The sequence below is a fragment of the Alteromonas sp. CyTr2 genome, assembly GCF_947311905.1.
Taxonomy (GTDB): domain Bacteria; phylum Pseudomonadota; class Gammaproteobacteria; order Enterobacterales; family Alteromonadaceae; genus Alteromonas; species Alteromonas macleodii.
On the sequence record NZ_CAMZMZ010000037.1, the window covers coordinates 1 to 43,279 of the forward strand.

A 43,279-nucleotide genomic window follows, 5' to 3' on the forward strand; every position below is an offset into this window, starting at 1 on the left:
CCGTTAGTAAAATCTACGGAGGCTATTTTACGGAGTAGCTAAATCTGGGGAAGACGGCCTATATTGATCGCTTACTTGTTGTCGACGAAATGACGGTCGAGACTAATGTCGAGAGGTTGTTGTGGCTAGCAGTTGGCCTACTGACGCTGGGTGTAATGTTCTTTTCCGGCCGGCATTTTTACATCGGTGCGTGGAAGAGCTTTAAAAATCATTCTGCCAATATGGATACACTCATTGCACTTGGTACAGGCACAGCATGGTTCTATTCGATGTTGGTAGTGTTGGTACCTGAAGCAGTGCCGTTAATGGCAAGGCACGTTTATTTTGAAGCTACAGCTATGATCATTGGTCTAATTGATCTGGGGCTTGCCTTAGAACTAAAAGCCCGCGGAAAAACCTCAGAAGCAATCAAACGTTTAATTGGATTACAAGCGAAAACAGCCACGGTTATTCGCGACAATAAAGAGGTCCAGGTCGCTATCGAGCAAGTGCTTTTTAACGATGTCATCAAAGTCAGGCCTGGAGAAAAAGTGCCTGTTGATGGTGTGGTTGTTGAAGGCCATACGTCAATCGACGAGTCCATGCTAACCGGGGAACCGATGCCAGTTGAAAAATCACATGACGATGAAGTCGTTGCTGGAACTCTCAACAAGTCAGGAATGTTTCTATTTAAAGCAACTCGAGTAGGTAAAGACACGGCACTGGCGCAAATCATTGCAATGGTTAAACGCGCACAAAATTCAAAGCCGCCTATTGGGCGCTTGGCCGACGTGATATCCGCTTACTTTGTTCCTGTGGTCATGATTATATCTGTGCTCAGTGCGCTAGCATGGCTGAACTTTGGGCCTGAGCCCGCACTGGCATTTGCCATAGTTTCGGCCACCACTGTATTGATCATTGCTTGTCCATGTGCATTGGGCCTAGCCACGCCGATGTCAGTTATGGTGGGGGTTGGAAAGGCTGCTGAAGCCGGCGTGCTAATTCGCAACGGCGAAGCGCTACAAACGGCATCAAAAATCAGTGTGATGATACTGGATAAAACCGGAACGATTACGGAAGGTACACCCAAGGTCACTGACATAATTTTAGCCAATTTCAGTGATGAAAAGACAGTGCTGCAATTGGCAGCTAGTCTGGAAAATGGTTCAGAGCACCCATTAGCAATGGCGATAGTAGAAAGTGCCCACGACCAGGGCATTGAGCTGCTGAAAACCGAAGAGTTTAATGCGATTACCGGTATGGGGGTTGAAGGCCGTTGTGAAGGAAAGGCCTTATTGTTTGGTAACAGCAAGCTTATGGCTTCAAAAGGGGTGGGCATAGGTAATTATTCAGAGAAAGCACAAACACTGGCCAAAGACGCCAAAACTCCCATGTATTTCGCTGTAGATGGACAACTTGCTGCCATCATAGCGGTTGCCGACCCGATAAAACCTGACTCTGTTTCTGCCATCAAGCGTCTTCAGGCTAATGATATCCGGGTCATCATGTTAACGGGGGACAACAAAGAAACTGCTGCTGCAGTGGCAAAGAAAGCGGCAATAAGCGAGTTTTTTGCTGAAGTATTGCCCGAAGATAAGGCCAACAAAGTACATGAATTACAGCAGCAGAGAGAAGTAGTGGGTATGACTGGTGATGGAATTAACGATGCTCCGGCTCTTGCCTTGGCTGATGTTGGCTTTGCCATTGGTACAGGAACGGACGTTGCCATTGAAAGCGCCGATATCACCCTGATGCGCGGCTCGTTGCATGGTCTGGCCGATGCTATAGCGGTTAGTAAAGCCACCTTGCGCAACATTAAGCAAAACTTGTTTGGAGCCTTTATCTACAACGTAGCAGGTATACCTTTTGCGGCGGGCGTGCTCTATCCATTTTTCGGAGTATTGCTAAGCCCAGTTATCGCCGGAGCCGCCATGGCATTTTCTTCGTTAACAGTGGTATCAAATGCGAACCGGCTTCGCCTATTCAAGGCAAAGGACCACTAAGGAGTTTTCTTATGATGATAATTAATATTGTAGGACTTACGGGTATTGCACTGATTATTTGGTGGTTTTGGTTATACAAGCCTGATCAGACAGTTACTGAAAGTAACGAAATACTCATAGAAGTAAAAAATGGCGTGTACTCACCAGCGTCTATTCAGGTAAACGCAAACCAATCTGTTACGTTGAAGTTTTTGCGCAAAGATGAGTCTCCCTGTTCCGAAGTACTGCTAATTCCTTCATTAGATATCAGTGAGCAGCTAACGCTTAATGAGGTAACACCAATTCACCTCGAAAACGTCCCACAGGGCGAACATACTTTTCACTGCCAGATGCAGATGTATCGCGGTGTTCTTACGGTGGTATAGGAGGAGTCATGAAAAACAGTCACCCCAGATTTTGGTCAACACCTACAGGGTGGGCAGCATTAGCGATGATCGCTGCCGTTACTTATTTTTTAATTTTCGAACATGGTCATCATGTCCTTCAGTTTCTTCCCTATTTGATTTTATTGCTGTGCCCATTCATGCATATATTCATGCACAGTAGCCACGGTAAACACGGACACGCCCACGAACATTCTCGCGACAGTGACAATAAGCAGAAAAGTTTTCAGGAATTGAGTGATAACAACGCGGCTTATCGTGATGGATACATTCAGGGGTTGGAGGAAGGCCGAAAGGAGTCACTTAAAAAGGACAACCAAGATGAATGATACATATGATTATGGCTTATGGTCAATGGTGATACTGAACTCAGCTATTTTTATCTTTTTTGCATTCAGTTTTGTAAAGCCAAAATCTTCCACCGACTGGCGAAGTTTGGGGGTATTTTCTGCGTTTATTGTAGCCCTGTTTACCGAAATGTATGGCTTCCCACTGACTATTTATTTCTTGTCAGGATGGCTTGCTGAAACCTATCCGGAAGTAAACTTTTTTGCGCACGAAAACGGACATCTGTTGCATACTTTCTTTGGTTTTAAAGGCGACGCCCACTGGGACCCATTTCATATCGCCAGTATGGTATTTATTGTTGCAGGATTCTTTATCTTGTCCTCAGCATGGAATGTGCTGCACCACGCTCAGAAGAACCATCACTTAGCTAAGACTGGATGGTATGCGCGGTGTCGCCACCCTCAATATTTAGCCTTCATACTGATCATGTTCGGTTTTTTGTTGCAATGGCCGACCATTCCCACACTGGTCATGTTTCCAGTTTTAGTTGTTGTGTATGTGAAACTGGCAAAGCGTGAAGAAGCTCTGGCTATTGCTGAATTTGGCGATGAGTATGTGAGCTATATCAACACGACACCTGGCTGGATCCCAAACCTCAACTTTAAATTAAAAGGTGAAAACCATGAAAAAATTCACTAAATCAATCATTTTTTCAACCACATTAGTAATGGCTGCAACATCGCAAGCTCAACAAATGGAAGAGCATGAGCATAAGGGCTCAGACAAGCCAGAGATTCAAACGGGAATGCCTATGCGTGGCCAAGATATGCATATGATGAATGCAAAAATAAAGTCGATGAAGGAAGAAGTTAACGCTATCAAAGAAGAAAAGAATCCCAGCAAGCAGCGTGAAATGATGAAAAAACACATGCAATCCATGATGGGAATGATGCATATAATGCACGAAAAAATGGAAGGGCAACCCATGCAAAACCAAGTTGATATGGCAGAAAGGCATCTTAAGATGATGGAAGTAATGATGTCGAAAATGGATGGAAGCCATTCACCCGAATCTCAGAAACATTCAAATTAACACCCGAGGAGAAAGATATGAGTGATTTAGACCACAGAGTCGGTGTCAGAGAAGCAAATTTAGTCGTTCGGAATTTACGGCTCAGCAATGTCTATGAGGCAAATTGCGAGCCCCTAATTGAAGAGATTGACAAGCTCTTTGGCATTGATGAGGTGAGCTACAACATCAAAGAAGGGGCTATTCACCTGGCATATGATGCGACACATATCGATTTAGACGGTATTGAAGCGATCATTCGAAAACACGGCGCAGATCTTCACAATGACTGGTGGACACACACAAAAGAAGGTTATTACCAGTTTGTAGATCAAAATATAAAAGACAATGCGACGCACAAACCGTGGAGTTGCCACCACTTGCCGCAGGGCGCTCACAGGAAGCGTACATAACCTTAATGTGCTCTACGTTCTCACTCAACAACAATGCTGAGCGATGTCGTTACATTATGATGCTGGCTTTAAGGAGGCGTAAGATGAAAATTCGAGAAAATGTATTTGCGTTCGCGTGCGCCGCATCGTTCAGCTTCGAGAGTGTTGTTAGTTGTTAGTTCTTTGTTCATTATTACAATGCCCGACATGATGTCACCCATGGCTGGTAATATAATGTTTTCAGACTGGCAAGGGATGATATGGAACGTGCCTTTATTGGGTGTAGTGATAGGCGGAGCTTTATGGGCTTTGTTCGCAGGTGTACTGGGTTGGCTTATTGCCAGTATTTACAATAGGCAGCTGTAGTAGTGAGGGCTAAATAAATAGTCAGTATTTGTCCTTTTAGCACAGGTACGATATTTGCTGATATCTACTGCCACATAAATTTAAACTAACGGTGAGATATTATGATAACCAATAATTCAGAATTAGCCTTACAGCAAGCCATGCAACTACCCAGTCAAACCAATACAGAGAAGCAGGGTTGTAGCCAGCCACCTGAGTCAAAAGGACAGGAGTTTGCTGAAATAATGAATACACTGAAGCAGCAAAAAAGCGGTTAAAGTGTGCCACGAGTAAAAATAACCGGCACGCTAATGCCGGTTAATTCCTTTCCTATTCATAACAACTGCGCTTACCTTTTAGGCTGCTACTCTGCCTACGCTGAATATTGTCTTACTCCGTCGATGTAGTTCATGAACAGCTTCAATGATTTGCATCAGTTATAATTTTTATCATCATCATCATACGCATGGAGCTTTAGAAACCATTTCTCTGCCGCGAATACGATAAGAAGTCCAGCCACAGAAATCCCAACAATGAAGATATCTGATTTTGCTTTGACCCACATAAAAGATAGAAGAACAATGATATCGAGAATAATTGCACTGACTAGTACCCAAGCTTTAGCTTGCACATCATCTCGTAAATGCTTGAACACTCCCCAGTGGATGAAGATATCCATTACGATATAAAAAACTACACCGATGGAGGCTATGCGGCTCAAATCGAAGAATATGGTAAGAAATATTGCGATGACTAACGTATAAATTAAGGAATGTCTTCTTATATCTCCCGGTAATGAAAAATGACGGTGAGGCACAAGTTGCATTGATGTAAGCATCGATAGCATTCTTGAAACAGCGAAGATGCTGGCAACGACACCGGAAGATGTGGCAATAATCGCGAAAGCTATCGTAAACCAAGCACCATACTGGCCGAATGCCGGTCGAGATGCTTCAGCAAGCGAATAATCTTTTGCCTGTATTATTTCGCCAATTGATAAATTTGCTCCGACTGCAACTGCGACAAAAACATAAAGTACCACACAAATCGATATAGAAATGACTATGGCTCTTCCTACATTTTTTTCTGGTTGTTTGAGCTCGCCTCCGCTGTTTGTAATTGTAGTGAATCCTTTGTATCCCAAAATACCAAGTGCCACGGCTCCGAGAAAACCGGTTGCGCTGGTATCTTGCGGTTGAGCTGAAACGCTCTCAAACGACAAACCGGTTGCCCACAGCCCACCAATTGCCAAAACTGCAAGTCCTGCTATTTTGATAAAAGCCATAATAAATGATAGGGTCTGTATGAATTGATTACTCAAAATATTAACAATGAATGCCACAATAAGAAGACTCACGCCAAGCGCTGGTATAAGCCACTCAGCGCCCTGAGAGTCAAACAATTGTAGGACATAAGTGCCAAAAGTGCGGGCTACCAAACTTTCATTGATAACCATGGAAAAAAACATTAGTAATGCACAGGCACCAGTCAGCAGACCTCTACCATAGGCTTTTTTCAGAAACATGGCGATACCACCTGCAGAGGGGTATTTCTGTGCCATTTTGATGTAACTGTATGAGCTAAACCCTGCAATTATCGCTGCAACTAAAAACGCAAAAGGAAACCATGTGCCTGCCAGCTCTGCTATTTGCCCGGTTAAAGCAAATATACCAGCACCTATCATTACACCAGTTCCCATCGATACCGCGCCCCAGAGGCTTAACGAATCTTTCCTGTTTGAATGCTCGTGTTCATTCATATTGGTTACTCCTTTATGTCATGTGAGCCTGAGTAACAACAAAAGCAACCTGCAGCAAATATAAGGACACAGGCCCATTACAAAACAAATTCGAAGACGTGTAGAAAGAAATAACTGGCAATGGCATACCAGTTATTTCATTTTTAGCGTAGGGCGTTTAAAACCAAATCCTTGCACCTAACACTACACCAGTTTCACTGGTTGACTTGCCTTCAGCCTTTAATGCATCAGCTGTATTTCCCAAAGCTTTGCTGTAATAAACACCGACATAAGGTGCTACCTCCCTCACTATTTCATGCCGATATCGCAAACCAATACGAATATTACTCAACCCGCTTTGACGGTCATACTTTTCAGAATCGGTGAGGTTGGCAACAACTTCCAGTCGCGGTTGCAGATAGGAAACTTGACTTAGTTGCCAGTCATATTCGGTTTCATTGATGAACTGCATGTCACCGTCTTCGTTAATACGCAGTGAATTTTCCATTTCAAACCAGTAAGGAGCTAGACCTTGATAACTGACCACCGCATAGTTCTCCATATCCGCATCTGATGACAGCTCTCCCGTTGTGCCCACACCAAATTGTATAGACCAAAAAGAAGAAACTAGATAACCGTACAACAGTTCTGCTCGTTCCAGATCAGTAGGCATTCCATCGTTTTGTGTATTTTCGCCTTCGCTTTTAAAAACAAGACGATGGTAATCTCCGCCATACCACGCTTGCATGTCCCAGACCCCTATATTTTGCTGCTCATCAGTGCGAGTATATTCAAGTCGGTCAAATAGAACTTGGCCAAAATATTCATTAGGAATAGGAGATGGCCAGTCATCTCTTGATTGAGCCAAAGCATTGTCAACGCTCAAAGTTAATGTTATTAGGCCTGCTATTAATATCTGTTTCATTTTAATCTCCTATGCGACCTGTACAACACGAAACATACCTGCTTCCATGTGGTATAGCAGGTGACAATGAAACGCCCACTCACCGGGGGCATCTGCGCTGATTTGTAACGAGACCTTCTCTCCAGGCTTGAGGCTGATCGTGTGTTTACGAGGTCTTGGATATTGGCCGTTTTCAAGTTCCATCCACATACCATGTAAATGAATAGGGTGATCCATCATAGTGTCATTAACCAAGATCAGACGTAGTCTCTCGCCATAATTGAAACGTACATATCCGTCTACTTCACTAAACTTTTTGCCATCGAACGACCACATGTACCTTTCCATATTGCCCGTTAAGTGAAGCTCAATTTGACGTTCCGGCTCTCTTTCGTCAGGCCAAGGACTTTCACCGACTAAATCTGTATAAACAAGGACACGATGTGGGCTGTCTTCCAAACCGATCCCAGGTTCATCCAACCTAGAACTTGGATTTTTAGCAATCATCGCTGCACCAGCGCCGTGCCCGTCTTCGCTGTGGACAATGTCTATGCTTTCTACTGGGAGCTTTTTGGAGGGGGTCATTTCTCCTTCCATTTGGGTGCCATGCATTGTATGGGCGCTATGCTGCCCCATTCCTTTCATTTCACCTTTTGGAGCAGCCATGCCCGAGCTGTCGACCTTGGACTTATCCATATTCATGCCTTTCATACCAGACATGTCCATCCCCATCGCCGCCATACCACGCTCTGTGATAACTCGCTGTGGGGGAACCTCTGCAGTAAGGCCAATTGACGGGGTTAGGGTGCCACGCGCATATCCACTTCTATCAAAACTTTCCGCAAAAAAGGTATAAGCTTTTCGCTCTTTTGGCTGAACGATTACGTCATAAGTTTCCGCTACTGCAATTCGAAACTCATCCACATTTACTGGTTTAACAGGCTGACCATCTGCAGCTACAACTGTCATTTCAAGCCCTGGGATGCGAAAGTCGAAATAAGTCATCGCAGAACCATTTATGATCCTCAACCGGATTTTCTCGCCTACTTTAAACAGGGCTTGCCAATTATCTTGTGGTGTCCGGCCATTCATTAAGTATGTATATGTACTGCCTGTAACGTCAGCTATATCGCGAGGGCTCATACGCATTGCACCCCACATAGCACGCTCTTCCCATGTATCGGCAAGCCCTTTTTTCTTTACGTCTTCTAACGTGTCGAAAATAGTTCGCTTTTGATAATTGTAATAACCTTCCGCTACCTTCAGTTTTCGCATAACGTCATGGGGGTCTGAAAACGTCCAATCGCTTAAAATAATTGTATGTTCCCTATCAGCCCCAATGTCCCCATCTGCGGGGTCGATCACAAGAGGTCCTAAATGGCCCAACTGTTCCTGGAGGCCTGAATGACTGTGGTACCAGTAGGTGCCGTTTTGCTCGACATCGAATGCATATTTAAATGTTTCGCCAGGTTTTATTCCGGCAAAGGAAACTCCCGGAACGCCATCCATATCTGGTGGTAAAATAATCCCGTGCCAGTGTATTGAAGTATCTTGGTTTAGGTGGTTAGTTACATTGAGGTGCGCTCTCTGTCCTTCTTTCAATCTAATCAACGGGCCCGGCATTTGACCATTGATCGTTATAGGTGAGCCCATATTTGAGCCTATTGGCAATTGCGCTTTTGACACATTGAGATTTTTAATATCACCTGTCAAAACTTGATCTTTAAAATGGCGACCAACAGGTGCTGCCCATAGAGGACTAACGTTGGTTAACGCAGCCGCAGCGCTTGAGGTCAGGGCAGCGAGCACAAATCTTCTGCGACCGTTGTCGATAGAATTTTTCATAGTTTTTAGCCTTTGAATTGATACTAACTGGACGAAGGAATTTCATCCATTTAAAAAGTATTACTAACTAAGTCAGTACCTTAGGCTATCGGTGGGCGGAAAGGTGGAGTGAAAATTTTGGGGGGAACAGCTAGAGCGATAATGTCATACTGCTCAGCAAAAGTTGTTTCAAATTGACGAATGGGAACGTAAAAAAGACTTGCAAAGTGGTAGCAATTGGTAGCTATACACATACATCCATCATTGCAGCAACCTGATTTACCCGAATGCGAGGGGTGTCCATCAGTGTGAGCGCTTTGATGCTTAGAACTAGGTGAACTGCTACGTTTCTCCTCATGAGCGTCTGCGAATTTGTGAGAAACCTTAGTTAATGAGCTATGTTCATCCATTTTCATTTCACACGCATCAACTGGCACGGTAAACAGTACCAATAAATATCCAATGCATAGTGTGAAAATAATAGATCTCATAACTTTGTATTTGCTCTCAACCTTTACGCGACGTTATTCCCTTAGAAAAGATAAGTCTTAAGGACACTTTAATCAATGACATTTGCTTGTAACTAAGATAAACAACTTCCTATGTAGTTAAACAAGCAGTCTTTTCAATCTTAAAAGCTGATAGAGTTACTTTTATTAAGTTTAGTCGATAAGCAACTCTTGTAACTAAAAAGATAACATGAGTAATGCGCCTGCTATCATAAAAATGTTTTCTGATAGTGAAACAAAACCTAACGGCACGTTACTGTCCCCACCGACACAAGCACATTTGAGCTCCCGTTTATCCACATATACTGCTTTAAAGACAGAAATTGCCCCAACGGTTCCTATAAATAGTGAAAATGGCGCAACAGCTATGGCAGGCAGTTGAGCTACCATTCCTATCCCCGCGTAGGCTTCAAGAAATGGGTAGATGTAACCATATCGAAGCCACCTCATTGCCAACAAATCGTAGGTTATGAACGAATTTGTAAAACTATACAAATCCTTCAATTTTTGAACTGCAAGTAGTGTCATTGAGAAAGCAATAAAGAGAACCAGTGTTCTTATAGAGATGAAGTCTTCAGAAACAAAAAACTGGAATGCTAACGATAGCAGAGCTGCCACAGAAAAAATCGCAATAACAGGTGCATAAGTAGTTCCGTTCTGCCCCGCTTCTCCTTTCCCGAAGTATTTACGAAGCTCATCATATCCACCAACTCGCTTTTCTTCGATGAAGGTTTGAGGCGTCGTTTCTACACCATGCTTTTGCTTGAAATCATCGGTGTCATTACGTGAAGTAAGATGATTGTCTTCTACTGAATAGCCTTCTCGCTCTAGTAAGTCTTTTGACCTTAAACCGTAAGGGCAAATGTGCTCTTTAGTAACCATTCTATATAGGATAGCTTTCTTACTCATTTTCCTTTCCTTTATTCAATTTACCTTCAAATTGAGGAATTGGACGCTGTTCGGCCTGTTCCTGAGTTGTTACCTTGCCATTCTTATTTATATCCTCTATCAACCACTCCATCTCCTTTATTTCCTTTCGCTGAGCTTTAATAATGCCGTTTGCTAATTCTCGTACGCGAACGTCTTCAAGGTTAGAACGCTCACTAGTCAAAATAGCTATAGAGTGATGAGGAATCATTGCTTTCGTGTAAGCGGTATCTGAAATGGTACTTTGTGAACGAACAAGATAGATACACAAGGCGAAAGTAAGTGCCGCTATTATAAAAATGGCTGTATTGAGTTTCTTGTTGCTATACATACCTAACATGAAAGCTAACATTATAATCGCCATGCCTGCCCCCATATAGAGTGCCATATAAGTCCTTGTCTCACTGAACCAGACATGCGAGATAGCGTAGGTATTTAAGTACATCATTAAAAACATCGCTACAGTTGAAGTTATTATCATTGCAGCGAACTTAGAGTATTTCATATGTAATCCTTACTTAAGAAACAGTTAATATTTGTAAATCTTTCTAACAAAAGAAAGCTTGAGAGAGGTTACAAACCAATCAATCTTAACTAGTCAAGTTTTGTACCAACAAGGAAATATTATGTTTTTGTCTATATTAATAGTTTTAACTGCACTGTTGATCTGCGTAGGGCTGCATCTTTTTAATATTTCAGTAGTCGCGGACAATATCAGCGAGAGATTGAAGGGAGCTTGGATAAAAACACTGTCGGTAGTCGTTATTGCCATTTCGAGCCAACTTTTACTAGCAGTCATTTTTACTCTGGCGTATGAAATTGGACTTTATTTCGAGCTCGGCGATTTTAAGCAACCTGCCACTTCCATGGATATTTTTTACTTTTCACTAACTACGATTACTACATTGGGTCTTGGAAGTATCGAGCCGGACGGACATCTACGAATGATAGCAGGAGTTGAATCGGCTACAGGGTTTCTACTAATAAGCTGTTCAGCATCGAAAGTGTTCAAGCATATGTAATGTAAAAACTGTAACCTGAGAAGATGTAAACCTCACCCGTCAGGACTAGTTTTTAATGAAACAATGTTTCGCAAATTATTGTCTTTTTAGATACTAAAAAGCGAACAATAGAGCACTCTTTGCTTCTCTCTTAAAGAAGTTTGAGGGTATAGCTTAGCAAACGTTTCAGAACCAAAAGCACGGTTGAAAGCTGACTTTATGATTCTGAAAATCTCTTGTTCGAAACTTAAATTCTCATTAACTTCGATTAATGAGAATGGCCATGACCTTTGTCAAATGAGGTTGCCTTTTCAACATTGAGGACTTTTCCTTTTTTGCTAATGCTAAAGAAAAGAGTTTCACCGTTCTCAGAGTTTGTCGCTTTAACTATATATTCTCTCTCTGTCGCTTCAACTAATTCGAAATCTCCCTGTGCGACCTTATTCCATGATGTGTCCAGCTTCCCTACAGACATTCCATTATTTTTAAAAGTAAGTGTTTTAGCCGTTGTCTGGGCAGCTTGGATGACCTCCATAACACTTACCTCGCCATGCGCTCCTCCATGTGCGAAAGCATTAGAAGAAGCTAAAAGCGCAGATGCAATTGTTAATACTTTTATGTGTTTCATTCTGTGATTCCTCATTTTTACTTTAAACCTTCAACGATGTATTCACCGCTGAAAATTAGTTGAACATCAATATCTTTGTCTGTGTTGTTTTTCCAATACCAGCCATGTGACCCGTTAAAAGGAACAACAAAACTCCCTTTCATACTTTCAACAGTAGCGACAGTGTATGACTTAAAATAGCCAGTATTATCACCATCTGGTTCACCATGAAGATCGACATATAGCTCGCCATTACTTGTTTGCCATTCATAAGTGACCTGCTGGCTCTCCATCATGCTGAGCTTATACTCGATACCTTTACCTGCTGGAACAGTAACGACCACTGTATCTTGGTCACCGTCTGTACTTGTCTTAGCAGAAGGAGATTCTCCGTCCTGATTAAATACTGTTAGACCGAGCTTCTTTCCGACACCAGTAGGGTCAATGTCATACTCAGCAGGTAAAATAAATAACACTAGAGACACTACTGCTACTGACAATGCAATTACAGTCGCTTTTATCAGTGCACGATTTGTTTGATTAGATTCCATAAATATATTTCTCATAAAATTTAGCTAACAAAATACCCTGTTAGTTGCATCCCAACTAACATAAAACCACCACTCATCAAGGCTGTGTTCGTTGCCGCAGAAAAACGGTCGAAACTCTCGAATTGACGCCAAAAATTAATTAACAGAAGAATAAAAATAAGAGCCATAAACTGACCAATTTCTACTCCAATGTTAAAGGAGAGTAGATTTAGCGCTAGCCCATCTTCAGGTAAGTGAAACTCTTGGATCTTTGTTGCCAATCCGAAGCCATGAAACAAGCCAAAAATAAGTACAGCTTTCTTAGGGGCGGGTTGTTTACCAAAGAAGTGGGTGAATCCTCCGAGGTTATCAAACCCTTTATAAACCACTGATAAACCGATAATTGCATCAATCAGGTATGCATTAACTTGGATATTAGCTAGGACTCCAGTCATTAGAGTTAAACTGTGACCTATCGTGAACATACTTACGTAGAGCAAGACGTCTTTACTATTTCTCAGAAAAAACAGCACTCCCACTAGAAACAGCAAATGGTCATAACCCGTAACCATATGTTTAGCTCCGATATACAGAAAGGGAATTATCTGGATACCAGTGTTGTTTTCTAAGAAGTTACGTGTACTGTCGTCTACACCGTGTGCAAAGGCTTCAAACGAAGCCATTGCACACAGAGATAGAAGAAGGTACACCAAATGCGTTAGCTTTAATTTACCTAACATTTATTTACCCTTCGCTTTTCATTAATGAATTCCCAGAATTGTGCTCTTCAGACTTGTCGTTCGAATGTAAAATTCGAAATAGTGCGGGTAAGACGAAAAGCGTTAAGATTGTTGAAGAAATTACACCTCCTATTACAACGGTTGCCAATGGTCTTTGAACTTCAGAGCCGATTCCTGTGTTTAATGCCATTGGAATAAAACCTAGCGAAGCTACGAGAGCTGTAGTGATAACAGGTCTTAATCTCGTTACTGCTCCTTCAATAATTGCACTTTCGAGCAATTGGTTCCTCGAAATTAAATCCCGAATAAACGAAACAAGCACTAATCCGTTCAGAATTGCTATACCAGATAACGCTATAAAGCCGACTGCCGCAGATATTGAAAAAGGGATGCCTCGAAGGTACAGAGCAAAGATCCCCCCTGTAAGTGCCAACGGAACCCCTGAAAAAATAATGAGCGAGTCTTTTATCGAACCTAGTGCCAAGAATAAAAGTAAAACAATAAGAACAAGTGTGACTGGCACCACAATGCTTAAACGCTCAGACGCAGACTGTAGCTTTTGATAAGTACCACCATATTCAATCCAGTAACTGGCAGGTAATTTAACTTTAGATTTAATCGCTACCTGTATATCTTGAACAAAGCTACCTAAATCTCGACCACGCACGTTGGCAGTAACAACGACTCTGCGCTTTCCGTTTTCGCGGTTGACTTGATTAGCTCCTAAAATAACTTCCATATCAGCAAGCTCTTTTAGAGGTATATGCTCACCATTTGGTAAGGAGATAGGCAAATTAGACAGCGAATTTACATCTTGGCGCTTTTCCTCAGGAAGACGCGCTACAATATCGAAACGTTTATCGCCTTCGTAAAATTTTCCTGCGACTTGCCCCCCCATAGACACAGCTACTTGTGTTTGAAAGTCTTCAAGGCTAAGCCCGTATAATGCGAGCTTTTCTCTGTGCGGTAGAAAAGTGAGTACTGGAAGACCTTTAGTTTGCTCTACCTGCACATCACGTATACCTTCAACATCCTGAATTGCCGTTTCGATTTCTTTCCCGAGTTCAGCCAAAGTATCAAAATCATCACCAAATACTTTTATTGCAAGCTCTGCTCTAACTCCAGCAAGCAACTCATTAAATCGCATCTGTATTGGTTGGAGAAATTCATACCTATTGCCTGGCACAGGTGTAACTAGTTCTTCTAATTCAGCAACTAGCTGTTCTTTAGTCTTATTAGGGTTAGGCCATTCGCTTCTAGGCTTAATAATTATAAAATTATCAGCAACGCTAGGAGGAACTGCATCTGTAGCTACATTCGCGGTACCTATTTTTGCAAATACGCGCTCTACTTCGGGTAACGCTTTTATTCTCTCTTCAAGTACTTTCTGCATCGCAATAGATTGCGATAGTGAAGTACCAGGAATTCTCAGCGCATGCATCGCGATGTCGCCCTCATCAAGGTTTGGCACAAACTCACTGCCGAGCCGCATCCCCATAAATGAAGCCAGCACAACTAATGAAAATGCAACTGTAATGACCAGCCATCTCGCCTTTAAAATAACCTTCAGAGCAGGCCTATAAAGTGATACTGAGGTATTGATAATGATGTTTTCTTTCTCAGTTACCTTGCCTTTGAAAGTTAGCGCAATAGCAGCAGGGATAAATGTAATTGAAAGTACCATCGCGCTAACAAGAGCTATTACTACCGTTATTGCCATTGGGTGAAACATCTTTCCCTCAACACCTGATAGCGCAAATATAGGTAAGTAGACTGCGGTGATTATGAAAACCCCGAATAAAGCAGGTCGAATGACCTCTCGTGTCGCATCGTAAACTAAGGATAAACGTTGTTTGGCGTTAAGCTCGCCTTTTTGAGTGGCATGAGAAAGTCTCCTCAAACAATTCTCAACGATAATGATAGCCCCGTCGACTAACAATCCAAAATCGAGTGCACCTAAGCTCATCAGATTCGCTGTTGTTCGTGTTTGAATCATTCCCGTTACAGTCATAAGCATGGCGAAAGGAATAACTAAAGCTGTCAAAAATGCGGCTCTTATGTTGCCTAATAGTAAGAACAGAACAACAATGACCAAAATAGCCCCTTCAGTAAGGTTCATTTTGACCGTATCTAATGTTGTATTGACTAGTTTTGTTCGATCGTAGACAGCGTTTACGACTATTCCTTCGGGAAGTGACGCGCTAATTTCTTTTATTCGTTCACCAACACCTCTCGCGACCTTTTGGCTGTTCTCGCCTATCAACATAAAGACTGTACTCAGCACGACCTCTCGACCATTCTGTGTTGCAGCCCCAGATCTTAGCTCCTTACCTTCTTTTACTTCCGCGACGTCTTTTACTCGAACAATCTTGCCAAGGTCTGTAGGCAAAGGAATCTCAGAAATTTGTTTAAGCGTTTCCACTTGTCCAGGCAGTCGAATTAACCATTGAGCACCATTTTTCTCAATAAAACCTGCACCTTTATTTGAATTATGCTTTCCTACTGCATTTATGACATCTTGCTGAGTTAAACCGAATAACAATAATTTATCGGGGTTCAGTGCAATAAGGATCTCGCGCTCAAATCCTCCAATTGGGTTGACTTCAACAACGCCTTCTACTTGCATCAATTGTGGGCGAATTACCCAATCATGAACTGTTCTTAAGTCTGTCGGGGAAATTGGACGACCATCTTCATTGGTTGCCCCTTCCTTAGCGTCAACCGTGAACATGAATATTTCACCAAGTCCCGTAGAAATTGGCCCCAACTCAGGCTCCAGTCCTGAGGGAAGTTCAGATTTTGCAGCGTTAATACGTTCATTGACTAATTGCCTAGCAAAATAGATATCAGTGTCATCATTAAAGATTGCAACTACTTGTGATAATCCATAGCGAGATACAGAACGCGTATAAGACAGGTTTGGAACTCCTGACAATGCGGTTTCAAGAGGAAACGTGATACGTTGCTCTACCTCCAGTGGGGTATACCCAAGTGCCTCTGTATTTATTACAACCTGCACATTGGTAATGTCTGGTACAGCATCAATTGGCAGCTTTTGGAAGTTCCAAAGGCCAAGCATCGCTACCGCGAAAACAAAAACGAGAATTAGCTTACTTCTCTCGATTGAAAATTTTAAAATAGCATCTAACATTCAAGGAGTTCCTTAGTGGTCGTGAGACGCGCCCGACTTCTCAATATCAGCCTTTATTATGTAGCTGTTGAGAGTGACATATTCTGTTCCAGAGGGAATGCCGTTTAGTACTTCAACCCATCCCTCTGCTTTTCGGCCGAGCTCAAGCATCCGAACTTCGTATTGATCACCAAACTTTCCATAGACCACCGTGAAATCTCTGAAAGCCTGAAGGGATTCCTCTTTCACAGCTCTTTCAACGGTGAATGAGTCAAAGAGAATTTGGGCAGTTATAAACTGTCCTGGTGAGTAAAAGCCGTCATTATTATTGACAATGGCGCGATAGACTTTTGCTTGCGAGCCGTTAACGGCATAAAGGCTGTCAAAAATTTTAGTGCTTATCGTCTTATCGTGACCCGGAACTTGTATATCGACGGGAGCATCTAACAATTTCTTGTTTTGGTCTTCTGGATATACGTTCAGCTCTGCTATTAATTGCGAGGTATCAGTAATAGCGACTAGTTTCTTGTCTCCCGATTGTTCGCCTACCCCAATATCCTGAAATGTAATTAGGCCATCAATCGGCGATTTAACTTGATAACTTTGCAAGCTTTCGCTTGATTGGATAGTGAAAAGAGTCTGCCCTTTCTTTACTGCTTGACCTAAAATGACATCAACAGAAGTTACTTCGCCTGGATAACGCGCAGATATATTCCTCACTGCATTGGGAGGTAAAACTAACTGGCCATATACTTTCAACCGCTCATTAAGTTTTTTACTCGATACGAAATCGGTTTTAATGTCCATAGCCTTTGCTAGTGAATCATCTATTTTTGTCCTTCCTTCATAGTTATCGTAAGACCATTCGTATGTTTTGCCTTGGTAATTGGCGGTAAGTGAAACTAAAAAAGAGTGAGGTTCATAGATAACCATGTCACCGCGCAGATAATTGCCCTCAACATAAAAATCTATGTCATCGATGCCATCTCCCAAACGCGTGAGTTTTACGTGCACTTCAATGTCTTCAGCTGATATTCGCTGTCCTGCATAACTAGCGTATACACGAAATTCGGGAGGGGTGCCGGTTTCATAAATCGCCAGCTCGATAGCAAGGTCACCCTGTCTCAATACTCGACCATTATTAGGGCCTTTCTCTACTTCTTCTTGAGCAATTTCTTTAGCTGACTCAGCAACAGCTAGGTTACTGATTGCGGATAAGCTAATGCCAATATGGGCAAATGCTATTAAGGTAAATAATTTGCGAAGTTTCATAGTGCTCTCTCATTCTTGGATACCGAAGTACCCGTTAATCTCTCTAATTCAATGTTAAATAGTTGAATGTTGGTATAGGCATCGATTAGGCTCTTCTGCGCATTTAACAGTTCTTTCTGGACTGCAAAGAGGTCCGTATATGAGTAACTTCCGATGTTGTATGCTCGACTAGCTTGCTCATTTGCTTGCTCTAACATCGGAATGGAACTGTTTGATAATTTTTGGATTACATGGAGGCTGTGCTTTAATTTGTGAGTCAACAATAGAGCATCAGTGGAAATACTTTGAAGTAAGGCATCAGATTCAGCAGCACTTTGGCTCTGCTTTGCTCGCAAAGACGTGATTAATCCTTTATTACGACCTTCGCCTCCAATAGGTATTGATATCCCAGCTACAAATGCAAAGTCGTCAATTACTTCGTTTCGTCTAATGCCTGTCGACACTTCCCAAGCGGGTGACTCCTCTACTACTGCCAAATCAATTTCAGATTCAATTTCTTGTTGCTGTAATATGTAGCGTTGGATTTTCGGGTTTTCCTTCAATCTTTTCAAAACTTCATCTAACTCAGAAATTGAAGGAATATTTGTAAGCGTTCCAGTTACTGAAAAGTTTGTAGTGCCCTTCCACTGCGCCGCTAATGCAGATTTTGTTGCTGCAATCTCATGAACAAGATCTTCTACTTCTAGCTCGTACAAAGATAGCGAAGCGCGAGCGCGGAGTTCATCGATAGCGTTAGCTCTTGCTGCTTTTACACGACCTTCTACATTGTCCAAGAGATCTTTCGCTTGGTCTTCTGCAATCTTCGCTAACTTTAAGTTCTCTTTTTGAGCCAATAAGGTTATATACAATCGTGCTGTATTTGCTGCGATATCAACGGCTCTAACCTCTTGATCAATTGTAGTTGCATCAGCTTTCGATGAAGCCAGATTGACCCTAGACTCGATAATGTCATTTTCAAGTAACCATGAAATGCTCAATGTTGCTTGCAATCCAGATACCCCTGAGTTGTTGCCAGAGCCCAAGAAATCCTCGAGTTGCGCATTAACTACTTTAGGCGTGCCAACCTCAGCTTGAGTAATAAGAGCTTTTGCAGCCTCTGATTTATGTGTGAATACATGTAATTCAGGATGTTGTTGCAGAGATAGACTAATTGCATCATTCAATGTGAGTATTTCTTGTGCATTAACACCAACAGACATCCCACTGATGGACATGCTTATAAGCATACCACTCACAAAAAACCGATTGATGATCGGTTTTTTGCTTAATTTTTTTCCAAAAAACATAAATAAATTCCTTATGAAAGCTTTTTAAAAGCCTTCGACTAGGTTTGAAAATAAAAACCGTTCACCGGTCGGTTTTCAGAATTAATTTTAATGGCTAAACACCGTTTCAATAAGATGATGAACACCGTCTAAAGAAGTCATACATAGAAAAAATAATGCAATGGCAAAAGAGAACGCTACAGTCTTATTGATAGGTGACAACTGCAACCTACCCAAGAGGAAATAGATGCGTTGCTCAAGAACATCTGCGCCGAAATTTACAACTAAAGCGCTTGACTTAAGTATGTGCTCTTGCGCATTCAGCTTTGCAACTTTAACTAAAGTGCTTGCAACAAATATCCGGTCAATTCCTTCTTCTAATACAGCATTGTCTGCATCTTGTTCCATAGCCAACACCATCTGTAGAGTTAGTAATCTTGCTATTGGTGCGAAATAAAACGAGACCAAAATACTAAACAGCCACTTTTTCAGGGGATCATTATTTACAACATGCGCTCTTTCGTGCTTTAAAATGACATCAAGTTCTTCGGGAGTAACCTCATTCAAAAGCCCTGTAGTTATGAAGCATTTCTTGCTCCGTATTCCAGAGGTAAACGCTGCAAATTTAGGTATCTCAACTTCATATACCCCCCGGCTTAAGTTTTTTGAGAGGCAAGTTAGCAAGCTCACCTCCTGTCTATGAAGCCATAGCTGTCTCGTCTTTGAAGTCAATACAAACATCATGTAAGAGAGCAGGAGTATTATTGTAACTGCATGCCAACTAAACCAGTTGAAATCTGATATATGATGCCAATGAGCATATTGTTTAGTTTCAAATATGCTTGAGTAGACATATATATCAAGTAAGTAAAGACAGACTAAAATGCTCATTATCCATGGCATTGAAACACAAAACCAAAGCAGAGCTTTCCTTGGTTTTAACTGAACAGATGTTAACTTTTGTCCTAGTAAAGATACGCCAATAGACACAACCAAATTAGTTATTGCGAATGCAATAGTAAAAATTGCTAGCAGGTTGAAGAATATTGTCATTATTTTACTTAATCCTTGTTCACTGACTTGAGCTTTTTTTGCTCTTCTATAAGTTGCTCTAGTTTAGTTAGTTGGTCGACACTAAATTCACTTGAGATGGAAGAAAAAGCTGCGATAAGGCTGCTATCGTCGCCAGCAATAAAGTCACTAGCAACTGACTTTATAAGCTGTCCGATCAACTCGTATCTCTCGACTTTTGTGTTATAGATATATGCATGCCCCTCTTTTTTTCTGGCTAGAAGTCCCTTTTTGAAAAGGCGATCAAGTGTACTCTGGTAGGTATTTAAGCTTCCTCCCCTCACATTTATGAAATGCGAATAAAGTTGCTTTACATCAACATCTTTGTGCTTCCATAAATAATGTAGAACTAGCTTTTCAAGTTCACCAAGATTCATATTCGCCGCACCCTTTTAAAAAACCGATTAACGATAGGTATTATACATAGAGAGTACCGACCGGCAATCGGTTTTTATCTCAGTTTTTTTTTCACTTCATCGTTAGGCGGAACTTATTAATAATATTATCTCACTATATTTTGCACTAAATACACCCACGCTTTCTCAACTCCTCAGCCCATTCTTTAAAGCGTTTTTCGTCGCGCTCTGCGGTCTTTGCACGTCTGTTCAATGTTTTCTTAGACAATGCTTTGGGCTCTTCTTTGTCAAATGTTACTCCAGACAAAGCATCGGCAAACATTTCCGGCTTTACGTGACTATAGTGCTGCTCGATCATTGCTGTACTGGTTCCACATTGGCGCGCAATTACGTCCATGCTGGTTCCGTTGAGAAGCTGCCACGTAATGTAGGTATGTCGAAGAGAGTATAGCGTTCGCGGTCCTCTGGGTGACTCTTTTAATCCCGAACTTTGGAGAGCTTTCTCAAATGCCTTACCTAATTGCTTTGTGGGTTCACCATTTGCTAGCAAAAATAGTTTTTGGTTAGGTGTACGCAGTGGAAAACGTTCTCTGAGTCTAGTTAAAGCACCAATCACATCACGTTTACAAACTACTTTACGAGGGCCTGTATATTTTGTTGTTTTACCCTTAGAGACATTGATGAAAAATTGAGCTTTTGAACCTTGAGTTTTAATCTCGATATCTTTCCAAGTTAGGTGTTCCATCTCCGTGCCGGGCCTAATTCCGGTATTAACTGCTATTTCACAGTAATCGTATAGTAACTCACGAATTTGACGGGTCTTTTCACTATGAGCGTTTTGCTCACCTTCATATATTTCGTTGAGGATAACATCATACTCTTCTTCAGAAAAAGCCGCACGACGTGTGCCTGTTCCACCTTTCGAAGAAAGAACAGGTACTTGAGCGGCGATCATCCATTTTTGCTCAATAGCTTCTTTAAAAACGAGCTGAAGAGCAGCATTGTGAGTTAATAATGTAGAGGAGGCTGGAGACTTCTTCATTCGTCCCTTACGCCACTCATCAAATTTAGATATTTCTTCTTGGTCAATTGAAGTAATAAATGTCCGTGAAAAGTAAGGTATGTGGTAGTTTTCTAACGCTCGAATATAGTCTTTATAGGTGCGTTTACCGCCCCCGTGTTCTAGTTGCTCTTCAAGCTTTTCGATGACGCGGTCAGCTACGTCTTTGAATCGCTTACTTTGGACTAGTGTGTTATTTTCGTGTCTAATTTGGTGGTCTAAGAAGATTCGATGTGCCATGGCGATAGCTTCGTCTTTATCTTTCTTCTTAGTTGATTTACAGAGCCATTTTTTGTGATTGGTTAGTATAAATCGCGCATACCAGCGCTCACTGTTATCTTGTTTAAAGATATACAGCTCGTCGTTTATGTCGTGTCTTTCAGTCTGTTTTGCCATAGCGCCAGTAAAACAGAAAAGAGCTCTCTTTGCAAAGAATTTGCAAATAAATTAAAAGTTGCATATTTTCAATGCTTTAGAGTGGTGATTTGCATTGAAAATCCGCGTGTCCCTGGTTCGATCCCGGGTCGAGGCACCATCATTTAAGCCCTTGCAGAAATGCAAGGGCTTTTTTGATTTCGCTTTATGCCTTTGGTGACTTTTTAACGTCCGGTCGAAGTATCTGAACCGTTTTCATACCTAAACTATTACCCGCACTAATTTCTGACTCCTCACTGTCGCCAATAACCCATACCTCACTCGGAGCTGTATTATATTTTTTGGTATGCCCAAAGTAGCCTTAGAAAAGAGCGCTGCTAAGCGCGTAATAAACCTAGATGATATGGGCAGAAGGTTTAGAAAACCGTAGAAAAGCTTTCGGCAGCTAGTCGCTTGTAAGTATAGTGAGCAAATACTTACAGAATGCAATTTCTGCCCTAAAACCTGTAAAAGGATTGTTATAACTTTTCTTGTTCCAGAAAAGCTAAGGTGTTTTAATAGCATCGCTTAATAATGAGTAATGCTGCTGCAGAATGCTGTTGCTGTAGCCGATACTATGGATAGGCTCACTATTTAGTGCGTAAAAATATAAAAATCGATACGTAAGTGGAATGGTAAGGTAAATCATTGTCGATATAATAATAAAAAAGACAATGGCTTATGTGCGTTAGCAAGAACAAGGTAGGCAAAGTTTTATTACTGCGTATGTTTTGTAGTACCTAACTAGAATAAAAGACCTGCTATATTCCTTACAGATTTGAGAGCAAATATATGCTTATTCTTACGGTATGACACTAACCCGGGATTATAACGAGTAGTTGGGGACTCTTATGAAACAGCAAACGCTTATAGCAGTATCAGCTTTAATGTTTTCTTCTTCTGTTTTAGCTAATGGCGGCTTTGAACCGAATAAGAAAGCATGCGTGAACGTCGGAAAAGAAATCACTCGCGTAAGCACTGAAATGGATGCAGCTAAGTCAGGTATTCAGAAGTCTTGGCTTAAGCGTCAACTAAGCGCACTAGAAACAAAACGCAATTCTTGCAGCACACAAGGTTTTAAGCCAAACCGGCCTGAGTTAGCAAAAGTTTAATTGTTTTGTATTTCGATTTGAAAAAAGTCTTACTTCGGTAAGACTTCTTTGTTTTTACTTCGACACCGAGCCTACGCCTCGCCCAGAGTCTTATCGAGAAGACATTGAAACAGCAGAGCACATAGGCGCTGACAAAAGTCAGTTTTACCAGCATGTTCGTGCGGCTTGCGAATCGGGTTGGGACTTTAGTTCGCGCTGGCTAGCTAATCCCAATTCATTGGCAAATATTCGTACAACTGAAATTATTCCCGTAGATTTAAATGCGCTTTTGGTAACGCTTAAATAGACTCTGGCAAGCGTGACTAAAGGTGCCGAGCAAGCGCGCAACAGTTCGGCATCTACAGCACGAATTAAGGCAATAAACATCTTGTTAAAAAAAGGTGGCGTGGTAACCACTTCAAACGCTACGTCGCAACAATGGGATGCGCCAAATGGCTGGGCACCGCTTCAACTGTTTGCCGTTGAAGGGCTGCGCAACTATGGGTTTGAAATGCAGGCTCAAACCATCATGCTGCGCTTTTGTAAAACCATTGAGCGTCACTTTGCATCTAGCGGTGTGCTACTTGAAAAGTACAATGTGTGCGAACCGGAAATAAAAGCAGGTGGCGGTGAATACGACGTACAGCTAGGTTTCGGGTGGACCAATGGCGTGTATACCCGTTTTCAGACATATCTGAACCAGTAAACAAGCTTCGGTTAAAACAAAAACGCGCGGTACCGTAACAACGGGCCGCGCGTTTTTGGTTGTGTAGATATTAATTGTCGCCTGAGCGGTTACCCATATCAATCGACATGGCAATATCATCGAGTATGTCGTTTAGCCCAGTAATTTTCTCGTTAGCAATAAATACGCTCATCTGCGACTCAACCACGATATGGTCGGAAGTGGCATCGTTTTCAAAGGTATTGTCTAACGCGCTCTGTACGCGGTCGAAAAACTGTCGTGCACTTCGTTCTTCAATATTGTGCAGACATAAAATAAATTGCTCGGTACCAAATCGTCCTAAAATATCGTTACCGCGGGTAACATTTTGAAGAGTTTGTGCAATTTGTCGTAATACTAAATCACCTTTTGTTGACCCCATTTTCCGCGTTATTTCACGCAGGTTGCTAATGTCGAATATAGCAATGGCAATGGCCCGTCCTTTTTTCGGCGCATCAAGCTTGTTAATGCGAGCTATCGCCGAATTCGCATTAAGCAGCAGGGTAACGGGATCGATGGCTTTGCGCGCAAGGTGCTTTCTACGAAGTACGTAGCCAGTAATACCGCTTACCAGAAGGAAAATAATAATAGCGGTATACAGCGTGTTCTTTCGTTGCTGTTCCGCTTGTTCAATCGCAGATTCCAAATCATAAATGCGGGTATACAAGTTAGCAGCACCAATAATTAAGGCCGAGTCTTGAGTAACCTCACGGCGCTTAGTCACTTCTTTAGAATAAATCTCGTGCGCTTCTTTCGCCTTAGCTAAGTCCTGCAGTACGATATACATGGATACGTTGAAGCTAAGGTAATCCAAATTTGTACGAAAGACCGGCGGTATCGCATCATCATTTAACGCTTCAATACCTGATATATACTGCTTAATACAGGTGAGATCGTTGTCATGTAAGCAAATCTCAGCTTTGTGCCAGTTAACAAGAAGCTCGCCTAACGAACTCGAGATGCTCGAAGACGCTTTTTCTAAATCGGGAAGGGTGTAGGTAAGTCGGTTGTAGTTTTGTGTTTTTCTATAGTAAATAGACAGTGCATACTGATACAAGAAGTTGGTTAGCGGTGTGTCTATTTCGCTATTGAGTACACCTAGTTCTAAAATGCTCTGATAAGCTTTGTCGGTTTGGCCGCTACTTAACAGCGATACAATAGCACTAATAAGAATACTTACCTTGTTACTGCCTTCATATACAAGCAAGCCCATTTCATGTGCTTTTAGATATTGCTCTGCTGCTAAGGCATGTTGCTCTAAATCGCCGTATAGTAAACCAATTGCGTTGTGAATATGCGCTAACTCACCGGGGCTGCCGTCGTTTGAATAACGCTTAAGCACACCAAACATCTTACCCAATCTTATTTCAGGTGAAGTGGTTTCTGAACAGTAGTTAATTAGGCCTAAAGAAGAACTGGTAAAGATATCGCTGTGGCGCTCGGGCGATGATAGTTCTTGGGCTTGTTGGTAGTACTTACAGCGTGCTGGGTTTTCTCTGGCGTCATAAGAAAAGCCAATTTGATAAATAGCCGATGCAAAGGCATAAGAGCTTTCATCAATATTGCTTTGCATAATAGCTTTAAGCAGCATAGTTTCAGCTTCTTCGTACTTACCACGGCAAATTAGAAACTGCCCTTTGGCTACGGTTAAAGCAAAACGTTGTTGCGATGTAAGCGACTCTAGCGCGAGCGTGTCTTCAAGTTCAGGAAATAGAGACTGATTGGGACAGTCATAGGAAGGCGTGCGTACCTTTTCGATAACGGCATCGATACTGTCGTTTGCCAATGCGGCAAAAGAAGCTAGCGCAACGCTCAAGAAAGAGAATACTGTTAAGGATAACCTTTGAAACATGAGAAATAACGTTTTTGTTTTTTCTTCATAATATCGATTTGAACCCCGAACTACTACACGGAGCACCTAAAAGTTAGCTATTTTTTGTATCTTAATGCGTCTACTGTTTTCTAATCGTTAAGCTAGGTAAGCACGTGTAATGTATTTGCAATGCCTGCTAGTGGGCAGGCGACCTAAAACTAACCAATATAGCCACTCCAACGAGGGCAACGGCAGACCATACAATAGTTGCCTTGGTGGCACGCTCTCCAAGTACCCACGCAACCCCTAGCGACATTAATGCGCTTGTAGCAATAAGGGTTTGAACCACGGCCGCTTTCGCATAAGCAAACGCAAACATTTGTAGATAAATAGCAGCAGTAGTGCCAAGTAACGTGGCTAACACAAAAGCAGGCCATACACGTTTTCCACTGTCGCTTTCATAGTTAATATCGGGCATGTAGCGCGTTTTGGTTAGGGCTATAAATGGCACCACAAAGGCCATACCGCCAACTAAGCGCAAGAACGCAGCGCTGGCAGCGTCAATTTCACCGGCACTTAAAATGTCGCGGCTAACTACGGCCCCAACCGCCTGACATAACGCCGCGCCGACACCATACAAATAGCCACTGGTTGCAAACACGTGTGTAGTGCTGCGTTTGCGTACCTTTATAACCATATCTACCGAAAACAGTACTACTGCAACGCCAACCCACTGCTGCCAGGTAATCCATTCGCCAATAAACGCCATAGCAAAAAGGGCAGTGAATAAAGGCGCAAGGGTTTCGGCGACCAGCACCGCTTGGCTATCGCCAATGCTTTGTAAGGCTTTAAAAAAGCAGGTATCGCCAATGCCTATACCAATAAGCCCGCTAAGCAATAGCCACAAAATAGCATGAGTACTAAGCCCCGTTGGCTGAACCACTACTAAAACCACTGCCAAAATGGCAATAGAAATAAGCCCCTTCCAAAAGTTCATGGTAAGCGGCGAAAATGCGTTACCCGTTCTACGGAATAAACGCGCAGCAATTGCCCAACAAAGCGCTGTACCTAGCGCAGCAAAAACACCCATAAATTACCTGTTAAAACTTTGCCCAAAAACGCTGGGGCAAATAAGTAGCTTGCCAAAAAGAGCGGCTATGCTAATGCAAGGTGTGGGCGGGGTAAACTTAAATCACATCAGTAGTTTTTAACTAAATATATTGAAGCCTTAAGCAAACGTAACTGAAGGTTAAAGGCTTTCGTGGCATTATGTTGGCGGTAAAATTCGTGAGTAAGTTAGGCGCTTTTCTCAATTAAGTGGGCGTTAACCGAACTTTAAGAATAACAGTGAAGTAAAAGGACGAGAAAAGCGTGAGCGTAGAGCAGATGAACTTAACCGGCATTAAAGGTGTAATATTCGATTTAGACGGCACCTTGGTAGAGTCTAGCCTTAACTTCACACAAATGCGCGCCGACGTAGGCTGCCCACAAAACGAAGATATTCTTACCTTTGTAGATGCCCTTAGCTGCGCCGACACCAAAGCGAATGCTCACCGAGCTATATTGCAGCACGAACTTGACGATGCGCAAAATGCCAAGTGGTTACCCATTGGCAAAGCCATGGTGGAAAAGGCGCAGGCACACAAACTACCCATGGCAATAGTTACCCGCAACTGCCGCCAAGCCACCGCAATTAAGGTAGCTAATAACGGCATACCCATCGACTACGTGCTTACCCGCGAAGATGCCCCGGCCAAGCCCGACCCAACCGCATTACTGATGGTGGCGAACACATGGCAGCTTCAACCTGAAGACTGCCTGTATGTAGGCGATTTTATTTATGACCAGCAAGCCGCCGAGAATGCTGGGATGAAGTGGTTGTTGGTTTAGGTATTAACTATTTACATCTGGTTTCTTTGGCTTGATAGGCCCAATTGGTAATATCACGTAAAAGTCTATTCCCCACGTTGGTGGATTAGTTCCAGCATATACTTTAGTATACTCTGCCTCGGTAAGCTCTTGCATGTTTGTTTTTTGTTCGATATTCATATCTTTTCCTTTTTGTTTTTTGATTCTCAAGCTCGAATGAGCACACATAAAATAATAATTAAACAGGGATGTAAGACATGTTTACTGAGACAATTTGTGCTTATCGACAGAAAATCTATACTTGTGTCCCAATATTTCTAATTTTTTTCTTAGTTTTTCCAAAATTGAGCCATGCCATCGGTATTAACTTAGAGGGGAGAACATCATTTGATGGAATTCCATCAGGTGTAATTCGAGACTTAGAGGTTTCAAACAAAGTAGTATATGTAGCAGCAGAAAACGGGGTGTTTGAAGTTATTGGGCACGAGTCTGAGAAATTAGAGTTCAACACATCTGTTCACGCCACAGGGGTTATCTCTGATATTCAACTGAATGGAACGGACCTATGGGTTGTTGAATATGGAGTTGGTGTTTTTAAGGTTAATCTACAAAATAAAAACTCACAGCAAGTATTTAGTGATCGTGAATGGTCGAGTTCTATTTGGACTATGGCAATGACATCTAGTCATTTATATTTCTCAGTCATTGACGATGTCATTGCAGTAGATAGAACTACAGGGCAATCGACAAGCCTAAATTCCAAATTAGAATCCTTCAAGTTAAACGGCACTTACTCGCTTTTTGCAAACAATCACAATGCGTATGTAGCATCTAATAAGGGCTATCTTTCAATTGAAGGGGCATTAGATAATCTGCAAGAATTTAAATTGAGTAGCAAGCTACCATTACTATCAAATGCAACGTTTATTAAAGTAATTGATGATGAATTATATATCGGCGGTCCACAAGGGGTGTACATATTAGGAAGTAACGAGCGCTTCGTTCCAACCGAGGGAATTAGTGGCACCTACATCCAAGATGTGGTTAAAGGTGAAGATGGGGTGATCTGGGTTTCCGACGGTCGCCTTTTACTGCTAGAAGATGAAAAACTATCGGCTCCCCCTTTCATGAATCCTATATTGACGTCTGAAGCGATAAGGTCAGTAACCAAAATAGCTATAGACCCCTACAATTCCATCCTTATCGCCTCCTCACAATTAGGCTTAGTTTCATTACCTAAAACAAAGCTAGTGACAAACCTAGTGTCATTTAATGGGAGCGTTGTAAGGGAAAACATTCAAAAGACATCAATAAATGAAAACGGAACTATAGTTCGAACTGAAAAAGGTCTCTTTCAGTTAAACGAGAAGAGTGGGGAGTTAGTCAATACTCATTTGGATAAAGACAAGGCAGAGTTTTGTACCTCTTGGCAGGAAAGAACTTTTATACGTCTCAATGAAATAGACCCTTCTGTTCTCTGCAATAGCGAGTTTTCCCATTATATAGAAGCCGGCAAAAATGCCTTTTATTTCTACTTTGATGATGGACTCGATGCCAATTACTACTATATCGCTAACAACACCATACGTGACACAATTAAAGCCCCTAAAAAAGTGGTCTTCAGCTCTTTGTTGAGTGGTGGAGAAATCGTTGCGATTGATGAATTTGATGACGTTCATTTTCAATTGTCCAAATTCAACTGGCGTACTGTTACCTCTAAAGAAGGTGGCTGGTTCGGGCTTCAATGTTTAATAGAGTTCCAAGAAAACTATTTGGTATGTACATCAGGTGCTGGACTAAAAGAAATCAACAAGAAAAATGGAAAAGTTAGCTCTTCCACGATAGCGGGCCTAGAGAAACTAAGGTTCATTAGAGGTGCCATGGTTACCGAAGGGAAAAATCTCTGGGTAGCGTCTAACATGGGCCTGTTTGTTAAGCCCAATATAAGCAACTCAGCTTCTAAAGTGGGTATTCGTTATGGACTCTTCGATACAGACTTTGAGTATAAGAGCCTTGAAGCGCTTGGTGAAAAAGTGCTAGTTAAGGGGGATAAATATAGTTACCTGTTGGATGAAGAAAAGTTAATTGAGAGTCTCAATGCAAATTCAATTGGGGAGATGTCTACTATTCTTAGTTATGTTCAATGGGGAGATGGAGAAGGACGACATATCACATATTTTCCTGAGGACTTTGACTTCAAGTTTAAAAGTAGCTTTAAGGAAGTAACATTCAACTTTATCGTCAGTGATTTCTACAATGAAAGCAGCAGTATTGAATTTAAATTAGATGATGACGCTTGGGTTTCTCACAATAAACCTGTAATGAATTTAACATTAAGTGATATGAACGTTGGTGTGCATACTCTTAGAGTCCGTGTTCCAGCAGATAAAAGTACTACAAATGAACTGACAATTAGTTTTGATATAGATCCACCTATTTGGGCTTCTTATATCGGCTTTACTATATATTTATTTATATTGGCTGGGGTTTTGAGTTTGTGGAGAATAGGGGTTTTAGGCAGGCTATATAACAAATTCAAAACTACTAAACTCTACAACCATCTTACCCGCTATGAAATAACCGATGGGCACTCTAAATTTGAAAAGATGCTTCGCAGCAAAGAGCGTTTCATTAACGAAATCACCCACGAACTTCGCACCCCAATTCAGCTCATCAATGGATCGTTAGAAGGCATATCCAAAACAGCTCATGCAGCGAGCAAAGAACTGATATGTGTTCAGGACAATATGAAAAGGGTCGAACAGTTGATTAATCAAATGAGTCAAGATGTCCCTAAAGCCTTGGCGGCAGCCGACTACTACAGATCCTACTCGTCAGATAACATAAAGTTTATCGTCCTATCGCTAGAGCCATTAGCCAAGCAGAAGCGGCAGAATTTAGAGTTACGTATTAAAGGGAAAAAAGAAATTTCGCTCATTAACGACAGCTTAGAGAAAATCCTGGCAAATCTAATTCAAAATGCAATTAAGTTCACACCAGAACTTGGCACAATAAAAGTAGCAGCTATACAAGATAGTAAAGTGCTTAAAGTTATCGTTAGTGATGACGGAGAAGGAATTGATGAGCACTTTCACAAAAAAGTATTCGAGCGATTCACTAAAGGGAGCAGTGAGCATGAAGGTCATGGTGTTGGCTTAGCAATGGTGAAAACCTTAGTTGAACTGAACCAGGGCGACATTGCGTTAGAGAGTCAAAAAGGCATTGGAACTAAAGTTACCGTAACGTTACCCATTGATGATATTGAGTATGTAAATTCGCATGCTGAAAAATTGTCACCCGCAAATGCCAAATCGAACAAGAAATCACTATTAATAGTTGATGACAGCAGAGAGTTCCGCTCTTATCTATTTGATTTGTTTTCTAGCAAATATCGCTGTTTAGTTGCGCGAAATGGTGTTCAGGCGTTAGATGTCATGCAGCACTACTTGGTCGATTTAGTCATCACCGATCAAATGATGCACGAAATGGATGGGCTGAGTTTAACAAAAGCAATTCGCAGTAATACTAGCTATGCCAACATCCCTATACTTATGCTAACCGCTGAAACAGGGGCTGAACTAGAAAAATCAGCATTAGAAGAGAAGGTGGATTATTTCTTGGCAAAGCCTGCATCTAATGAGGAAATTACTCTTAGGGTTGAGCATTTGCTGTCGGTCAGAGAAGCAAAAGAACGAGAAGAAGAGGAAAGTGAAGAGCCAGCATTTAAATTCGGATGCCTGAAAATTCCCGAGTTTGATAACGAAAAGGATATGGCGTTCTATTTAAATTTTATCGCTGTATTGGAAAAGAATTATCACAATGAGTCATTCAATAGAGATCAGGCAGCCTCGCAGTTATTGATAAGCCCAAGAAGCTTGAACCGACGGATGTCAGAGTTGTTTGACTACAACTTCAGTGAGTTTCTTTCACGCTTCAGGATCGAAAAGTCTATTCCGTTACTTTTAGAGGGAAATAGCATTCTAGATACCTGCCTAGACGTTGGCTTCGGAACCGCAGCTTATTTTTCGACGTCCTTTAAAAAGGTCATGAACTTACCGCCCAAAAAGTTTGTGGAACAATACAATAAAACAGTAGCGTAAAGATAAAACCTAACGGAACTAAATATACCTACGCCTCTCCGCCAAAAAGCCAATCAACAGAAACGATGCCACATAGCCTGCGCCTTGGTACTGCCAGGGTAAGTAGGCTAGGGTGTGTTTTAAGAACGGTGCGCCGTACAAGGTTAGTGCGCCATAGCCAAAGGCACACAGCACTACAAACAAACTAACGCGAATGGTGAAATGGTAAGGTGCCAGTATGCGTTTTACATGGCCGTTAATCAGGTCGCCGTACACCACTAGAATAGTGGCCATAAGCATAATGCTCATTTCGGTGTAATAGGGGCTTAGGGCGCGAGAAAGGGCACTGAAAAGTTCACTCATAAAATTACTACTATTATGATGTTGTTACTGTGTGCCCATTATAACCACGGCAAGGTCAAAAGCGTTAGCTAACGCCTTTATTAAGTGCGCTTACTGCTTTAAAACCTTGCTCAATAGTGGCAATGCGGTCGGTGGTTTGATCGCGCTCTACAAATTTATGTTCAATACCGGCTAATTTGCCGTGCGCGAATATCTCTTTAAAGTTAATGGTGCCTGTGCCCACATCAGCAAAACTGCCGTCTTCAGCCAAATCTTTTACATGCCAAAGTTTAAAGCGGCCTGGGTACTGCTTAAAGTAATCAATGGGGTTTTTACCTGCTTTTACCGTCCAGTATAAATCCAGTTCCATGGCAACAAGGTCTGGGTCGGTCTGAGTTATAAGCACGTCTAATGGTGTCTTACCGTCGCGTACTTCAAATTCAAAATCGTGGTTGTGGTAGGCAAGAGTAATACCTTCCTTCTTACACGCTTCGCCAATGGTATTTAGCTTATCGGCAAGGGCTTGGTATGGCGCAATTCCCGTACCACGCTGGGCTTCGCTAAGCCAAGGAACTACCAAGTACTTGTGACCAACGGTTTGTGCGTCATCTAAAATTTGTGACAGGTTAGTATCGAACGCGTCTAACTGAATATGAGCCGAAGGCGCAGTAAGGCCATTGTCATCAAGCAGTTGCTTAATTTCCTTTGCGCTATGGTCAAAGTAGCCTGCAAATTCCATTTCCGAATAACCAACATCTGCAACCAGTTTAAGCGTAGCCGGCACACTTACTTTCATAATATCTCTAAGCGTGTAGAGCTGCAGACCAACAGCACTTTTGTGCATGCCCTTCATCATAGCGCTTTTATCACTGCCATGCCCCGGAACCGAACTAGTACGTGCCAAAACAGCAGGAGCGCTCATAGCCGCCAGTAAACCAGATGAATATTTAATGAACTGTCGTCTTGAAACGCCAGAGCTAATATTACTGGCCGCGTCTAACATTGCTGTCTTACTTAAGTTTGTTTTACTTAAATTCACTGCTTGCTCCTTTCTGTAGTGGTACATAGGTGATGACGCATCGCTATCATCAATTAACCCAAAGCTTTGCCCGTGCTCTCTCGCACAATAAGTTCAAACGGCATAATAACTTTGGGGGCCTTGCGAATTTTTCCGTTGAGTAAGTCCACCAGTAGCGTAACCGCCGTTCTACCAAATTCTTCTGCAGGTTGGGCAATAGTGGTTAGCGGTGGGTCGACAAATGCCGAAAACGCAATGTCATCGAAACCTGCCACCGATATGTCATTAGGAACATGTAGGTTGGCTTGCTTGAAGGCTTGCATGGCACCAATAGCCGTTTCGTCGTTCTCACAAAATACGGCGGTGGGTCTACTTTCAAGGTGACTAATGGTTTCCCCTGCGTTGTATCCGGCCTGTAATGAAAAGTCCCCCGGGAACAACAAGCTCTCATCAAAGGCAATATTGGCTTGCGCTAATGCGTCTTTATATCCAACCAAGCGTTCTTGGGTAAGCGGGCTTGAATTAGGTCCTTTGATCATGGCTATACGGGTATGACCTAATGAAATTAAGTGCTCGGTCATTGCTTTGGCTGCAGCACGGTTGTCTAACGACACAACAGGATATTGACCATCGTCAATCACCTCACAGGCATTCACCATGGGAAGCAGGCCATTGTCGTTGATCATCGTGGCATCAAATGGGTTGTGCGCACGTAACTGTATAAGCCCATCAGCCTGAGAAGTACTTACCATCTTGGCGTAATGGCTTTCTATTTCACTATTACCAAGCGTATTGGCAAGTAAAATGGAATAGCCCAGTTCGGCTGCCGCTTCCTGCATACCGCTAATAACACGGGCAAAAAATACGTTCGCTACCGTAGGCACCAATACCACTAAATTGTGCGTTTTTCCCGAACGAAACTTAACTGCCATTAAGTTAGGTTTATATCCAACTGCCTGAACAGCGGCCATCACCTTATTGCGCGTTTTAGGAGAAACACGCTCAGGTTGTTGCAATGTTCTTGATACGGTAGCGACCGACACGCCGGCACTATCTGCTACATCTCTAATATTTGCCATTTACGTTATTGTTGTTTGTTAATTCACTCGCGCATTGTAAACCTAACCCAGTAGAGGTGTGGTCTATACGATGGTAGCGAATTCAAAATTTACGTGAAATTAATATGTAACCGTTTTCATTTTAAGCAAAAGAATACGCACTTTCATTAAAACGTCAAAGGTTATTTGTAGGATTTATGTAAATTTGAGCTAGTGTTATGTTCAAATTTGGTGCAGAAATAAGCGGTTAAAGGTAGTAAAGCCCCAGTATTACCTCGCCATTTGTAAACTTTAGATTAACAAAATGCTGTTTTTTGTATTGACCATTAAAATGTAACGGATTACATTTTGTGGCATTAGCAACACCAATAGTGCGTTTGCACACAGAGGAATTTCAATGCAACCAATTCGAATGGGAATGATCGGAGGCGGGGAAGGCGCGTTTATCGGTGCCGTGCATCGTCATGCCGCAGGGTTAGATGGGAACTACCAGTTGGTGTGTGGCGCATTTAGCCGCAACGAAGAAAATAATACGCGAACTGCTTCTGCATTGAACGTATCAACATCGCGTACATACGATAGCTGGCAGTCAATGTTAGAAGAAGAAGCCAAATTACCTGAGCAGCAGCGCATGCAGGTTGTGGTTATCGTAACGCCTAATCATCTTCACGTACCTATTTCACTTGCCGCAATTAAGGCGGGCTTTCATGTTTTCTGTGAAAAACCAGCAGGCGTTAGCTTTGCAGAAGTAAAAGAGCTTCAAGATGTTATTCACGCCAGTGAATCGCTATACGGCTTGGCTCATACCTACCTTGGTTATCCTATGGTTTGGCAAGCACGTCATCTCGTTGAAAGCGGTAAGCTGGGCAAAATTCGAAAAGTGTATGTTGAGTATCCGCAAGGCTGGTTGTCTGGCGAAGAAGAAACGCACAATAAGCAAGCGCAGTGGCGTACCGATCCAGCAATTTCTGGCGCAACGGGCGCAATGGGCGACATCGGCACTCATGCGTTTGGACTTGTTGAGTTTGTATTAAACGACAGTGTTACCTCGTTATGTGGCGAGTTAAACACCCATGTTGAAGGACGTCGTTTAGATGACGACGGCGCCGCGCTTATTAAAACTAAGAAGGGTGCGTCGGGCGTGTTGATTGCTTCGCAGGTATGTGCTGGTGAAGAAAACGCGTTGAAGATCCGCGTCTACGGTGACAAGGGCGGTTTAGAGTGGCGTCAAATGGAGCCAAACTCCGTTATCTATCGCCCTGTTGATGCCCCTTATCAAGTGTTTAGAGCCGGCCAAGGTCAAGTTGGATTATGTGATGCTGCATCTGCACGTTGCCGTGTTCCAGCTGGCCACCCAGAGGGCTACTTAGAAGCAATGGCAAACTTGTATACCGATTTTGCTAAAGCGGTACGCGCGAATCAAAAAGGCAAAGCTGATGGCGTTCCAGGAATAAATTCAGGCATACGCGGAATGGTATTTATAGATGCCATGCTTGCCAGTACTGACAGCGACACCAAATGGGAGTCGGTCAGTCAGGAAGGAACGCAGTAATGCAATTAAAACATACAATGAAAAAGGTGAGCGCTTATGGCTACTAATCAACAACCTATAAAAGGGCCGGCTATCTTCCTTGCTCAGTTCATGGGAAAAGAAGCGCCGTTCGATACGCTCGAAAATATGGCGAAGTGGGCAGCGTCGCTTGGTTACAAGGGAATACAGGTACCTACCGATCCTAGTCTGTTTGATTTAGAAAAAGCAGCTGAGAGCCAAGAGTATTGCGACAACATCGCTAAAATTTGCAAAGACGCTGGCGTAGAAATTACTGAACTATCGACGCACTTACAAGGTCAGCTAGTGGCGGTTCATCCCGCTTACGACGAGTTATTCGATAACTTTGCGCCGGCGCATTTACACGGCAAGCCACAAGAGCGAACCGAATGGGCAATTAATCAGCTTAAATGTGCGGCTATTGCCAGTAAGCGCTTGGGGTTGAAAGCTCACGCTACCTTTTCTGGTGCATTAATGTGGCACTTGGTTTACCCGTGGCCTCAGCGTCCTGCTGGCTTGGTCGAGCAAGGCTTTGCTGAACTAGCCAAGCGTTGGAAACCCATTCTCGATGCATTCGACGATGCGGGTGTTGACGTATGCTACGAAATTCACCCTGGGGAAGACTTGCACGATGGCGCTTCGTTCGAACAGTTTTTAAAAGCGGTAGATAACCACCCACGAGCAAATATTCTTTTCGATCCAAGTCACTTTGTTTTACAGCAGCTTGACTACCTTGACTTCATCGACCGCTACCACAGCCGGATCAAAATGTTTCACGTTAAAGACGCTGAGTTCAATCCGAACGGTAGAAACGGTGTGTACGGCGGCTATCAAGACTGGCAAGACCGCGCGGGACGTTTTCGTTCCCTTGGCGACGGCCAAGTCGACTTCAAAGGTATTTTCAGCAAGCTTACCCAGTATGGCTTCACAGGTTGGGCGGTACTTGAGTGGGAATGCTGCTTAAAAGACAGTGCGCAAGGCGCAGCAGAAGGTGCACCGTTTATCGCTTCACACATTATCGAGCCAAGCAAATATGCGTTTGACGACTTTGCTGGTGGAGAGGTTAGTGAAGCGAAGAATAATCGTATTTTAGGCCTTGAGCGCTAAGCGCCATCAATAGGATAACAATAACTATGATAACCCTACGCCTTAGTTTGATGATGTTCCTCCAGTTCTTCATTTGGGGAGGCTGGTTTGTAACATTAGGCACGTATCTATCAAATACCCTGTCTGCCAACGGTGGACAAATCGGCATGGCTTTCTCAACCCAAAGTTGGGGCGCCATCATTGCCCCCTTTATTGTGGGCCTTATTGCTGACCGGTTCTTTAATGCAGAAAAGATCCTCGGCTTATTACATATTGTTGGCGCCGTGCTTATGTACTTTATGTATCAAGCGAATGATTTTGCCAGCTTCTACCCTTATGTGTTGGCTTACATGATTGCGTACATGCCTACGCTTGCTTTGGTTAACTCAGTGTCATTCGGGCAAATGGTTGACCCATCCAAAGAGTTCGGAAAAGTTCGTGTGTGGGGCACTATCGGCTGGATTGTGGCAGGCCTTATGATTAGCTATGTCTTCTCATGGGATTCTGCCCAGTCTATTGCCGATGGTATGCTCAAAAACACGTTCTTATTGTGCAGCGTTGCCTCGCTAATGTTGGGCGTATTCAGTTTTACACTGCCAAACACGCCACCTCAATCTGGCGGTAAAGCGGTAACTATACGCGACATTCTTGGCTTGGACGCGTTGGCACTGTTAAAAGACAAAAACTTCTTTGTATTCTTTCTTTCATCTGTACTTATTTGTATTCCACTGGCGTTTTACTACCAGAATGCGAATCCTTTCCTTACGGAAATAGGCGTTGAAAATGCAACGGGCAAAATGACACTTGGTCAAGTTTCCGAAGTGTTGTTCATGTTGGCTCTGCCAGTATTTTTGAACCGTTTCGGCATTAAAGCCACGTTAGTGATAGGTATGGCGGCGTGGGTAGTACGTTATGCACTGTTCGCATTCGGAAACGCTGACGAAGGTTTGTTCATGCTTATTGTTGGTATTGCACTGCACGGTATTTGTTACGACTTCTTCTTTGTATCAGGGCAAATCTATACCAATGCAAAGGCGGGAGAAAACGTAAAAAGTGCAGCGCAGGGGCTAATTACCTTAGCGACATATGGGGTAGGTATGCTGGTGGGCTTTGCAGTGGCAGGCGCAATTACCGACACCTACACGATGGAAACCGGTGCGCATAGTTGGCAGCAGGTCTGGTTATTCCCAGCAGGGTTTGCCGCGGTTGTGTTAGTGCTATTCGCCATTCTGTTCAGAAAGGAAAAGGTGAACGCAGATGCATAACATTACCCGCAGAAAATTACTTCAAGGTATGGCTATGACAGGGGCAGGCATTGCCGGAACAGGGTTAGCAGCAGCTGGTTTAGCCACTGCGATGCCTGCTATAGCGAGTATAAACGGCACGAAAGGTAGCAACACTATGAATACGCCGCTTAAAGGAAATGTAAACCATTCGGTAAGCCGATGGACCTACGGCGATTTAAGCATTGAAGAGTTGTGCCAGACCGTAAAGCAATTAGGATTTGGAGCCATTGACTTGGTTGGTCCTGAAGATTGGCCCGTGCTAAAACAGTACGGCATCGATTCTTCTATGTGTAACGGCGCCGAGATAAGTCTTGAAGACGGCTTCATTCACAGTGAGCTCCACGACGAACTAGAAGCGCGTTATATAAAGCACATCGATTTGGTCGCTGATGCAGGTTATACAAACCTTATCTGCTTTAGCGGCAATGCCCGAGGCATGTCACGAGAAGACGGACTGGAAAATGCGGTTAAAGGGTTAAAACGCATTTTACCTCATGCTGAAAAACGCAACGTAGTGATTTTCATGGAGCTGTTTAACAGCAAAGTCGACCACCCTGATTACATGGCCGACAATTCTGCATGGGCGATAGAACTTTGCAAACGCCTAGGTTCTAAGCACTTCTCACTGCTTTACGATATCTACCACATGCAAATTAATGAGGGAGATATCATCCGAACTATTCGAGATAACTATCAGTACTTTGGCCATTACCATACGGCCGGCGTACCTGGGCGTCACGAAATAGATGCTTCACAAGAACTCAATTACGAAGCAATTGCTAAAGCCATTGTCGAGACCGGATTTAAAGGCTACTTAGCACAAGAGTTTATACCCACACCGAAAACCAAAGCCAACAGAATAGCGTCGCTACAACAAGCGATCCATATCTGTGATGTGTAACGTGCGAACAGGCACAGCGACGAATTAAGTTTTAAGGACGTGTTATGGCGAGTAACGAATATGATGCAATAGTTATTGGATCTGGTATCAGTGGCGGTTGGGCTGCTAAGGAGCTAACTGAGAAGGGCCTAAAAGTGCTCATGTTAGAACGTGGCCAAAATATCGAGCACATTAAAGATTATAAAAATGCGCACAAAGAAGATTGGGATTTTCCTCACCGAGACTTGCCTACTCAAGCAATGAAAGTGGATTATCCCGTGCTTAAGCGCGACTACCCGCTAAATGAAAAAACGTACGGTATGTGGGCAAATGAAAAAGAAAACCCTTATACCGAAGACAAGCGCTTCGACTGGTACAGAGGTTACCACGTAGGTGGACGCTCACTGTTGTGGGGACGCCAAAGCTACCGTTTGAACAAAGAAGATTTCGAAGCCAATGCTAAAGAAGGAATTGCTGTCGACTGGCCTATTCGCTACGACGATTTGGCGCCATGGTATGACTACGTAGAAAAATTCGCGGGTATCAGTGGTAATCGCGATGGCTTAGATGTATTGCCTGATGGTGTATACCAGCCACCAATGCCAATGAATATTGTAGAGGAAAGTGTCGCGGCGCGGGTGAAAAAGGCCTATGAAGGCGCGCGGCACATGGTGCATGGCCGCACTTCAAACATGACACAAAGCAAGCCCGAAGAAGGGCGTGTTCATTGCCAATACCGCAATAAGTGCTGGTTGGGTTGTCCTTTCGGTGGCTACTTTAGTACACAAGCCTCTACGCTTCCGGCTGCGGTTAAAACAGGTAACTTAACCCTTCGACCTTTCTCAATAGTAAAAGAGATCTTGTTCGACAAAGACAAGAAGCGCGCGACTGGCGTTGAAATTATCGATGCAGAAACCAACGAGACCTATGTATTTAAAAGCAAGATCATCTTTGTAAATGCGTCAGCACTTAACTCGGCGTGGGTACTGATGAACTCTGCCACAGACGTATGGGACGGTGGCTTAGGAAGCAGCAGCGGCGAGTTGGGTCACAACGTTATGGATCACCACTTTAGAGTAGGTGCTTCAGCTGAAGTTGAAGGTTTTGACGACAAATATACCTACGGTCGCAGGCCGAGTGGCTTCTATGTGCCAAGGTTTAGAAACTGGGGAAGTGATAAACGAGACTACCTGCGTGGATTTGGTTATCAAGGCGGCGCAAGCCGTTCAGGTTGGCGCAAAGACATAGCTGAGCTTGGCATAGGTGCTGGACTTAAAGATGCGATAACCGAGCCTGGTCCATGGACAATAGGCATGACAGCCTTTGGTGAAATTCTTCCGTATCACGAGAACAAAGTGTACTTGAACAAAAAAGTCACCGACAAATGGGGCTTACCAGTACTGGCAATGGATGTCGAGATTAAAGAAAACGAGCTTAAGATGCGCAAGGACATGCAGCAAGACGCGATTGAGATGTTTGAAGCAGCAGGCCTTAAAAATGTTCAAGGCTGGGATGCTGACTACGCACCTGGTATGGGCATTCATGAAATGGGCACGGCGCGTATGGGAAGAGATCCAAAAAGCTCTGTGCTTAATGCGCATAACCAAGTGTGGGATGCACCGAACGTATTTGTGACCGATGGTGCGGCAATGACATCGGCCAGCTGTGTTAACCCTTCACTGACCTACATGGCATTAACGGCAAGAGCCGCAGACTTTGCCGTAGAAGAGTTAAAGCGAGGAAATCTATAATGGAACGCCGAGAACTACTTAAACTCATAGCCACTGCTACAGGCACAGCATTGTTCGCAGGTAATGTACTAGCTTACACAGATGTGCCTGCTGTACCGCTTAGCGACACATTGTTTAATGAAAAAGATGTGGCCTTGCTGAATGAAATGGGTGAAGTGATCATTCCTCAAACTGACACGCCTGGAGCAAAAGCAGCTAACGTTGGTGCCACAATGGCTGTGCTAGTAACCGATTGCTACACACCTTTGCTTCAAAAGACCTTTCTTGATGGCATTAAGAAAACATCTTCGTTAAGTCAAAGTCGTTTCAACAAACAATTTGTTCAGCTTACCAAGCAAGAACGAGAGGCTTTATTTAACGACCTGGATGTAGAAGCGAAAGCGGCGAACCTTGCTAACGGTGTTTATCAAGGCGTTGAAACAGGAAAGCCAAGTCAGTGGGAGCCAGGTACCGATGAGCCAACCCCTCACTACTTTACGCTATTAAAACAGCTAACACTTTATTGCTTTTTCACGTCTCAAGTTGGCGCGACTAAAGTGCTTCGTTATGTGGCTATTCCTGGACGCTACGACGGTGCATTCCCTTACAAGAAGGGCGACAAAGCGTGGGCCACCTGAGCCTGCGCTATCGAGCTGCCAAACACAACACAGTTATATAACGAATAAAACAAGGTACAGACACTATGAATAAAACACTCGTCGCTTCAACTGTGGCTTTGCTTATGCCACTTTCTGCATGCGCAACGACAGATGCAGATACTGAGAAAAGCGAATCGCGGTTAACCCGCGAACAACGGGCCGCTAAAACAGAAGTTTGGGAACCTGTTCCTGAAGTGGTTTCTTTTGATAAGGCGGGCGTGCCCTCTGATGCCATCTCTTTAATTGGTGATGACCTATCTAACTGGACTTCAGTAAAGGAAGGTGATGCTAAGTGGACGCTGGAAAACGGTGTTCTAACAGTGAAGCCAGGAACAGGCGATATCAAAACAAAAGCAGAGTTCTGTGATGTTCAGTTGCACGTAGAGTGGAAAGCGCCACAGCCAGAAGCAGGTATGGAAGGACAACAGCGCAATAACAGTGGTATCTTCCTGCAGCAGCGATATGAAATTCAGGTCTTGGACTCATATCAGAATAAGACCTATCCCAATGGACAAGCGGCAAGTGTTTATAAACAAACCATTCCTTTAGTTAACGCTATGAAGGCGCCTGGCGAATGGCAAACTTACGACATCATATATAAAGCGCCTACCTTTAACGGTGAAGCGCTAGCAACGAAAGGCTATGTTACGGTAATACATAACGGCGTAGTGGTTCAGAATCATACTGAAATTCAAGGTACAACAGAATGGATCGGTGCGCCTAAGTACAAAGCTCACGGATGCGCACCGCTTCAATTACAAGATCACGGCAACTTAGTAAGCTTTAAGAATATGTGGGTAAGACCACTTTAAAAAGCTAGCCGATAGATATCTTCAATCTCTTCAATACTCAATTGCTTGGGATTATTGCGCAGAAGGCGAGTTACTTTACTCGCCTCTTCTGCTAACTCCCCTACACAAGAAGGTGGAATATTAAAGTGGGTGAGTGAAGCGGGAATGCCTACGTCGCGACACAGTTTTTCTATAGCAACTAATAACAGTTTAATTGCTTCCTCTTTTGAGTGATGGCGCTCACATACCTTTAATAGCTTTGCTACACAATAAAGTTTGTCTTGGCAGAACGGTGCATTAACTTTCAATACATGAGGTAGCATTACCGCGTTACTCATGCCATGTGACAGATGAAACCGTCCCCCCAGTGGATAAGCTAAGGCATGTACTGCCCCTACGCCTGCGTTTCCAAACGCAAGACCCGCCATTAAACTGCCGGTGGCCATATCTTCACGTGCAGATAAGTTCTCACCATTGTTATAAGCGTGAAGTAATGAATTGAAGATAAGCTTGAGTGCTTTCTCTGCCAGAGCGTCGGTTATCGGACTAGCATTTACACTTATATAAGCTTCAAGCGCGTGAACGAATGCGTCTATACCGCTCGCTGCTGTAATGGACTGGGGGCATGTTTTTGTCATTTCAGGTGCAACGATCGCAACATCGGGTAGCAAGCAGTGGCTAACAATTCCTTTTTTCATCTGTGCTATCGGATCTGACAAGATAGCAATATTGGTAACTTCTGAACCTGTACCGGCAGTAGTGGGGATAACAATAAGAGGCAAACGACGTTTCGAAAGCGTATTTTCTCCGAAGAGTTCACTGAGGGGGCCAGTATGATCGTATGTAGCTGCAAGTACTTTTGCACTATCAATAGCGCTACCTCCACCAAGAGCAATAATTCCGTCTACTTGCTTCTCACGAAGTATCGCTAACTTATCTTCTATGATATTCACTTCAGGCTCTGGTGGAATGTCATCAATAATAAGTAAGGGTGAAGAGGGTAATAGTGTGAGTAGTTGGTCAAGAAGACCAGATGAAGAAACGCCCTTGTCAGTAACGATGGCACATTCCTTTATGGATAATCTCGCCATTTCATCCGTGAGGGCTTTAATAGCGCCAAGACCCGTTATGAGTTTTCCAGCGGTTTTAAATTCAGAAACCTTCATGCAAACCCCTCAATAATCCACGTACACGTTCAAATACTGTTCTATTAATTTATAGTACACAGCGTGACTTACCAATTAACTAACCTTATAGATCGTGAAAAGCGCGGTGAATTAGTGGTTTTTATGAACGTATTGCACATTGTTTATGCAAACGATCGAAAAATAAGGATTTTTTTAAAATACTTGTTGACGTGAGCGCTCATTTCCCTAAAATGCGCATCCGCTTCGGGGGGAAAGCAAAACAGCAAGCCTCCTGAAGTAAGTCTCTACTACCTTTATAGGCCAGTAAAGACGGGAGTTTAGAAGAAGCGCTTCAGAAAATAAATTTTCA

General features: G+C 42.9%; 41 protein-coding genes and 2 pseudogenes. 21 read left to right on the forward strand and 22 right to left on the reverse strand.

From position 1 onward, the window contains the following. Positions 1 to 74: 74 nt before the first annotated feature. The 8 genes and pseudogenes from QME20_RS16265 to QME20_RS16300 form a co-directional block, all read left to right on the forward strand. A pseudogene (locus QME20_RS16265) lies at positions 75 to 1,982 on the forward strand (copper-translocating P-type ATPase); the annotation flags it as partial. A gap of 11 nt (positions 1,983 to 1,993) precedes the next feature. After that, positions 1,994 to 2,347 (forward strand): cupredoxin domain-containing protein, encoded by a 354-nt coding sequence (locus tag QME20_RS16270; protein WP_012516908.1) that lies wholly within the window; start codon positions 1,994 to 1,996, stop codon positions 2,345 to 2,347. Between the two features lie 8 nt (positions 2,348 to 2,355). Then, positions 2,356 to 2,694, forward strand: a complete 339-nt coding sequence (locus QME20_RS16275; RefSeq protein ID WP_012516909.1) for a DUF2933 domain-containing protein — start codon at positions 2,356 to 2,358, stop codon at positions 2,692 to 2,694. Next, positions 2,687 to 3,352, forward strand: coding sequence for an isoprenylcysteine carboxylmethyltransferase family protein (locus QME20_RS16280; protein WP_024015555.1), 666 nt, complete (start codon positions 2,687 to 2,689; stop codon positions 3,350 to 3,352). The genes QME20_RS16275 and QME20_RS16280 overlap by 8 nt, the downstream gene beginning before the upstream one ends. Then, positions 3,336 to 3,746: a hypothetical protein gene (locus QME20_RS16285; protein WP_012516911.1), complete on the forward strand. Its 411-nt coding sequence runs from the start codon at positions 3,336 to 3,338 to the stop codon at positions 3,744 to 3,746. The genes QME20_RS16280 and QME20_RS16285 overlap by 17 nt, the downstream gene beginning before the upstream one ends. A gap of 17 nt (positions 3,747 to 3,763) precedes the next feature. Continuing rightward, positions 3,764 to 4,135, forward strand: coding sequence for a hypothetical protein (locus tag QME20_RS16290; RefSeq protein ID WP_012516912.1), 372 nt, complete (start codon positions 3,764 to 3,766; stop codon positions 4,133 to 4,135). 99 nt (positions 4,136 to 4,234) lie between these two features. Further along, positions 4,235 to 4,480 (forward strand): DUF5676 family membrane protein, encoded by a 246-nt coding sequence (locus QME20_RS16295; protein ID WP_012516913.1) that lies wholly within the window; start codon positions 4,235 to 4,237, stop codon positions 4,478 to 4,480. A gap of 101 nt (positions 4,481 to 4,581) precedes the next feature. After that, positions 4,582 to 4,737, forward strand: a complete 156-nt coding sequence (locus QME20_RS16300; protein WP_012516914.1) for a hypothetical protein — start codon at positions 4,582 to 4,584, stop codon at positions 4,735 to 4,737. 155 nt (positions 4,738 to 4,892) lie between these two features. Here the strand turns inward: QME20_RS16300 and QME20_RS16305 are convergent, their stop codons facing one another. From QME20_RS16305 to QME20_RS16325, 5 genes are all read right to left on the reverse strand, one after another. After that, the gene (locus tag QME20_RS16305; RefSeq protein WP_012516915.1) at positions 4,893 to 6,218 is read right to left on the reverse strand and encodes an APC family permease; all 1,326 of its coding nucleotides are present in this window, start codon (positions 6,216 to 6,218) and stop codon (positions 4,893 to 4,895) included. Positions 6,219 to 6,375: 157 nt separating this feature from the next. Further along, positions 6,376 to 7,122, reverse strand: a complete 747-nt coding sequence (locus tag QME20_RS16310; protein ID WP_278345796.1) for a copper resistance protein B — start codon at positions 7,120 to 7,122, stop codon at positions 6,376 to 6,378. 9 nt (positions 7,123 to 7,131) lie between these two features. After that, positions 7,132 to 8,946 carry a copper resistance system multicopper oxidase gene (locus QME20_RS16315; protein WP_012516917.1) on the reverse strand — a complete coding sequence of 605 codons (1,815 nt, stop codon included), beginning with the start codon at positions 8,944 to 8,946 and terminating at the stop codon, positions 7,132 to 7,134. Positions 8,947 to 9,611: 665 nt separating this feature from the next. Continuing rightward, positions 9,612 to 10,343: a glutaredoxin gene (locus QME20_RS16320; protein WP_012516918.1), complete on the reverse strand. Its 732-nt coding sequence runs from the start codon at positions 10,341 to 10,343 to the stop codon at positions 9,612 to 9,614. After that, complete coding sequence (locus tag QME20_RS16325) at positions 10,336 to 10,866, reverse strand: DUF305 domain-containing protein (protein WP_012516919.1); 531 nt, start codon at positions 10,864 to 10,866, stop codon at positions 10,336 to 10,338. Before QME20_RS16325 ends, QME20_RS16320 begins: the two co-directional genes overlap by 8 nt. Positions 10,867 to 10,987: 121 nt before the next feature. On the opposite strand from QME20_RS16325, the gene QME20_RS16330 reads away from it, so the two are divergent. Further along, entirely contained in the window at positions 10,988 to 11,383 is a 396-nt protein-coding gene (locus QME20_RS16330) for an ion channel (RefSeq protein ID WP_015066041.1), read from the forward strand. Positions 11,384 to 11,630: 247 nt separating this feature from the next. Here QME20_RS16330 and QME20_RS16335 read toward each other — a convergent pair whose 3' ends face one another. From QME20_RS16335 to QME20_RS19715, 10 genes are all read right to left on the reverse strand, one after another. After that, a complete protein-coding gene (locus QME20_RS16335; protein ID WP_020742705.1) occupies positions 11,631 to 11,990 on the reverse strand; it encodes a DUF6488 family protein in 360 nt (119 codons plus the stop codon). 17 nt (positions 11,991 to 12,007) lie between these two features. After that, positions 12,008 to 12,520, reverse strand: a complete 513-nt coding sequence (locus QME20_RS16340) for a hypothetical protein (protein ID WP_061486897.1) — start codon at positions 12,518 to 12,520, stop codon at positions 12,008 to 12,010. A gap of 20 nt (positions 12,521 to 12,540) precedes the next feature. Next, positions 12,541 to 13,239 (reverse strand): HupE/UreJ family protein, encoded by a 699-nt coding sequence (locus tag QME20_RS16345; RefSeq protein WP_196898114.1) that lies wholly within the window; start codon positions 13,237 to 13,239, stop codon positions 12,541 to 12,543. Positions 13,240 to 13,243: 4 nt separating this feature from the next. Next, positions 13,244 to 16,390: a CusA/CzcA family heavy metal efflux RND transporter gene (locus QME20_RS16350; RefSeq protein ID WP_196898116.1), complete on the reverse strand. Its 3,147-nt coding sequence runs from the start codon at positions 16,388 to 16,390 to the stop codon at positions 13,244 to 13,246. 12 nt (positions 16,391 to 16,402) lie between these two features. Beyond that, positions 16,403 to 17,641: an HlyD family efflux transporter periplasmic adaptor subunit gene (locus QME20_RS16355; RefSeq protein ID WP_281716260.1), complete on the reverse strand. Its 1,239-nt coding sequence runs from the start codon at positions 17,639 to 17,641 to the stop codon at positions 16,403 to 16,405. Beyond that, positions 17,638 to 18,927 (reverse strand): TolC family protein, encoded by a 1,290-nt coding sequence (locus QME20_RS16360; RefSeq protein ID WP_196898120.1) that lies wholly within the window; start codon positions 18,925 to 18,927, stop codon positions 17,638 to 17,640. Before QME20_RS16360 ends, QME20_RS16355 begins: the two co-directional genes overlap by 4 nt. A gap of 87 nt (positions 18,928 to 19,014) precedes the next feature. Then, entirely contained in the window at positions 19,015 to 19,959 is a 945-nt protein-coding gene (locus tag QME20_RS16365; RefSeq protein ID WP_196898122.1) for a M56 family metallopeptidase, read from the reverse strand. An 8-nt stretch (positions 19,960 to 19,967) separates the two neighbouring features. Beyond that, positions 19,968 to 20,354 (reverse strand): BlaI/MecI/CopY family transcriptional regulator, encoded by a 387-nt coding sequence (locus tag QME20_RS16370; RefSeq protein WP_012516825.1) that lies wholly within the window; start codon positions 20,352 to 20,354, stop codon positions 19,968 to 19,970. Positions 20,355 to 20,499: 145 nt separating this feature from the next. Further along, positions 20,500 to 21,789: a tyrosine-type recombinase/integrase gene (locus QME20_RS16375; RefSeq protein WP_281716261.1), complete on the reverse strand. Its 1,290-nt coding sequence runs from the start codon at positions 21,787 to 21,789 to the stop codon at positions 20,500 to 20,502. A 184-nt stretch (positions 21,790 to 21,973) separates the two neighbouring features. After that, positions 21,974 to 22,075: a hypothetical protein gene (locus QME20_RS19715; protein ID WP_348648761.1), complete on the reverse strand. Its 102-nt coding sequence runs from the start codon at positions 22,073 to 22,075 to the stop codon at positions 21,974 to 21,976. Between the two features lie 583 nt (positions 22,076 to 22,658). Between QME20_RS19715 and QME20_RS16380 the strand changes: the two genes are divergently transcribed. From QME20_RS16380 to QME20_RS16390, 3 genes and pseudogenes are all read left to right on the forward strand, one after another. After that, positions 22,659 to 22,919 carry a hypothetical protein gene (locus QME20_RS16380; RefSeq protein WP_061094013.1) on the forward strand — a complete coding sequence of 87 codons (261 nt, stop codon included), beginning with the start codon at positions 22,659 to 22,661 and terminating at the stop codon, positions 22,917 to 22,919. Positions 22,920 to 22,965: 46 nt separating this feature from the next. After that, positions 22,966 to 23,205, forward strand: a pseudogene (locus tag QME20_RS16385) (trehalase family glycosidase); the annotation flags it as partial. Between the two features lie 12 nt (positions 23,206 to 23,217). Continuing rightward, complete coding sequence (locus QME20_RS16390; protein ID WP_281716262.1) at positions 23,218 to 23,604, forward strand: trehalase family glycosidase; 387 nt, start codon at positions 23,218 to 23,220, stop codon at positions 23,602 to 23,604. 70 nt (positions 23,605 to 23,674) lie between these two features. On the opposite strand, the gene QME20_RS16395 is transcribed toward QME20_RS16390, so the two are convergent. Next, positions 23,675 to 25,474 carry a GGDEF domain-containing protein gene (locus QME20_RS16395; protein ID WP_281716263.1) on the reverse strand — a complete coding sequence of 600 codons (1,800 nt, stop codon included), beginning with the start codon at positions 25,472 to 25,474 and terminating at the stop codon, positions 23,675 to 23,677. 157 nt (positions 25,475 to 25,631) lie between these two features. Then, complete coding sequence (locus QME20_RS16400; protein ID WP_281716264.1) at positions 25,632 to 26,525, reverse strand: DMT family transporter; 894 nt, start codon at positions 26,523 to 26,525, stop codon at positions 25,632 to 25,634. 281 nt (positions 26,526 to 26,806) lie between these two features. Here QME20_RS16400 and QME20_RS16405 point away from each other — a divergent pair, with 281 nt between their 5' ends. Further along, positions 26,807 to 27,325: an HAD-IA family hydrolase gene (locus QME20_RS16405; protein ID WP_239220407.1), complete on the forward strand. Its 519-nt coding sequence runs from the start codon at positions 26,807 to 26,809 to the stop codon at positions 27,323 to 27,325. 3 nt (positions 27,326 to 27,328) lie between these two features. Here QME20_RS16405 and QME20_RS16410 read toward each other — a convergent pair whose 3' ends face one another. After that, a complete protein-coding gene (locus tag QME20_RS16410) occupies positions 27,329 to 27,484 on the reverse strand; it encodes a hypothetical protein (protein ID WP_239241396.1) in 156 nt (51 codons plus the stop codon). Between the two features lie 77 nt (positions 27,485 to 27,561). Between QME20_RS16410 and QME20_RS16415 the strand changes: the two genes are divergently transcribed. Then, entirely contained in the window at positions 27,562 to 31,404 is a 3,843-nt protein-coding gene (locus QME20_RS16415; protein WP_281716265.1) for an ATP-binding protein, read from the forward strand. Positions 31,405 to 31,422: 18 nt separating this feature from the next. Here QME20_RS16415 and QME20_RS16420 read toward each other — a convergent pair whose 3' ends face one another. The 3 genes from QME20_RS16420 to QME20_RS16430 form a co-directional block, all read right to left on the reverse strand. Then, positions 31,423 to 31,746: a DUF3392 family protein gene (locus QME20_RS16420; protein ID WP_014947959.1), complete on the reverse strand. Its 324-nt coding sequence runs from the start codon at positions 31,744 to 31,746 to the stop codon at positions 31,423 to 31,425. Between the two features lie 64 nt (positions 31,747 to 31,810). Beyond that, on the reverse strand, positions 31,811 to 32,764 hold the full coding sequence (locus QME20_RS16425; protein WP_281716266.1) for a sugar phosphate isomerase/epimerase: 954 nt from the start codon (positions 32,762 to 32,764) through the stop codon (positions 31,811 to 31,813). Between the two features lie 53 nt (positions 32,765 to 32,817). Further along, on the reverse strand, positions 32,818 to 33,822 hold the full coding sequence (locus QME20_RS16430) for a LacI family DNA-binding transcriptional regulator (RefSeq protein WP_281716267.1): 1,005 nt from the start codon (positions 33,820 to 33,822) through the stop codon (positions 32,818 to 32,820). Positions 33,823 to 34,198: 376 nt separating this feature from the next. Here QME20_RS16430 and QME20_RS16435 point away from each other — a divergent pair, with 376 nt between their 5' ends. The 7 genes from QME20_RS16435 (at position 34,199) to QME20_RS16465 (ending at position 41,803) form a co-directional block, all read left to right on the forward strand. After that, positions 34,199 to 35,353 (forward strand): Gfo/Idh/MocA family oxidoreductase, encoded by a 1,155-nt coding sequence (locus tag QME20_RS16435; RefSeq protein WP_014978074.1) that lies wholly within the window; start codon positions 34,199 to 34,201, stop codon positions 35,351 to 35,353. A 36-nt stretch (positions 35,354 to 35,389) separates the two neighbouring features. Beyond that, on the forward strand, positions 35,390 to 36,457 hold the full coding sequence (locus QME20_RS16440) for a sugar phosphate isomerase/epimerase (RefSeq protein ID WP_039217156.1): 1,068 nt from the start codon (positions 35,390 to 35,392) through the stop codon (positions 36,455 to 36,457). A gap of 26 nt (positions 36,458 to 36,483) precedes the next feature. Beyond that, on the forward strand, positions 36,484 to 37,701 hold the full coding sequence (locus QME20_RS16445) for a nucleoside permease (protein ID WP_239241390.1): 1,218 nt from the start codon (positions 36,484 to 36,486) through the stop codon (positions 37,699 to 37,701). Beyond that, positions 37,694 to 38,623, forward strand: coding sequence for a TIM barrel protein (locus tag QME20_RS16450; RefSeq protein ID WP_239241389.1), 930 nt, complete (start codon positions 37,694 to 37,696; stop codon positions 38,621 to 38,623). Before QME20_RS16445 ends, QME20_RS16450 begins: the two co-directional genes overlap by 8 nt. A gap of 44 nt (positions 38,624 to 38,667) precedes the next feature. Then, entirely contained in the window at positions 38,668 to 40,353 is a 1,686-nt protein-coding gene (locus QME20_RS16455; protein ID WP_015066066.1) for a GMC family oxidoreductase, read from the forward strand. Next, positions 40,353 to 40,970, forward strand: coding sequence for a gluconate 2-dehydrogenase subunit 3 family protein (locus tag QME20_RS16460; protein WP_239241388.1), 618 nt, complete (start codon positions 40,353 to 40,355; stop codon positions 40,968 to 40,970). Before QME20_RS16455 ends, QME20_RS16460 begins: the two co-directional genes overlap by 1 nt. 65 nt (positions 40,971 to 41,035) lie before the next feature. Further along, positions 41,036 to 41,803 (forward strand): DUF1080 domain-containing protein, encoded by a 768-nt coding sequence (locus QME20_RS16465; protein ID WP_281716268.1) that lies wholly within the window; start codon positions 41,036 to 41,038, stop codon positions 41,801 to 41,803. Here the strand turns inward: QME20_RS16465 and QME20_RS16470 are convergent. Then, a complete protein-coding gene (locus tag QME20_RS16470; RefSeq protein ID WP_039217142.1) occupies positions 41,800 to 42,948 on the reverse strand; it encodes an iron-containing alcohol dehydrogenase in 1,149 nt (382 codons plus the stop codon). The two genes, QME20_RS16465 and QME20_RS16470, sit on opposite strands and share 4 nt — an antisense overlap. Positions 42,949 to 43,279: the final 331 nt, after the last annotated feature.

Coding starts and splice junctions, on each gene's coding strand:
- QME20_RS16290 (WP_012516912.1), top strand. CDS start 3,764: ATGAGTGATTTAGACCACAGAGTCGGTGTCAGAGAAGCAAATTTAGTC.
- QME20_RS16400 (WP_281716264.1), bottom strand. CDS start 26,525: ATGGGTGTTTTTGCTGCGCTAGGTACAGCGCTTTGTTGGGCAATTGCT.
- QME20_RS16450 (WP_239241389.1), top strand. CDS start 37,694: ATGCATAACATTACCCGCAGAAAATTACTTCAAGGTATGGCTATGACA.
- QME20_RS16380 (WP_061094013.1), top strand. CDS start 22,659: ATGAAACAGCAAACGCTTATAGCAGTATCAGCTTTAATGTTTTCTTCT.
- QME20_RS16350 (WP_196898116.1), bottom strand. CDS start 16,390: ATGTTAGATGCTATTTTAAAATTTTCAATCGAGAGAAGTAAGCTAATT.
- QME20_RS16395 (WP_281716263.1), bottom strand. CDS start 25,474: ATGTTTCAAAGGTTATCCTTAACAGTATTCTCTTTCTTGAGCGTTGCG.
- QME20_RS16415 (WP_281716265.1), top strand. CDS start 27,562: ATGTTTACTGAGACAATTTGTGCTTATCGACAGAAAATCTATACTTGT.
- QME20_RS16280 (WP_024015555.1), top strand. CDS start 2,687: ATGAATGATACATATGATTATGGCTTATGGTCAATGGTGATACTGAAC.
- QME20_RS16345 (WP_196898114.1), bottom strand. CDS start 13,239: ATGTTAGGTAAATTAAAGCTAACGCATTTGGTGTACCTTCTTCTATCT.
- QME20_RS16375 (WP_281716261.1), bottom strand. CDS start 21,789: ATGGCAAAACAGACTGAAAGACACGACATAAACGACGAGCTGTATATC.
- QME20_RS16445 (WP_239241390.1), top strand. CDS start 36,484: ATGATAACCCTACGCCTTAGTTTGATGATGTTCCTCCAGTTCTTCATT.
- QME20_RS16310 (WP_278345796.1), bottom strand. CDS start 7,122: ATGAAACAGATATTAATAGCAGGCCTAATAACATTAACTTTGAGCGTT.
- QME20_RS16440 (WP_039217156.1), top strand. CDS start 35,390: ATGGCTACTAATCAACAACCTATAAAAGGGCCGGCTATCTTCCTTGCT.
- QME20_RS16270 (WP_012516908.1), top strand. CDS start 1,994: ATGATGATAATTAATATTGTAGGACTTACGGGTATTGCACTGATTATT.
- QME20_RS16370 (WP_012516825.1), bottom strand. CDS start 20,354: ATGAATCTTGGTGAACTTGAAAAGCTAGTTCTACATTATTTATGGAAG.
- QME20_RS16330 (WP_015066041.1), top strand. CDS start 10,988: ATGTTTTTGTCTATATTAATAGTTTTAACTGCACTGTTGATCTGCGTA.
- QME20_RS16285 (WP_012516911.1), top strand. CDS start 3,336: ATGAAAAAATTCACTAAATCAATCATTTTTTCAACCACATTAGTAATG.
- QME20_RS16470 (WP_039217142.1), bottom strand. CDS start 42,948: ATGAAGGTTTCTGAATTTAAAACCGCTGGAAAACTCATAACGGGTCTT.
- QME20_RS16295 (WP_012516913.1), top strand. CDS start 4,235: ATGTATTTGCGTTCGCGTGCGCCGCATCGTTCAGCTTCGAGAGTGTTG.
- QME20_RS16335 (WP_020742705.1), bottom strand. CDS start 11,990: ATGAAACACATAAAAGTATTAACAATTGCATCTGCGCTTTTAGCTTCT.
- QME20_RS16420 (WP_014947959.1), bottom strand. CDS start 31,746: ATGAGTGAACTTTTCAGTGCCCTTTCTCGCGCCCTAAGCCCCTATTAC.
- QME20_RS16305 (WP_012516915.1), bottom strand. CDS start 6,218: ATGAATGAACACGAGCATTCAAACAGGAAAGATTCGTTAAGCCTCTGG.
- QME20_RS16315 (WP_012516917.1), bottom strand. CDS start 8,946: ATGAAAAATTCTATCGACAACGGTCGCAGAAGATTTGTGCTCGCTGCC.
- QME20_RS16320 (WP_012516918.1), bottom strand. CDS start 10,343: ATGAGTAAGAAAGCTATCCTATATAGAATGGTTACTAAAGAGCACATT.
- QME20_RS16300 (WP_012516914.1), top strand. CDS start 4,582: ATGATAACCAATAATTCAGAATTAGCCTTACAGCAAGCCATGCAACTA.
- QME20_RS16365 (WP_196898122.1), bottom strand. CDS start 19,959: ATGACAATATTCTTCAACCTGCTAGCAATTTTTACTATTGCATTCGCA.
- QME20_RS16455 (WP_015066066.1), top strand. CDS start 38,668: ATGGCGAGTAACGAATATGATGCAATAGTTATTGGATCTGGTATCAGT.
- QME20_RS16360 (WP_196898120.1), bottom strand. CDS start 18,927: ATGTTTTTTGGAAAAAAATTAAGCAAAAAACCGATCATCAATCGGTTT.
- QME20_RS16410 (WP_239241396.1), bottom strand. CDS start 27,484: ATGAATATCGAACAAAAAACAAACATGCAAGAGCTTACCGAGGCAGAG.
- QME20_RS16430 (WP_281716267.1), bottom strand. CDS start 33,822: ATGGCAAATATTAGAGATGTAGCAGATAGTGCCGGCGTGTCGGTCGCT.
- QME20_RS16275 (WP_012516909.1), top strand. CDS start 2,356: ATGAAAAACAGTCACCCCAGATTTTGGTCAACACCTACAGGGTGGGCA.
- QME20_RS16460 (WP_239241388.1), top strand. CDS start 40,353: ATGGAACGCCGAGAACTACTTAAACTCATAGCCACTGCTACAGGCACA.
- QME20_RS16340 (WP_061486897.1), bottom strand. CDS start 12,520: ATGGAATCTAATCAAACAAATCGTGCACTGATAAAAGCGACTGTAATT.
- QME20_RS16465 (WP_281716268.1), top strand. CDS start 41,036: ATGAATAAAACACTCGTCGCTTCAACTGTGGCTTTGCTTATGCCACTT.
- QME20_RS16435 (WP_014978074.1), top strand. CDS start 34,199: ATGCAACCAATTCGAATGGGAATGATCGGAGGCGGGGAAGGCGCGTTT.
- QME20_RS16325 (WP_012516919.1), bottom strand. CDS start 10,866: ATGAAATACTCTAAGTTCGCTGCAATGATAATAACTTCAACTGTAGCG.
- QME20_RS16355 (WP_281716260.1), bottom strand. CDS start 17,641: ATGAAACTTCGCAAATTATTTACCTTAATAGCATTTGCCCATATTGGC.